The organism is Flavivirga eckloniae, assembly GCF_002886045.1.
In the GTDB taxonomy this organism is placed as follows: domain Bacteria; phylum Bacteroidota; class Bacteroidia; order Flavobacteriales; family Flavobacteriaceae; genus Flavivirga; species Flavivirga eckloniae.
In genome coordinates this window covers 4181860-4239530 of sequence record NZ_CP025791.1, presented here as the reverse complement: position 1 = coordinate 4239530, position 57671 = coordinate 4181860, and the positions used below count along the sequence as shown (strand labels likewise).

Sequence of the window (57671 nt, the reverse complement as noted above, 5' to 3'; positions counted from 1 at the left end):
CTTGTCCTTTTAATAAATCGAATATAGGATTAACCTCTGTATCTACTGCTGTAGAATCTGTAGTAGCATCTCCTAAAAGTTCATCAATGTTGTCCTCATCTGTACTTTCTCCATCTTGAGGCTCTTGTTCTGTTTCCGTAGCTTTAGGCTTAACAGATTCTTTTAAAAGATTGTTTGCTTGTGCTAAAAAGCCAAAAAACTGTTCTCCTTTATAAGCATCCCAAAATTCCAACTGTGCCGTATTTTGTAGTAATCTTATAGCACGTTCTTTATCTTTAACACCTGGTAGTTCAACTAAAATACGACCAGAATTACCAAGACGTTGAATGGTTGGTTGTGTTACACCAAATTCATCAATACGTTTACGTAATACTTCAAAAGCAGAAACGATAGACTCATCTACTTTTCTTTCAATAACTTGCTTAACCTCATCGTCAGACATATTACTATTAATTTCACCATCTAAATCTTTTGTATAAAAAATATCTGGTGATGCTAATTTCGTATCTCCTTTAACAGCATCGAAAGCTCTGAAAAAAGATTCTAAATATGATTCCTGTGCATCTTTTTGAAGCTCGATAGCGTCATCTAACGCTTTATTGAATGCTGGGTCTTTACTTTTATTTGCCAACCCTTCCAAAATATCTCTTACAGATATTTGTAAAGTCACACTAACCCCACCTTTAAGGTCTAAACCTAAAGGCATTGCTTTTTCTTTAACCTCGTTATATGTAAACTTGGCTATACCAAGATTAAAAACAGTATCGGTTGCTATCGATTCTAAATAATCAACCTCTTCTTGGCTTCTTTTGGCTCTATAATCTTCTTCCGATTCCGGAATTTTGTTAATAGCCATCTCCTCGGCATTACTCTCTATTCGATTTGCTTTAAATGTAAACGATAATTGGTAAATACTTACCAACCCGAACAAAATAGCAAATAGTTGTACTAGTCCTTTATTTTGCATTATTCTATTATTTAAGTCAAATTTTTAAATATGGGTGAGTATATATTTCACCTCATAATTTGACAATGGTTTTTTATAGTTTTAAACAAGATTGTTATGATTTTCTATTAAAAACAATCTTATTATATATTATTTTTTGGGAAATGCTTTTTAAACGGTGTGTTTCTTTTTCAATGGTTTGCAACCATTAGTTATGTAAAAAGCATTGGTTTAAGAATTTATATGAAAGAAGGCCCCGCCCTAACATCTGGCACACAATGAGACATATTATCTATTGCAATGGCAATATTTTTACGAACTCTATATGCTACTTCTGTAATTTGATCTTTTTCATCGCTACCTATTATGCTTATGTATAGATTAGGATTATAAGATCGATCATATTCATGTTTTAACTCTACAACATAGGTTCCATTTAGGCTAGAATCGCTATCGGCACCCTTTTGGATTTCATACACATTCAGGTTATAACCGTTTGTGTTTTCGTTGTTTGGAAGTTTATTGTGTTTTTTATCTTGTTGCTGTGAAGCGTAATCTAGTTCTAGATTCTTTTCTTTGGAAAGTACTCTTTTTACATGGTCTACATTAACATCGCTGTAATATGTAATTTTCAGTCTTCCATCTGCCTTCTCACCTACTTTTACATTATCTATCCCCAGTGTTTGCAACTGTTTCTTTACAACTGCAATCGCATTTTGAACATCGTCTGTAGTAACCTCATCATAGATAAACTCCATAACAATTTCCTGATTTGGTACAGAAATTTGCTTCTGGCTAACACCCAATAATGTAAGGGCTATAATTAAAGTACTAAAGTACCATTTCGCTTTCATGCGCGTTTATCTATTATTTTTCAAAGGGTTAACACCACAAAAACCGTTTCTTTATTGTTGAAATGGTACTTTGGATGTTTTAAGCCCCAAATATAAAAAATAAAGACAGTATATCTACTGTCTTTACTTATAAATATCTGTTTAAACTATTGGATATTAAACTATTTTTTGCTTTTTGAATATTGCAATAGATTTAACTTAGGAATATGTTTCTGAGACGTTAAAATAATTGCCAAATCTTGAGCCTCTTCCAGTGTATAATTACCAGAGATTTCTGTTTTACCTCCTTTTATCGGACCAGAAACAACACCTGGAGCAGATTGCACCAAATTATTTAAGGTCACAGCAATACATGTATTATTCCTATATGCATTTCCTGTGATTCTTTCCCAACGTAAAGCGCCTTCTTCATTCATAACCATAGAAATACATGGTCTTCCAACTACATCATAATTCATACGTGCTTCTTTTACAAATTCTCCGGTAAGGGGTGGCATATTTTCTCTATTGGATTTAGCGGCATACAATGGATGGAAACCATCACTGTCTGCGATTCCCCATAAAAACTTCGTGTTTTTAAACTCTGAAGGCAAATGAAATTTAATTTCGTTTCTTTTCAATAATGAATTAACTGCAGCCGTATCTTCCGATTTTGACCGAAAAAGCACTGGTCCTCCAGAATAACCAACTCCAACGATCCTATCAAACAATGGGTTTATTTTGAGACTATCATTATCTTCTTTAGTGACAAATTCATCATTAACCTCTCCTAAAAAAGGATGAAAATCCTCCCCTATATGCAGTTCCCAAAATTCAAGTTTTCCTTGGTTTAGAAGTAACCTATCAACTCTTTCGTTATCCAGATTATGCGCATTAATCTTTACGCTTATATTTTTATCTTGATATCTCTTGACTTCAAAATCGCTTACTCCATATGCATCGAGTCTTTTCTTTAAAACTTGAATAGTTTCGGATATGCCTTGCTGCGGAAAAGTCTTTTTATTTTCAAATCCATAGATAAACAAATGCTCATGCTTTTCTTTAAAAGCATCGCATGATAATAAAATCAAGGCAAAAATTAAATAGGCATAAGTTATCTTCATAAGGTATAAATTAAATGAGGCTACCAAATTTTGGTAGCCTCAAATATATTTAAAAAGAATAAACTTTTAAACTTCTACCTCTAGTAGTCCATTTGTTTTTCTAACACCTTCGGCACTGGTTTGCATATGTGCTTTTTCGGCATCGCTAAGTGGTACATCAACAATACTTTCTATACCATTCTTACCTAAAATAACAGGCACACCAATACAAATATCATTTAAACCATACTCCCCCTCTAAAAGTGTAGAACATGGGAACATTTTTTTCTGGTCGCAAGCTATAGCTTGTACTAAACCACTAACTGCTGCTCCTGGTGCATACCACGCAGAAGTTCCTAATAATTTGGTAAGCGTTGCACCTCCTACTTTTGTATCTTCTTTTACCTGATTTAATCGTTCTTCACTTAAAAACTCAGATACTCTAACACTGTTTCTTGTTGCATGGCTTGTTAATGGCACCATACCAACATCGCTATGGCCTCCAATAACCATTCCATCTACATCACTAATAGGAGCTCCTAAAGCTTCAGCCAATCTGTATTTAAAACGAGCAGAATCTAAAGCACCACCCATACCAATAATTCTGTTTTTTGGTAGGTTAGTTGCTTTATGTGCTAAATAAGTCATAGTATCCATAGGGTTACTCACTACTATAAGAATAGTATTTGGCGAGTGCTCTATTAAGCTTGTAGATACTGTTTTTACAATACCAGCGTTAATTCCTATTAATTCTTCACGAGTCATACCTGGTTTACGAGGAATTCCTGAAGTAATTACACAAATGTCACTATTTGCAGTTTTACTGTAATCGTTTGTTACACCAGTAATTTTAGTATCGAAACCATTTAATGATGCACATTGCATTAAATCCATGGCTTTTCCTTCTGCATACCCCTCTTTAATATCTAATAAAACGACTTCTGAAGCAAAATCTTTGATAGCAATATATTCTGCACAACTGGCACCTACTGCTCCTGCTCCTACAACTGTTACTTTCATTTATTCTATTTTTTTAAGTTATTTATAACTCCGTTAATTATTCCTAATCTTAATAAAACTTTACTATGCAAATCTCGCAATTTTAAAGCCTTTATTATATGATTTTGATCATGCAAAACTACGAATTAATATACTTTAAATAAAAAAAGTACAGGATTAAATCCTGTACTTTTAAAACTAACTACGAAATATAAACTAACTAAAGCTGAATGACTTTAGTTATGTTTTTTTATCTAAAACTAAACGCCATTCCTGCAGATAATGTATTATACTCTTGTAAGGTATAATCTGCAAAAAGCTTAAAGAATCCTAGGCTTAGTCTAACACCTAATGTTGTTCTAAAACCACCTGCATTAAAATCTAGGCTTATAGGGTCTGTTACTGGTATAACAGTTGGAATGTTATCGTATTGCAACTCGTAAGTACCTAACATTTTTAATGTTGAACTACCTCCGGTATATCCAAGTCCTCCATAAATATTAATAACTGGAAAGTTTAATGAACCTATGGCTTGAAATGTATATGAGTTTAATTTGAACTCTGCATTTTGGTTCTGTCCAGGTATAGTGTTACCGTCAATACCATAATCTAAGTTCATAGTAGTAAATGCTCCTAATAATGAAACGTGTAATGGCAATTTGTCTAAGGGACCAAAAATGCTGGTTATTTCTTTTTTAAGACCTACCCCGAAAAGGCTAGTTTTTACATCGTCGCTCCCTACTTTAGGAACGGCACGTAACATAACATCAAATTTATAAGGCAATCCTACACCCACCTGTATGGTTGGCGTTGGTACGGCTCCTAAAGGCAAATCATCATTTATACCTTCGGGCATTTGAAAAGATGCTGTTACTACTTGGCCTTGAACGGTTCCGTCAACATTTAACATAACACCATCGCCTGAACCAGCTACTGTTGGAGTTAAAGTAGATCCCGGTGCGTTTATACTCGTTAATCCCAAACTTGCAATATCAAATAATTCATCTTTTGATGGAACCATTGAAGCGTTTAGACCAATTGTAATATCGAAACCTAATTTTTTATGGGCTTTGGCAGTATGATACCATCCACTATTCATGCCATAAATCAACCCTTTCATTGCAGGACTGATATAAGCTGCTGTTAATTTGTTTGCGTCATCTCTAGCTGCAAGTAAAATACTTTCAAGTTCTTGCGAACGAGATACATGAGTTACTAAAAATAGTAAACATAATAAGGTTATTTTTTTCATCCTTTTATTAAATTTGGTTGAAACAAAAGTATAAAAAAAACTACGCAAAACAACTTTTTGTCGAAAAAAAATGCATTTGAACGATATTTCTATCAGAAAATGAAGGCAAATACTAATAGATATCTGGGTTGTACCCTATTATTATTTCTCTTAAAAAACGTATAATTTAGATTGCTTTGTTGAATAAACCTGATTATAAATCTGGGGGTTCTCTTTTGGAAGTAAGCCATGTTCATATAACGCTAAGGTTTGATCTGTTTGCTTTTAAAACGAAACAAGAGGTCTAAAATTACTTTTAGACCTCTTGTTTTTTAGGCTTATTCCTTATATTCAAGTTATAAACCAAACTCTTTATTACTAATCTACAAAGCCTTCTTAGGCATCTATATTTGCGTAGATAGCATTCTTTTCAATAAAATCTCTACGTGGTGGCACTTCGTCTCCCATAAGCATAGAGAAAATTCTATCGGCTTCGGTACCATTATCGATCTGTACTAAACGCATGGTTCTAAATTCCGGATTCATGGTAGTATCCCAAAGTTGTTCGGCGTTCATCTCTCCAAGACCTTTATATCGTTGAATTTTAGAATTCTCTCCAAATTCTGAAATAATTCCATCACGCTCTTTATCTGTCCATGCATATTGTTTTTTAGCACCTTTCTTTACTAAATATAAAGGTGGAGTAGCAATATAAACATGACCGTTTTCTATTAACTCCTTCATATATCTAAAGAAGAAGGTTAAAATTAAGGTTGCGATGTGACTACCATCAATATCGGCATCACACATAATAACAATTTTGTGATAACGTAATTTTGATAAGTTAAGCGCTTTACTATCCTCTTCTGTACCAATAGTTACTCCCAGTGCCGTGAAAATGTTTTTTATCTCTTCATTTTCGAACACTTTATGCTGCATAGCTTTCTCAACATTCAAAATCTTACCACGAAGTGGCAAAATAGCTTGAAAGGCACGATCTCTACCTTGTTTTGCAGTTCCACCTGCCGAATCTCCCTCTACAAGGAATACTTCACATTTAGTAGGGTCCTGCTCTGAACAATCTGATAGTTTTCCAGGCAACCCTCCTATAGACATCACCGTTTTACGCTGTACCATTTCACGGGCTTTTTGAGCCGCATGTCTTGCTTGTGCAGCTAAAATCACCTTTTGAACGATCGTTTTCGCATCGTCTGGGTGCTCTTCTAAATAATCGGTTAACATTTCTGAAACCGCTTGACTAACACTTGCAGATACTTCCCTGTTTCCTAACTTGGTTTTGGTTTGTCCTTCAAACTGAGGTTCTGCAACCTTTACCGAAACAATTGCTGTTAGACCTTCTCGGAAATCGTCTCCAGAAATATCAAACTTTAGTTTTTCTAACATACCAGATTCGTCGGCATACTTTTTTAGTGTATGGGTTAAACCTCTACGAAAACCTGATAAATGTGTTCCTCCTTCGTGTGTATTAATATTATTTACATAAGAATGTAAGTTTTCTGCATACGATGTATTATAAACCATCGCTACCTCAACTGGCACATCATTCTTTTCTCCTTCAAAGGCTATAACATCTTTCATTAAAGGTTCTCTGGTTGCATCCAGATATTTTATAAATTCCTTTAGCCCTTCTTCAGAATAAAATGTTTCTCCTTCGTATTCGCCATTTTCAGTTTTAGTTCTCTTATCTACTAAATGTACAGTAATACCTTTATTTAAATAAGCTAACTCACGCAGTCTACTTGCTAACGTATCGTAGCTATATTCTAAAGTCTGGGTAAAAATAGTAGAATCTGGCTTAAAGGTAACCGTAGTTCCGCGTTTATCGGTATCTCCAATGGTTTTAACAGGATACAAGGTTTTTCCACGCTCATACTCTTGTTCGTAAACCTTTCCTCCTCTATAAACAGTTGCTTTTAAATGTTCCGATAGGGCATTTACACAACTTACACCAACACCGTGCAATCCTCCAGATACTTTATAAGAATCCTTATCAAATTTACCTCCTGCTCCAATTTTAGTCATTACAACTTCAAGAGCAGAAACCCCTTCTTTTTTATGTAAATCTACAGGGATACCACGTCCATCATCTTCAGTGGTTATAGAATTATCCTCATTAATCGTCACGGTAATGTTGTTACAATGACCTGCTAACGCTTCATCTATAGAGTTATCTACAACTTCGTATACCAAATGATGTAAACCACGTACGCCAACATCACCAATATACATGGACGGACGCATACGTACATGCTCCATACCTTCTAAAGCCTGAATACTATCTGCCGAATATTGATTTTTATTTTCTTCGCTCATAAAATTTTTGTCTTTATATTTGATTTCAAATCATAAAAAAATGATGCAAAGGCATCATTGTTTGGTTACTAACAAATATACAAAATCATCCCCCCTTTAAAAAGCATTTCTGAGACTTTATACAATAATTATCAACAATTGTTAATTTCTTAAAAATGCCTTAAATCGCATGAAAAGCACCTTAAATTAGATTTTAGCTTATTTTCTTCTTTTGAATCCCGCATAAAAACATAAAGCCCTTTAAAAGCGATATTCTGAATTAACACCAAGATCTTTTTAATCGTATAAATAAAAAAAACGACCTATTTTTAACAAAAAAAGACGTCAATAATATGACAGCTTTTAAAACTAGTTTACAAGTTTAAGATCACTTTTTATTAACCACTAGTTTTTTGTGTTGAACACAGCGTTTTGGGTATTATTTATAATAGAAAACTCCATGTCTTAATAATTTTGCATCCATTCGGTTTAATGCATGTAACCGCGTTAGCTAAAGACATATTTCCTGTGATTTGTCTATCAAATAGCTTTCTTGCCATAGCAAAAAGATGGCTCACAAGCAAAATCATGTTAAGTTATCGCTATTAGGGCTTAAAACTTTATCAAAAACAGACAACCTAGTTTCTCTTTTAAACCCCAAAAAAGGCCAAACACCTCCAAAAGGGCATTTCGTTATTAGTCTATAGCTGTAAAGTTTTAATGAAAATTAAGGTTCATAAAAAAAGCTGCTCGTATTCGAGCAGCCATAAAAGCCCAGTAAAAGAAAACCTACTTAAATTACAATTACTAGCTTTTTTTGTGTTTAAACTTAAGGATTTACAATAATAAGTATGACACAAAATAAGGTTACTTAATTAAATATAATTATTGGTTAAATTAGCTTAATCAATCTCTCCGTTCGAAAAGCTTTATATAAAAACCAACTACTCCTGTTTTAAACAAAATCATTCTGAAATCCTGCATGTGCCAAATCAATAGAAGTATCTACCCCTAAAAGACTTTGGGTATTTAAACTTAAAAAAGATGAAAATAATAAAGTTAAGCTAAAAGTGTAAACTTGCTTCATTAGTTAAATATTCAATTGTTTATGTTTCATTTTTAATGTTTGCCAACGGTAAATTGTATGATCAGTGATTACCAAACTGTTTTACTCATAATAATTCAGTTTTAAAATTTTGCCAAAAATATAAACTCTCAGACCATTACTTCACTCCAAAAAGACCAACATATCCCGAAAAGACCAATAGCCTATAATTTTTAAATTTTAGATACAAACTACACTCACAACACCCAATACTATTTCTAACTTAATTACTCGACGCAATTACAACGATATTACATTGAATGTCAAAAACTTAAACACATCTAAAGGGTTGAATCTTCCGTCTGTACTCAAGACAGGCTAAAGTCTAAACCTATTAAATTTGTAGATTTTAATGACCTTTCGACTTTAGTTTATGCATTGTCGAGGTACTCAAGGCGACAAGTAACATTTTTAGTGCATTTATCGTTAAAGTTAGACTGTTTTTAAATCGAGTTAAATTAAAACTGGTATAAACCGCTTCAAGCAAAAAAAGCTACCAAAAACGGCAGCTTTTAAAATTAATAAATAGGGCGGACTACTTTCTAACGAGTAGTTTCTTTGTATGGACTACAGTATGTCAGGTATCTTTAACAATATAAAACCCATTACTTAAACTATTTTATTAAAATTACAAGGAACTACATAAAGGTTTTTACAACCTGCCGTAATTAATTATAATTTGATAAGGGCCAGAAAACATTGAGCTAACATTTAACCACCTTATTGGGGTTGGGGCACATGTTAAATGCAAGCTCGTTTTCTAGCGGGGCATTGATTTTTAATATTGTTATACCTTTTATTTTTCATACATCTTCCGTCTGATATGAAGAAAGACTATTATCGGGTACATTGGAATCGGTTTTAAACAACAATAAAGTATTAAACATACTATTGACTATTGTTAATGGTGTATCAGGATCAACAGCCATACCTACATCATTCATAGTGATTTGAATTGAATTTTTGTCAAAAATATAAACCCAACCTCTAACTATTGAACCCAAAAAAGACTAACCTCAACCCAAAAAGGACATTATTGAATGTTTTTGTGTGTGCTGTAGAACTTTTAACACAAAACAAGCATAAAATAAACACTGTTATTTAAAAGCCCAGCATCTATTTTGTTAAAGTTATTCGGAGCCGCTTTAAAGATCTTTACAATCTGATTAATAATCTGAAATGTACCAGACGTTTTTCGTTTTATATGTAAACTCCCCTTGTTGAGATTAGGGTAAAAACTAAAGTTTGAATATAAAAAAAGCCGTCGATGAGATGACGGCTTTAAAAAGCTAATAAATCTTTAACCCCCACGGTTTATTATTAGTTTTTTTTGGGACTTAACTTACCTAAAATTATAATAATTTAAAATGTTATATAAAACAACATAATAAATCCACCATAGTTTTAACTTAATGTAATGTGCAAAGATATAAAGCCCATGATTTAAAATACCCCCCAAAAAGACTAAAAACCCCCAAAAAGGACATTTCTCTTTAATTATTTTTCACAAAGTGAAGAAAACTATGCAACTGCTTGTAAAGCATGGCAGCTACTAAACAAAAGACTGCTTATAGTTTGGTAAATTCGATTAAAATCGAAAAGAGATCTACCTTAACTTAAAACGTTTTTTCGCTATTTTTTCTTGTAAAATGATGGCAATTTACCATTGTGTTTTAAAAACACATTAGAAAAATTACTAGCTTTTTCATAACCAAATCTTAAAGCTATGTCGTTAATTTTATGACCTTTATTTTCTATCAAATCTTTAGCTTTTCGCATTTGGGCTTTTTGAAAATATTGCAACAACGACACACCATAAGCCTCCTTAAAATCATGCTTAAGTTTTGTTGGAGATATTTTAAATTTGCCACACAAATACTCAATTCCAACAAATTTGCCCTCCAGATTTTCCTTTAAAAAGTTTTCAATTTTTAATTGCTTTAAAAGGGCTACATTAGATAAATTGGGGTTTAGCTTTATATTTTTAGTTTCTTCTAAAAACAAATCCTGAATACATTTATACACTTTAAACTTTAAAGCAAATACATTGGCTACACCCTGATACCCTTTTTCTAGAATAGTTTTTGCAATATCATGAAACTCATTATTAACAAAATTGGTATCTCCAGACCATACAATATGCGTTTGGTCTTTAGAATTAAAAAAATCCTTAAAACTATTATTATTAAATCTTAAATCGCTAAAAATATTACGAGTTAACCACTTTTCTGTAAAATAAATAGTTAGATGTTCTGCCTTTGTTCCTTTTAATTGACTATCCACATAAGTTGTTGCGGGTTTTACCAAACTCCATGTTTCATTCGTATAATTAATATCACTATTAGTTGGTCTCTTTTTAAATAGCTTATTTTCTAAAACATTATAGCTTAATGAATAATATTCAATAGGTATATACTCATCGTATATCATTTTAAAACATACATTCGTTTTATAAAATGCCTTAGCATACATAACCCAAAGACCTTCTTCCAACTCCTGATAATGCATGTCTGCTTCAAAAAAAAGATTATCGTTTTTTATGATTTGGTTTTTTGTATCACAATTCATAAACGGCATTCTCCTCACACTCTCAATCATTACTTTTGGTGAATTCATCAAAAAATTCAATTCAAAAAAGCCATCTTTATATGTAAAAAAATATTTTTTAAAGTGAGTAAACCAGTTATTTATTCTTTTGGTTAGCATAGATTATCGTCCTAAGTTCTAATTTGAGGCTATTTAATTGTCTGTTTCATTAATTAAGATATTACCCCAACAAATCTCATACCGATTTTATCAAAAAAGTATTATTAATTTGTAAACAATCACTTCACACTATCATATGCGTGTAACCTTTATCTTAATATTACTTTTATAACATTAAAACTTTATTTAGAAAGACCGGGACAACTCTATTAAGAAATAGATAACAAAACTATCCAATAATCATTAAACGGAGCTATACAAAAATGATTGTTTTCATTAAATTTTCAGTCAACAAGCATCAAAAGTGTAAATAACATAGTTAATATTAACGGTTACTCTAAAGCTTATTTATATTTAAACTTTTCAGTTTAACAAATATTAGCCCATGGAAACCTTTACTGTTTCATATGGTTACAATTTAATAGACAGAACAGGAATAAAATCATTTTTCCTTACTTTTTGCTGTAAAATATTCTGTAAAGAATTAAGCCCAAACGAATAATTATTGTAGAACTAATAAATTAATTTTAAGTTTTTTAATAATATGACAATAAAAATATTCCACGAGTAAAAAATGATGTTTAGTAAATTTATTCTATCTATCTTTGACAATAGAACGAGTACTATGACAAGAAATAATAACAATAATAATTTCAATAATCCTAATTTTTAGGACTGGAAGGTTATTGTTTAAAAATATGTAAAGCCTTCCGAATTCGGAAGGCTTTTTTATTAATCTAATAAATGAAACCATGAGTAAAATTATGACAGTCGACGTATTGTCGAGTATTAAAGGCGCACAACCTTCCGAGGCTGTAAATAAGTTATTTGATGTAATTAAAAATGCACAAGCAACAAATAATAATCCCTTTGATCATAATCATAATAATTGCGTATCTATAAATAATTTGAGGGATGATGAAGTGATTGAAAGCTCTGCTTTAGAAAAACAAATCATAAAAGAGAATTTCCCAAAAGAGAAAAATGGCTATTTAGTAGTTTCTAAAGTTATTGAAGAATAGATATGGAATCTCAAATACAACACATCCATAAGCAACTGCTGGATAAGAAAATATCTTGTGTAGACTTGGTACAAGAAAAACTAAGCTTACTTAAAGAGAATACTCATAACACCGTAAACTCTTTATTAACAGACTTGGCTTTAGAACGAGCAGCCCTGGTAGATGCCAAAATTGCAAATGGCGAGACCATTGGCTTACTAGAAGGAATTCCGTTTGGAATTAAAGACGTATACATGCTACAAGGCACGTATACAACAGCAAGCTCAGACTTACTCAAAAACTACAAATCGGCATATACAGCTACTGCCATTCAAAAATTATTGGATGCGGGCGCTATACCAATTGTTAAGGAAAACTGCGATAGTTTTGGCCATGGATCATCGAGCGAAAACACCATTTTTGGTGCCGTAAAAAACGCTGTAAACCCAGAATTAGTTGGAGGAGGTTCCAGTGGCGGATCTGCCGTAAACGTTGCTAAAGACTATACCATTTTTTCTATTGGTGGCGATACCGGTGGTTCTGTACGTCAGCCCGCAGGCTATAATAACGTATACGGTTTAAAACCAACCTACGGGCGTATTTCGCGTTATGGTTTAATGGCTTACGCTTCATCTACAGATTGCGTAGGACCATTGGCAAAATCTGTTGAAGATATCCGTATTGTTTTAAACACCATGAGTGGTAAAGACACAAAGGATCAAACCACATACACTTCTAAAACTATAGAAGAAGACAGTATTTTAAATGCATCCAACATTAAAACTGTTGGCTATTTTAAAAACTTTATTGAAAGCGAAGCCATAGATGCACAAATAAAAGCCGATTTTTTAGCAACTATCGAAAAAATAAAAGCAAAAGGTATAGAAGTAAAAGAACTCGATTTCTTTAAATCTGATATTCTGGTTTCTACCTATTATACTTTAGCTATGGCAGAAACAGCCTCTAATCTATCGCGTTTAGACGGTACGAATTACGGCGACCGTATAGAAGATAAAAACCTAAAGGAATCGTACGCTATTACCCGATCAGAGAAATTTTCCGAAGAAACCAAACGAAGAATTGTTGGTGGTAACCAGGTATTATCTCAGGGGTTTTCCGATGAAATCTATTTAAAAGGTCTCGCTTTAAGAGATGCTATTTCTGAAAATTTTGAAAAAGATTTTGAAGAAGTCGATATCATCCTATCGCCTGTTACACCTAGTAGACCTCCAAAAATCGGAGATAGTTTAAAAGACCCTTTAGCCATGTATTTATCCGATGCCTATACCGTAGGTTTTAGTTTAGGACACCTGCCAACCCTAACCATTCCTCAAGGTACAGAAACAGGCTTACAACTTACGGCAGCAAAAAATAATGACGAACTCGTTTTGAAGTTTGCTAACTTCTTAAAAGACATGATATAATGGAACTGGAACAATTAGACGCGGCATTAAAAGCCCACGAGTTAGAATTGGTAATCGGACTAGAAACCCACGTACGATTAAATACCAAAACCAAGTTGTTTTGTTCTTGCCCAAACGGCGACATGGAAACACTAACACCAAACGAAAATATATGCTCTGTTTGTACAGGACAAATGGGGGTTTTACCTGCCATTAACAAAGAAGCACTTAATAAAGCTATTTATTTTGGAAAAGCTGTAAAGTCATCTTTCGAAAACGATGTGATTTCATGGGACAGAAAACATTACGAATACCCGGATAACCCAAAGAACATCCAAATTACGCAGTTTCACAACCCCATCATACCAGACGGACAGGTATCTTGTTACCGAAACGATGGGTCTCAATTCACCGTTAATTTAACGCAAGTGCATATTGAGGAAGATGCTGCTAAATTGATGCACGAAAAAAAGGTTTCGCTGGTCGATTTTAATAAAGCCGGTGTTCCCCTTATAGAAATTGTAACAGAACCATGTATTCGCCATATTGAAGATGCTTCAATTTATGCGCAGTACATTCAACGTATCGTTCAGAATTTAAAAATATCTGAAGCTAACCTTGAAAAAGGAGAATTTAAATCGGACGTTTCTGTATCATTACGTAAAAAACACAGTTATGTTTTAAACCCACGTACCGAAATAAAAAACTTAAACTCGTTTAAGTTTATGGTAGAAGCTTTAAAAGAAGAAGTTGAAAAACAATTCAACTACTACATCGAACACAAGGAGTTTCGACCAGAACAAACCACCGTTTTATGGGATGCCGAATTAAAGCAAACCAAAACGATGCGTAAAAAGGAGTTCGAGGCCGATTATCGTTTTATATCAGAACCCGATTTACCTTTTGTTTCTATTAAAGAAGTAGTCGATTCTATTCAGGTAGATACCAGTACCCTGCCCTATGCCGTAGAATCAATCTTGATTAAAGGCGGCGTGCTACCACAGGATGCCAAATTTTTTACAGCAGATTCCTTACGCTCAAAAACGTTTATGACAATAAACAAAGCGCTTAACGACCCATCGTTTGTTGCAAAAACGTTAGTGAATAATATTGGTGCAGACGAGTATGCAGATATACACAGAATTGAACACCTTATTGAAATTTTCCAACTTTTCAAGGATGAGAAAATAACATCCGTATTAGTTCAAAATGCCATAACGTCTTATCTAAAAGACAGGGATTTCAATTACAACAAGTATTTTGAAGACAATACAATCTCTAAATCTCAAATTGAGGATGCCATTGCAAAAGTAATTTCAGAGAATGAAGCTGTTGCAAACGATATCAAAGCTGGTAACCAAGGAAAAGCTGGTATTTTAGTAGGTAAGGTCATTGCCATTATTGGTAAAGGTGCTTCCGGAAAAGTAATTCGAGAAGAGATTCTTAATCAGTTGCAAAGCTCTGCATCAGCAAAAACAGAGCAGCCAACAACCAGCAGTCAACAACCAGCAACCAACAATGGGCAACCAACTACAAAAATACAAGAAGAGGTTTTACCAGAAATTCCTATCGTTATAAAAGACGAATACAGAACGCATTTAATTTCGGATATCTCTGAAGCTAATATCTCCGAGGATGTTACTTTTTCGGGCTGGGTATCGAGTGTTCGAGATCATGGAGAGCTTATTTTTATTGATTTACGAGACTCCAGCAACGAAGTTTTCCAAGTACGACTAAGTAGAGAATCGTTCCCTAACTTAGACGAGCTTGTAAAATTAAAACCCGAATCGGTTATAACGGTTACTGGAACCATTGTTAAACGTAATGATGATGATTTTAATGCAGCTTTACGTACAGGTGAAATAGAAATGGAAACGGCTTCCTTAGAAATTTTAAACCTGTCCAGAACATTACCTTTCGAAATTAAAAGAGCCACGAAAACCAACGAGAATGTTCGTTTTAAACACAAGTACTTAGATCATAGAAATGATGATGTTCGTAGGGTTATCGTTAATCGACATAAGGTAATTAAAATGATGCGCGATATTTTAGACGAGCAAAATTTCCTTGAAATTGAAACGCCTATTTTAAGTGCAGGAACAGACGAAGGTGCAAGAGAGTTTATAGTACCTTCCCGTAAACAAGCAGGTGCATTTTACACCTTACCACAAGCACCTCAGCAATTTAAACAAATGCTTATGGTAAGTGGTTACGAAAAGTACTTCCAAATTGCCCGTTGTTTTAGGGATGAAGATTCCCGAGGCGATCGTCAGCCGGAATTCACACAATTGGATATCGAAATGGCCTATGCCAGTATGCAACAAATTATAGACTTGAACACAAACATGTTTAACGACATCGTTAAGAAAATTTACGGTAAAAAATGGATTTTACATCCGTTTGAAGTACTTACCTATAAAGAAGCGATGGATAATTACGGTTGCGACAGACCCGATTTACGTTTTGGTTTAAAACTACAAGACATAACAGATATTGTAAAAGATACAACCTTCCAGGTATTCAGCAAACCTATTGAAGAAGGCGGTATTGTAAAATGCATCAAAGTATCAGCTCAAGAACAAGGAAACAAACGTTTATCTAAAGGACAAATAGAAAAGTTAACTGCTATTGCTCAGCAAAACGGCTTAGGCGGTTTAGCATATATTATTGTTAACGAGAACGATTTACAATCGCCAATTATCAAGTTTTTAGGCGAAGATATTGCTACTGGTATTATTAAAGCTACAGATGCTCAAATAGGCGATATTGTATTTTTCTCTGCCGCAGATTATGCAACGGCCAATAAAGCCCTGGATGCAGTTCGTCAAGAGCTGGGAAGTATGTTGCGCTTAATCAACCCTAAGGAGCTAAGACCTGCCTGGGTGGTGGACTTCCCTATGTTTGAAAAAACAGATGAAGGACGCTGGACGTTTACTCACAACCCTTTCTCCATGCCTGCCATTTATGATATTGAAAAACATATGAATGGTAACGACGATGAAATGGGAAACATTATTGCCCAACAATACGATCTTATTCTAAATGGTTACGAAATAGGAGGCGGTTCGGTTCGTGCCCATAAGCCCGAAATATTAGAAGCCACTTATAAGAACATGGGATACAACAAAGAAGAAATGCTTAAAAGCGTTGGCACCATGTACGAATCCTTCCATTATGGCGCGCCGCCTCATGGAGGTATTGCATGGGGTGTAGACAGACTAATGATGATCTTGGAGAAAAAAGCATCCATTCGAGAAGTCATGGCTTTCCCAAAAACAGGAACCAGTGAAGATTTATTATTCGGAGCACCTTCTTTATTATCGGATAAAAAGGTAGAAGAAATGAACGTGAAAATAATGAAAAAGTAATTTTTCGCACTATAAAACCTTACAAAGAGGGTATCTAAAAAGTGTCATTCAGAACATAGTGAAGAATCTCATAAAATTAAACATCTGTTTATTAAAGTGTTGAGATTTTTCGACTGCGCTCAAAATGACAATTCAAGAACTTTTTAGACACCTTCTTTTTTTATGCTCCAAAATGTAAACTTTAACATCGGCAAACGACTTTTATAAGAATCTTAACAGGATTTACATTTATCTTTAAAAAATTCTAATCTTAAAACGTAAAAACTCATTATGAAAAAATCAACATTTTTCTCAGCAATTGCTTTTGCATTTATTATGCTATTATCTGCCAATGTGAATGCTCAAAAATTCTCAAAATTAGATAAGAGCCCGATGGATGCCGCTGCATTTCCTACAAGCTACAAAGACGCCAATAAACTTATTAAAATAGTTTATAGTAGACCTCAACTTAAAGGAAGAGACATGGCTACTTTAGCACCAAATGGTAAAGTTTGGAGACTAGGAGCTAACGAAGCTGCTGAACTAACTTTATATACAGATATGAAATTAGGAAAGACCTCTGTAAAAGCAGGGACTTATACATTTTATGCTATTCCGGGAGATAAAGAATGGACAGCAATTATTAGTAAAGACTTAAACGTTTGGGGATCTTATTTCTATAAAGAAGGTAACGATGTGGCACGTTTATCTGTACCTGTAACATCTGGAGAACCTTTAGACGCATTCTCTATTGCTTTTGCCGAAGGAGATGGTAACATAAACATGCATTTAGGATGGGGAACAACGAGAGTTGCAGTACCTTTTACAAAGTAATAAGCTAGAAGCTAGAAGCTAGAAGCTAGAAGCTAGAAGCTAGAAGCTAGAAGCTAGAAGCTAGAAGCTAGAAGCTAGAAGCTAGGCAAAACTAAAATGTTCCTATTTAGTATAAAACTATTAGGAACATTTTTATTTTTATCATTCAACCAAACAGAACACTGCCTATTGCCTATTGCCTATTGCCTATTACCTATTACCTATTTACCTATTGCCTATTGCCTATTACCTATTGCCTACTGCCTACTGCCTACTGCCTACTAAACACTAAAAAACTCAAGGAATATTCAAATACTTATGCGTTTGAAGCGATACTTTCCATTTAGGATTAGCCATAACATAATCTACAATCTCTGGCACTACCTTATCTCGCTTACTCCATTCCGGTTGTAAATACAAAATGCAGTCTTTATTAACTTTAGCCGCTTGCTCTTCAGCAAAACGAAAATCATCTTTATTATAAATAATCATCTTAAGTTCATCAGCCTTCTCATAAGCCTCTTCAGTGGGCAGCTTTGTTTTTTTTGGAGATAAACAAACCCAATCCCAAGTACCAGTAAATTTATAAGCACCAGATGTTTCTATATGTACCTGAAGCCCTTTGTCTTTTAATCGCTCTGTTAAAACTGTCATATCCCACATTAAAGGCTCACCTCCAGTTACAACAATAGTATCGCTGTACTTTTTGGCATTTTCAACAATGTTAACAGTCTCGGTAGGTGGATGTAAATTGGCATTCCAACTTTCTTTAACATCGCACCAATGGCATCCCACATCACATCCCCCAATACGAATAAAATAAGCAGCAGTTCCCTTATGGTACCCTTCGCCCTGAATCGTATAAAACTCTTCCATTAAAGGAAGCATTTCCCCTCTATCTATCTGTAACTGAATCATTTCTTTCATAGGCCGCAAAGATACATATAAATGCCTATTTTCATACCTAGTTTTTATATTTAGATTTGCCTCTTCTCTTTTTGTAAATCTGTTACAGCTCGGTTTAATTTTGCATCCCAAAAATCTATTTAAATTAAGGAAGTCGTTTAAATTTCATAAAGAGAAAAAAGATATTTATTCTTACAAAAATAGAAGCTTAAAACCTACATTATGAAATTATTAAATGACATAAAGTTCTTTCTTAAATTATAGCCAAACCCCTTCGTTTACAGAGAGTAAGCTATTATAAATCGCCATTTAAAGAGACCGTATCATCCTTACCTTGTTATATTATACTTTGATTTTAAATTCTGTTTTTATAATTTGACTTTGTTTAATTGAAATGAACACCCCTAAATCTCTCAACAAATGAAAAAAATTGCCTATTCTATGCTACTGTTTTGTATACATTATTCTGGTTTTTCCCAGGTAGGTATTGGAACAACAAATCCGCAGGCCCAACTTGATGTTACCGGCGGAAATGTCAGATTTTCAGATTATGGTACCGGCACTATAACAGGTACCGAAACATACCTTTTAAGTGTAGATAGCGATGGAAATATCATTGAATCTCCCTTAAACACAGTTAATCGTACTGGGCTTCAATACTATACATGGGACATATCCAACACAAGCCAACCCAATATTGATAATATAAGAGCTCTGGGCGTATCTACCTCTCAAGGCGTACACAACGGTAATTTAAACGATGCTGCTCGAGCTGCAATAGCACCCGATAATAATGGATACATAATTTATTATACAGGTACTATACGTGTTAATAATACAGGAACATTTACATTTAATGCAAGATCTGATGATGGTAGCAGGATTTACATAGACAATGTTCTTGTTCTTGAAAATTGGTTCGATCAACCTTCTACCACGCGCTCTAATAGTGTTACTCTGGCACAGGGAGATCATAAAATTGAATTTTGGTACTATGAAAACACCATTAGTGAATTTATGGAATTTACCTGGGGTGCAAATCCAGATTCTTACCCTGTTGGTTCCATAATTAACGCCAACCAATTTTTTACTAAATAAGTAAACAGAATTAATAAACTGTAATAAAACATAAAACAGTATGCCTTTTAAATACTATTTATAAAACAAATACATCCCCCCACACATGAATAAATTTAAAGTAAGTAACTCCTTAACCACTCTAACAAAGAATGAAAAAAGCAGTCTATCACGCAGTAATATTTTTTTGGGTGTATGGCCATACATTTGCTCAAATAGGCATTGGAACAAACAATCCCCAGGCGCAACTTGATGTTGACAATGGGACTGTTAAATTTTCTAGCTATGGAAATGGTACAATCATAGGAACCGAACAATTTTTATTAGGAGTAGAAAATGACGGAGATATTATTGAAATTCCTTTAAACAAAGGACTGCAATATCATACATGGGATATAGTAAATACCACCCAACCCAATATTGGTAATAAACGCACATTGGGTATATCTACTTCTCAAGGCATTTTAAATAACGACATGAACGATGCTGCGTTATTAGCTATAGCACCAGACGCCGATGGATTTATTGTACGTTATTCAGGAATACTTAGAGTTAAAAACACAGGAACTTTTACACTTAATGCCAGAACTAATGATGGCAGTAGAGTATTTATAGACGATATTCTAGTTATTGAAAACTGGACAGATAACCCTCCGCCTCTTGCAACAGTTAGCGGTAGTATTACATTGGCAGAAGGAGAGCACAAAATAGAATTTTGGTATTACGAAAATTTTGGAACTATTTCTATGCTATTTACTTGGGGAACAAATCCAGATTCTTATGTTGTAGGCTCTACTATAAACGCTAATCAGTTTTTCGTTAAATAAATTAGCTGTTAAAATATCGTTTACATCAAAAACTCTGCTAAATCAGTTATTAATTCTTACAAGTCTCGAAGCAATGCGCCTACATCTGTTTTTTTAATAAGCAACATAAAAACCTTACTTTAATAGTAACCACATCCCTTTATTTACCGAGGGTTCAACCTTGTATCTAATAACTCAAAAAAAGGTTTAGGCCTCTATTGTTCATTATATTATATTTTGATTTTAATTTCTCGTTGTTTAAATTCATATGTTATAATTGAAAAACAAATTGCTCTAAATCCCTCTTATAAAATGAAAAAAATGGCTTACTCTATAATGTTGCTTTGTACGCGCTATTATGTTTTTTCCTAAATACATAATTAGTACGATAAATCCAGACTCTTGTACAGTAAGTTCGTTTGTAAGTATTAATTTACTATTAACGTGAATGTTAAGTAAGAAAATTTGTGCTAGTTTGAGTAATTTTCACAAAAAATCGATTAACAACATATTAATGAAAAAAACTAAATGACTTAAAGCAAATAATATTGACATAAATGCTTTATTTAATATATTAGTGACATAAATAAATTGCTTTTTCACACACTCTCAAACAATGAAAAAAATAGTTTATTCTTTAATGCCAGTTCGTGGTCATTATAATAACTTTATCCAAATGGGCTTCAGTTATACTAATCCACAAGCTCGAATTGATGTTTCCGGTGGTAACATTAAATCCCCTTATTATGGAACTGGTGCTGTAACAGATAGAGAAACATCTGTGTTAAGTATGGATGAGCAATGCAGATATTGTCTTACCATTCCATTTTTGTTAAACAAGTAAAGTAACCCAATAATAATCTCTAAATTAAATAACTTAAAACAAACATATGACATAAATAGAAATACATTATTTATTTAATAACCAAAGTAAATTGCTTAATAACCTCTCTCTCCAAAATGAAAAAAATAACCTACTGTGTTATAATGCTGCTATGCAGTTATTATAGCTTCTCTCAAGTTGGAATTGGTACGACCTCTCCAACTGCCGAATTAGAAATTGAAACAACTAACACCGGGATTCCTGCATTAGAATTAAACCCGCAATCTGCACCAACCGGTTCTGTAACCGGGCAACTCGCCGTTATTGGTGACAAACTATTTATGTACGATGCAACCAGAGCCAAATGGCTTAGTACTGAAACTACAGCACTTCAATATGGTTACGCATTCACTGCAGATGATGATATGCTATGGTTTGGAGGAGACCTTGGGGACGATTCATCTACAGAAAATGATACCGGACCAAAAATGCCTTTCGATGGTACTATTGTTTACTTAACCATAGAATCTTCAGGAGGAAATACATCTAAAAGTTTTGATCTTGTAATTAATGGCTCCAATGTGGGAAACAATGCAGACCCTACCCTAGATGGAAGGTTTAGCCTTTCTGGAGGTTCTTTTACAAGAACTACGTTTAACATCGATTTTAACGCTGGGGATTATATCATGTTAAAAGCCAGATCTGCCGGTTCTGGTGTTGATGACCCTGCTGCGATTATTTGGGTAAAATGGCGTGAATAATAGAAGAAACTCCTTAAAAAAGAAGATATGTTTTATAATTACTACTAATTTTTTTCTTCTTCTTTTTTTCCTGTATTTTTAGGCAAAATTCTAATGTATGGATAATAAGGAGGCTTTTTTCAAACTCATAACCGAAGGCAATACGACTAAAGGGGATTTTATTCCAATAGGTGCTGCCATGTTAAACGGTGAAACCGTTACGGGTGCTCATGTAAAAATACCTTTAAAAACCATGAATCGTCATGGTTTAATTGCCGGTGCAACCGGAACAGGGAAAACAAAATCATTACAAGTTTTAGCAGAAAACTTGAGCGATAAAGGTGTTCCTGTATTACTTATGGATATTAAGGGAGATTTAAGCGGATTGGCACAACCAAGTCCTGGACACCCAAAAATTGATGAACGTCATGAAAAAATAGGGCTTCCGTTTGAGGCTAAAAGTTTTCCTGTTGAAATTTTAACACTTTCCGAACAAGAAGGGGTGCGCTTAAGAGCAACCGTAAGCGAGTTTGGTCCCGTATTGCTTTCTAGAATCTTAGATTTAACCGAAACACAATCCGGAATTGTAGCCGTTATATTCCAATACTGCGACGACAATAAATTACCTATCCTCGATTTAAAGGATTTTAAAAAAATATTACAATACGCCACCCAAGAAGGAAAAGCTGAATTTGCAGAAGCTTATGGTAGAATTTCAACAGCGTCTACCGGAGCTATTTTGCGAAAAGTTGTTGAGTTGGAACAACAAGGCGCAGATTTGTTTTTTGGTGAAACATCTTTCGACACTCAAGACCTGTTACGAATAGATGAGAATGGCCGTGGTTATATCAACATTATAAGATTAACCGATATACAAGATAGGCCTAAGTTGTTCTCTACATTTATGCTAAGTTTATTAGCAGAAATATATTCAACATTTCCAGAACAAGGTGATAGCGACAGACCTGAATTAATTCTATTTATAGACGAAGCTCATTTAATATTTAATGAAGCATCAAAAGCATTATTGAGCCAAATAGAAAGCATTGTAAAATTAATACGAAGTAAAGGAGTAGGATTATATTTTGTAACGCAAAACCCAACAGACGTTCCTGAAGCTGTTTTAGGGCAACTGGGTTTAAAAGTACAACACGCCTTAAGAGCATTTACCGCTAAAGATAGAAAGGCTATAAAATTAACCGCTGAAAATTACCCGGACTCTGAGTATTACGACACTACAGAAGTACTAACATCATTAGGTATTGGGGAAGCTTTAGTATCTGCTTTAGATGAAAAAGGTAGACCAACACCACTGGCTGCTACCATGATGCGAGCTCCTATGAGTAGAATGGATATTTTAACCGAAACGGAATTAAGTACATTACTTTCCGAATCAAAACTGGTAAAAAAATACAATAAGGACATTGATAGGGAAAGTGCTTATGAAATACTTAATGAAAAAATAAAACAAGCCGAAGCCGAAGAAGCTAAAGAGAAAGCCCGACAAGAAAAGGAAGCTCTTAAAAAAGCGGCATCCAAAAAACGTACATCGACACGTTCTTCCAGCAGAAGAAGCACCAGAATGAATCCAATTGTTAAAGTACTCACAAGTGCTACATTTATAAGAAGCGTTTTTGGTATTTTAACCAAAGTACTTAAAAAATAGTACTAGACCATTACAGTTTACTAACCTCAAAATCATTTTTAAAATAATGTACAAACCATTTTTAAGCCTTATAATACTTAGCCTTTTATTTTCCAGTTGCAAGAAGGAACAAGATCCTTTTGAAATTGGTAAACAACATCTTGGATTATTAACAGACTCTACCCAAGTAAAAGACCTTGAAAGTATTTTTGCTAAAGACTCGTTAGTAAAATTTATTAGCGGTGACGAATTTGCAGGCGGTACAAACAACATAGATGTATATGAAAAAGGTGGCAAGCAGCTTTTAAGCCTTTCCCCCTACCAAGCTTTAGACTCTACATCGGTTATAGAAAGTATTCAAATCATCGATCCAAGATATAAAACCGACAAGGGCATCTCTAACCTAAGCACATTTAAAGAAATTTCGAGTGCTTATAAGATTTCGAAAATAAATAGCCTGATTAACTCTGTGCATATCATTGTAAATGAACTAAACGCAAGTTTTGTTATAGATAAAAAAGAACTTCCTGCAAATCTTAGATTTAATATGGACGTAAAATTAGAAGCAACGCATATTCCAGATAACGCCAAAATAAAATATTTTTTCTTAAACTGGAATATGCATTAGCATGAAAACAAATGAATCCATTCTTCTCTAAACTATTAGTAGACATTGCTCGCAAACGGCTTGAAAAAAAGCAAGCAGATAAACCTGTAAGTAAAAAACAAATAGTTCCGCTAGCTAGAAAGCTTCATGTAGAGTTATCCCATGCCATAAAAGAATACATTTTAATTATTATTGGTGTATTTTCTGCTGGATTCGGTTTAAAAGGTTTTTTACTACCCAACCAATTCATTGATGGAGGAGCCACAGGTATTTCTTTATTATTGGAAAATGTTACCTCCTTAAAACTAGGGTTGTTATTGGTATTGGTAAACCTTCCATTTTTAATCCTTGCTTCTCGAACCATAGGTGCTAAGTTTGCAATAAAGAGTATTGCAGCTATCACACTTTTAGCTCTTGTGGTGCACTTTGTAGATTATCCCACCATAACCGAAGACAAACTACTCATTGCTGTTTTTGGGGGATTCTTTTTAGGATTAGGTATAGGCATGTCTATGCGAGGCGGAAGTGTTATTGATGGCACTGAGGTTTTAGCCATATTTTTAAGTAGAAAATTATCGCTAACCATTGGAGATGTTTTATTATTAATCAACATTATAATATTTTCAATAGGAGCATACATACTTTCCATAGAAACAGCACTCTATGCCATGCTTACTTATTTAGCAGCAGGAAAAACTGTAGATTTTGTGGTCGATGGTGTAGAAGAATATGTTGGAGTTACCATAATATCCAATAAACATGAAGAAATGAGGCTCATGCTAACCGAAAAGTTAAGGAGAGCCTGTACCATATATGCAGGAAAAGGAGGTTACGGCAAACAAGGCAATAGTTACGATAAGGATATCATTTATACGATAGTAACACGTTTAGAACTTGCCAAATTACAAACCGAAATTGATAAAATTGATAGAAATGCATTTACCGTCATGGGAATTGTTAAAGATTTAAAAGGCGGCATGATCAAGAAGAAACCCATGAAATAGTTAGGCTCTTGTAGTACAAAGCATGAAGCTTGAATTTTGAAGCACAGAGCTAAACGTTTGGGATGCAGAGTTAAAAGAAAACAAACTTACAAGTAAATAAGTAGTGAGGAAAAAATACACAATTCAGAACAATCCATTCGTTGTTCCTACTAATGATGGAAAAGTAATTAAAGAACATTTTGGGCTGGCAACAGATGGCAACTCACAAATTAGTATTGCCCATATGAAGGCGCCTTCCGGGTGGAGCGAACCCTTTCAAACACCTGAGTTTGACGAGTTCACTTTTATAATAAAAGGGAAAAAGCAATTTATTATTGAAGATGAAACCATTGTTTTAGAAGCCGGTCAATCCATTAAAATTGAAAAGAACACCAGAGTCCAATATTCCAACCCCTTTAATGAACCATGTGAATATATTGCTATCTGTACCCCTGCTTTTTCTATCGACTTAGTAAACAGAGAACCAAATGAATAAAAACCTTATAAAAATCATTGGTTATTACATAAACTTGCTAAGCTATTTTTCACCAAATTATGCGGCAAAACTAGCCATTAAACTATTCTCAACTCCCCAAAAAGGAAGAATTCAGGACGAACAAGTACAATACCTCAACACAGCTATTCAAGAAGACATAGTTTATGAAAACATTTCAATAAAAACTTATTGCTGGAAAGGCAAAAAAGATACTGTTTTATTAGCCCATGGTTGGGAAAGCAATTCCTATAGATGGAAAGACTTAATAGAACTTTTAAAATCTTTAGATTATACAGTTATAGCAATAGATGCCCCAGGACATGGTAATTCCAGTGGAAAACTATTTAACGCTTTGCTCTATTCGGAATGCATACATACCGTTGCAAAAAAATTTAATGCAAACACCATAATAGGACATTCTGTTGGAGGCACATCAACCATCTTTTCGCAGTATAAGAAACAGTTGGAATCTGTTGAAAAAATAATCACATTGGGAGCTCCCTCAGATTTTGTTGATATTTTTGATCGCTATGAAACCATGATGGGTTACAACAAAAAAGTTTCCAAAGGCATGTCTCAGTATGTATTAAAAAAATACAACCATTTGCCCGAATATTATTCCGCTGCTAATTTCTCAAAAGAAATAGACGCAAAAATATTGGTCGTACACGATAAAAAGGATCGAATTATTCCTTTTACAGATGGCTTAAAGTTCAAGAAAAACTACGAAAAAGTTGAGTTTATTGCAACAAAAGGCTTTGGCCATGGTCTGAAAAATGACGCTGTTCACAATTTTGTTATTGACTTCTTAAACGCATAAAATGTTGTACTTTTGAGGCATGGAAGTACAGTTAAAACGTATAAATAAATTCTTAAGCGAAGTTGGATATTGTTCGCGTCGCGAAGCGGACAAACTTATTGAAGCAGGACGCGTAACCATAAATGGTGTTATTCCAGAAATGGGAACAAAAATTGCACCCGGTGATGTAGTTCATGTTGATGGTAAGGAAGTAAAAAACACCAAAGAAAGCTTTGTTTATCTCGCTTTTAACAAACCTGTAGGGATTGTTTGTACCACAGACACTTCTGTTGAAAAAGATAATATTATAGACTTTATAAACTATCCAAAACGTATTTTCCCAATCGGTAGACTTGACAAACCAAGTGAAGGTTTAATTCTTTTAACCGACGATGGCGATATTGTAAATAAAATTTTGCGTGCCAGTAACAATCATGAAAAGGAATACATTGTAACTGTAGACAAACCCATATCACAAACATTTATAGAGCGTATGTCTGGTGGTATTCCACTTGCAGAATTGAACAAAGTGACTAAAAAATGTAAAGTCGAAAAATTAAGCACCTACAAATTCAGAATCATCTTAACCCAAGGCTTAAACAGGCAAATACGCCGCATGTGCGAGTATTTGAACTACGAGGTAGAAACACTTAAACGGGTTAGAATAATGAACATAAAAATGGACATGCCTATTGGTGAATATCGAGAATTAACAAAAGATGAACTTAATGAGTTAAATCTTTTAATTAAAAATTCTACCAAAGAATATCAAGAATCAGCAAGAAGAGCAAAAAAATAGCTTATTAATTATGAATAGCCCTATCCCTCCTTTCCATTTAGCTATACCGGTTAACAACCTTTCGAAATGCAGAACTTTTTATAGAGATGTATTAGGTTTTAAGGAAGGTAGGAGCAGTGATACTTGGGTAGACTTCAACTTTTTCGGTCATCAATTGGTTATTCATTATAAACCAAAAGAATCGGACAGTTTACACACCAATTTAGTGGATGGAAAAGATGTTCCCGTACCTCATTTTGGAGTTGTTCTTCCATGGGATACGTTTCACGCTTTTGCAGAAAGCCTTAAAAGTAAAAATGTCGATTTTATCATTGCCCCTTACATCCGGTTTGAGGGCCTAATTGGTGAACAAGCCACCATGTTCTTTAAAGACCCTTCCGGAAATGCATTAGAGTTTAAGTCCTTTAAAGATATGGAGCAACTGTTTGTCAAATAAAATCGTTTGGCTAATTATTACAGTTAAGTATCAATAATTCAATGCCTCCAGCCCTACACTTGTTCCTACTTTTAATCGCGCTGTAACATCGTTTTAAGCTCGCCATTTATATCAATTTTTAGGCTCCATAAACCGAAATAAAACGAATAGTTTTATATTTTTCGAATACATATCTACCATTTCGAATTCTACGCCCTAAACCATAACCTCCTATTAGTCAACCTATAAAATTCAAATTGTTAATAACCGTGTTGAAAACAACTACAAATTTGTTGTATTATCCTACTTTAAAGAATTAACTTTCAATGTTTGTATTTACTAACACAATACTTTCTTTTAACCTTTAAAAAAGAAAAACATGAAAATCGTTATTCTTGGCAATTATATGCCCAGACGTTGTGGCATTGCAACGTTTACAACCAACCTAGCTAATTCTATTCTAGCAGCAAACGACAACCAAGGAACTAAAAATGAGGTTTTCGTAGTCGCTATGAACGACCATGATCAGGTATATGAATATCCCGACATTGTTAAATGTACTATAAGGCAGCAAGAAGCCAAAGATTATAGTATAGCCGCTAATTTAATAAATGACATAGATGCCGACGTTTGTATCTTCCAACATGAATTTGGAATTTTTGGAGGAGAAAGTGGTGTTTATGTATTAAATCTGTTGCAGCAATTAAAAATGCCTATTGTTACAACATTACATACCATACTACAAACTCCGAGCTATCATGAAAAACACATTCTAAAAAAAATAGGTCAATTATCACAAAAATTGGTAGTTATGAGTCATCTAGCTATTGATTTTTTAACTGCGATTTACGAAATACCGCTTCAAAAAATTGAATTTATTCATCACGGCGTACCCGATTTTTCCAACATAGAAGCTACGAATACAAGATTTGATTACTCAGGAAAAAAAGTGTTAGGTACATTTGGGTTTTTAGGCCGTAGTAAAGGTATTGAAACCGTTATTAATGCCTTACCCAAAGTAATAAAGAAACATCCGAATGTCGTTTATGTCGTACTGGGGCAAACGCATCCGAATGTAAAAAAGCATTCTAACGAAGAGTATCGTGATTATCTTAAAGACTTAGCTAAATCCAATAATGTAGCCGACAATGTTATTTTTGAGGATGCCTTTTTTAAAGAAGAGGATATAAAATCTTTTCTAGTAGAATCTGACATATACATCACACCATACTTAAATGAAGCACAAATAACAAGTGGTACGATTTGCTATGCTATTGGTGCCGGAGCGTGCATAGTTTCGACGCCTTTTTGGCATGCAAAAGAATTACTTGCCTATAACAAAGGAAAAACATTCCCCTTTGGCAATAGTGATGCTCTGGCAGAAACCTTGTGTGATCTATTAGATAACCCGGATAGCATTGACCAGATAAAAGCGGCTGCTTTCAACTATGGTAAGGAACTATATTGGGATAAAATTGGCCTACGATACATTAAAGTACTTAGCAACACAGATAACAAACCTCCTACCAATTTAGAAGAAAAACCTCTAACAATGCCTAAGTTTAGTATGGATCATATTAAACGGTTAACCGATGATATGGGCATAATAGAACATGCAAATTATTCTGTTCCCGATTACAAAGAGGGGTATTGCCTAGACGATAATTCAAGAGCTTTATTACTGGTTTTAATGGCTTATGAGTTTGGTATTGACAGGAACTCGTTAGAGCTTTCGGAAGTATATTTAAGATATATTAAACTCATGCAAATGGAAGACGGCTTTTTTCATAATGATATGAGTTACGAAAAAAAGTTTTTAGACGAAAAAGGCTCTGAAGATTCCTTTGGAAGAACCATTTGGGCTATGGGATACTTAATTAGATTAGCTCCTAACGACAGCCATTTCCAGTTTGCGAAAGACATCTTCTTTAAAGCCTATCATCATTTCGAAAAAATCACATCAATAAGAGCCATTGCTAGTGTTATAATAGGACTTTGCCACTTTTTAAAACGTTATCCGGATAACGAAGGCATAATACATTTAACAAATTTACTAACATACAAATTATTGCACCAATACAAAGAAGAAAGTGATAAGGATTGGAAATGGTTCGAGCCAGTTTTATGCTATGATAATGCCATAATACCTTTAGCACTTTGGCATGCATACGACCTAATAAAAGATAAAGAAATTTATGATGTAGCAAGCAAAAGCACCGACTTCCTAGACAAAGAAACTTACAAAAACAACAGAATTTCTTTAGTAGGTAACACGTGGTATTATAAAGGCAAAAAACGACCTGCACATGGACAGCAACCCATTAATGCCATGGCGATGACCATGATGTACAACAAAGCTTTTGAAATTACCAAAGAAAAGAAATACCACGAAAGAATGCTTATATCTTTTAGTTGGTTTACTGGTAATAACGATTTACTTATACCTTTATACGATGAAGAATCTAAAGGCTGCTGTGATGGTTTAGAACCACATTGCGTAAATAGAAATCAAGGAGCAGAAAGTACTATTTCTTATTTGCTATCCTATTTAACCGTATGGAATAGTCAGCAAAACGTATTAGAAGACTCTCAAAACGTATTGGCTGAAGACGAAATATTTACAATTTAAGTAGACGACAAAAACGAGGTTGTATCAAAAAGTAACATTCAGAAATCTGCCTGTCGACAGACTGGGAAAACGACTGAAAGTCTTTTTAAAAACAACCTCTAATATCCTATTAATACAATTAATTTTTTAGATGCTTACCTAAAAATATTTTTTAAACGCAACCTCAATAAATCTTTTTGCACTGGTTTGGGCAAATATTCGGCAGCCCCCAATTGTAGCCCTTTTATTTCATCCGCTTCACTATTATATGAACTAATGAATACAACTGGTATTTTTATAGATTCTTTTTTTATGAATTCCAGTAATTGATAGCCATTAAAGTTTGGCATTTCTATATCGCTAAGTATTAAGTCATACGTACTTTTACCAATAGCGACTAAGGCTTGAACGCCGTCCGTGGCCTCATCAACTAAATACCCATCTTCAATAAGCATTTGACTTACCATTGCCAGGTTAGTTTTATCATCGTCTACCAATAATATGCGTTTTGCACCATTTAATGGAACTCCATTTTCTCTTCCATCATTATATATCATATTCTCCAGCACCTCTTGTAAAGACACATGAGCAAATCCACTACTGGTATCACTCATTGCATAAGGAATAATAATATTACCATTGTTTATTATGGAACCGCAGGAATAAACCACATTAGGCACATAGCCCTCTCGTTCCATCTCATTAGCGACCAATAAAGGATTATCTAATTGTGCCAACACTTTAGTAGGATCGTTTAAATCTAATAAAATAGCACCTAAAACATATCTACGCATAGCACCCACTCCATGCGTAATAACAAGCCACCCATCCTTAGTTTCTATAGCAGAGCCAGAATTACCTAATTGCACAAATTCCCATGGATAAGCAGGTTCTTGAAGTAATATGGGGTCGTCGTCCCAATTATTTACCTGATCGCTATACATAATGAAATTATTCTCACCATCTTGTCTAGATAGCATAGCATATTTACCATTCACTTTTCTAGGGAATAAAGCCATGCCTTTATTCTGTGCATGCTTCCCATAAATAGGCATTACCGTAAACGTATAAAAATCGGTCGTTTCCATAAGCTGAGGCATAATAACAAAACCATTATAGGCAGTATATGTTGCATAATACTTTACATCGCCATTATCATCTGTAAACTTTACAAATCTAGCATCTTCAAGCCCATTACTTTCCGCATCTGTTACCGGAAAAATAACCCGCTCACTTATCGCCGTATCTAGAGAAAAGCTAATTTTATACTGGGCGTTTGCAATAAACTTAATAGCATGAAGTACTTTATTATTTTCTATGGTTATTTCGTGGTCATTTTCAAACTGGTTAATGTTTTTAATGAGCTCTCTAAAAAGAAATGTTTCGTTTAAATTACCTATTATTTTTTCTACGACTTCGGTATCGTCGAACTTCATATCTTTCAACTTATGTATGAAGTCTTCTTTTTTATATTCGTGTAGTTGTATTGTTTCGGCAATGTCGACCAATTTACTTACTGGACTAAACTCTAGATTATTGTTTTTATCTAAAATTGCTCCTCTAAAAACTATAGACGATACATGACCTTCTCCTGTGGCTCTAAAACTAACAATAACCCTTTTTTGTCCTTTTTCTAAATGGGATTGATCCGGGTCTTCTACCATTGAAGGATTAAAAAATGCTGCTGATTCGATGGAGTATTCGTGAGTAAAATAAGCTCCTATTAGCAGTTTAACCTCCTTAGAAATACTGTTAGCATCTATTTCTAATCCTGGAAATAAAAAGGTTACCCTTTCATAATGTTTTAAAAGTATTCGAGTTATATTTCGGTGTCGGTTACTAAAATCCCTAAGAGTTTGATTCAATACTTGCGATGCAACTGCTTCAGGCATTGCTATTACCCGCTTTATAATTTTTTTTGCACGCTCTTCTCCGCCGGGCATAAAAAAACGAACGATGACCCTTTTCGGGTCTGGAGTGAAAAAAATCTTAAGTCTATTGATATTTATTGCCATAAAATATAAGTATTTACGTATAATATGTAGGACAATATAACAATAATTATTTTAACAATAATTTACTTACTTCTGGTTATTGGGACAAATAAGTCTATTAAATGTGATGCCTCGACCCTAAATTTCAGTATATCTATACTGATATGGGATAAGTACAAGTGTAGAAAAGATACCCCCTTATAATTTAACCGAAGAATAAAGTACTATATGCGTATTAAAGTAGCTTTAGAAACAAACAACTTAGGTTTTTCACCTATAGGAGGAGCGTATTGTTTTCTGGATGTGTGGAAATCTATTTAATATATATAAGCGCTAATAAAAGAGCAAAAAGACAAACAAGAATCAAGATTAAGAGATCATTCATTCTTTTTAGTTTATCTATTTCTTCAAATATTGATTTACTTTCTTTAGGTAAATTTGTCATTTTATTCATAGCAATTTATTTACAGACAACTACCTATTATAACTAAAATTAGTGGCAATTATTATCTGTAAAAAGTTAAAATAATTAAAAAATAAACGACCTAAATATTAACCGTGGGTTTTTAATTTTCAGGCGTTTTATTTTTTCTTTTTCAGGTGAAATTAACTAGTTTAAACAAAAAAGCTGTTACAAAGTATAGCGAGAGATTCATAACGTACTTTATCTGTGCAAAAACTATTGTTTACATGTTTTTATGTCTCTCTCTAGCTAGTAATGTATTTTTAAGCAGCATGGCAATTGTCATAGGACCTACACCACCTGGAACTGGTGTAATATAACTTGCTTTTTTACTAACGTTTGCAAAATCTACATCTCCTACTATTCTATAACCTCTTGGTCTGGTTTCGTCTGTAACACGTGTAATACCTACATCTATAATAACAGCGTCATCTTTAACCATTTCTGCTTTTAAGAAATTAGGAACTCCTAATGCCGAAATAATGATATCTGCCTGCGATGTTATTTGAGTGATATTCTTGGTGTGACTATGTGTTAAGGTTACCGTAGAGTTACCTGGAAATCCTTTACGCCCCATTAGGATACTCATGGGTCTACCAACAATATGAGAACGTCCAATAACAACGGTGTGCTTTCCTTTTGTTTCAACGCCATAACGATCTAGTAATTCTAAAATGCCAAATGGTGTTGCTGGAATAAAGGTAGACATGTCCAGAGCCATTTTGCCAAAATTTGTAGGGTGAAAACCATCTACATCTTTATCTGGATCTACAGCTAATAATACTTTTTGCTCATTAATTTGCGGAGGCAATGGCAACTGCACTATAAAACCATCAATCTCTGGATTATCATTAAGTTCTTTTATTTTATCCAATAATTCAACCTCACTTGTTGTATTAGACATTTGTACTAAAGTAGACTCAAAACCTACACGTTCGCAGGCTTTTACTTTACTACCAACATAAGTTAGACTGGCACCATCATTTCCTACTATAACCGCTGCAAGATGGGGTACTTTTTCTCCCTTATCTTTTATTTTTTGAACCTCAACAGCTATTTCATCTTTAATGTCGTTACTAACTTTCTTTCCGTCTAGAATTGTCATTATATACAGTTTTCAGTCGCAGTCTCAGTCGCAGTTCCATACGCTGCTCTCTAAAACCACATATTATTATTATTTTTCAGCCTTAGTTACAGTTCCTTACTCTGCCTCACTAAAACCAACATTGTAATTCGTTTTTTATTCAAGTTTAACTCCAAATTTACTGGAATTGTTAATCATATAATTTATTAGCTTTCCTATCTCTTTTCCTTGTTCTGCACATCTCAAATGATCCTCGGAAGATATATATTGGCAAGCCAATGCAAAATCTAACCAAGTATTTGTTTCTGAGTTTTCCCCATCTGCGTCTGTAAGTTTACTTGTAAAATGTTTAGGATATCTCCGCTTTCTATAAGCTTCAGCTATATTAGCACATACTAAACGAGAACTTCTTCTAATTTGATCTGTCAACGAATAAGTTTCCTCTTTTGGAAAAGCTTTTGAAATATTGAAAATGTCCATCGATAAATCAAATGCTTTCTTATATGCTATCAATTGTTTAAAATCCATATATAACTAAAAACTGAGACTGGGACTGAACACTGAGACTGAATACTGCTAACTAAAACTAACGCATCCCCTTCATCATTTGCATCATCTTCTTACCGCCACCGCCTTGCATCATCTTCATCATCTTGCTCATTTGGTTAAATTGTTTTAACAACTGATTTACTTCTTGTACAGAAGTCCCAGAGCCTTTTCCAATACGTATTTTTCTACTTGAATTTATAATTCCCGGATTACTTCTCTCTTTAGGTGTCATGGAATGAATAATAGCTTCTATTCCTTTAAAGGCATCATCATCAATATCAATATCTTTCATCATTTTCCCTGCACCAGGAATCATGCCCATAAGGTCTTTCATGTTACCCATTTTCTTAATCTGCTGAATCTGCTTTAAGAAATCGTCGAAACCAAATTGGTTTTTAGCTATTTTCTTTTGAAGCTTGCGTGCCTCTTCTTCATCAAATTGTTCCTGAGCTCTTTCCACTAAAGAAACAACATCCCCCATACCAAGAATACGATCTGCCATACGAGATGGATAGAACACATCAATGGCTTCCATTTTTTCACCTGTACCAATAAACTTAATGGGTTTATTTACTACAGATTTTATCGTAATTGCAGCTCCACCACGGGTATCACCATCTAATTTGGTTAAAACAACACCATCAAAATTTAATGAATCGTTAAATGCTTTAGCTGTATTAACGGCATCCTGACCTGTCATAGAGTCTACTACAAACAGGGTTTCTTGTGGTTGAATGGCTTTATGAATGTTTGATATTTCTGTCATCATGGCCTCATCAACAGCCAAACGACCTGCGGTATCTATAATAACAACATTATGTCCGTTTGCTTTTGCATGAGCAATACCAGCTTTAGAAATAGCCACCGGATCGTTATTTCCTCTGTCACTAAAAACCTCAACACCTATTTGTTCTCCAACAACATGTAATTGATCTATCGCAGCTGGACGATACACATCACAAGCTACCAACAATGGTTTTTTGGTTTTCTTATTTTTAAGATAATTAGCAAGTTTACCCGAGAAAGTTGTTTTACCAGACCCCTGTAAACCAGACATTAAAATAACACTTGGTGTCCCCGAGAGGTTTACGCCTTCTGCATCGCCTCCCATAAGCTCAGTTAACTCATCTTTTACGATTTTTACCATTAACTGACCTGGTTGTAATGTTGTTAAAACATTTTGACCGAGTGCTCTTTCTTTTACTCTATTTGTAAATTCTTTAGCTATCTTAAAATTAACATCGGCATCGAGTAATGCACGACGAACTTCCTTTAAAGTTTCGGCTACATTTACTTCTGTGATGCTTCCATGTCCTTTTAAAACGTGTAAAGCTTTATCTAATTTATCGCTTAAATTATTAAACATAATTTACTTTTAATTTTAAGAGTCGCAAAGTTAATGATTTGAAGCGTATTAATAAAGTGGCTCATTATAAAATATGGAATAAAAAAGAGCTGCCAAACTGGATATAAATTTGACAGCTCATATAAAGGATACTTACTTAGCTAATTAACCTAAAAACCGAAAAAATAAGTTTTCCTTTTATAAATAATAACACTTATACTACCACTCTAATTCAAGAACTAGTATTCTTTCTATGCCACCGTTAGCATTGTAGTCTTTTAATTCTATTCTATTTTCAGTAATCGAATTTATTTTCCATCTATGGTTAAGATCACCAAACGGTGCTTCAATTCCAAAATGCATACCTAGGTATAAGCCTTCATTTCTATAAGCTAACCATGAACCATCTATAGCAATATCATTAACAGCATGCGTCACTTTTATAGAACCAGCTTCCGAGAAAGCAATTGCATAATCTAAGTAGTCTTGAGTTTTGTTTACATCTTTATCAATATAAGAGGCTACTTTCCAACCTTTATCCCAACCTGCTCCCCAGGAAGAAGTAAGAACATCAACAATATAGTTTATATCTTCATCGCCATCTGCACAGTGTCTTTCTAACACCATTTTGTTTTCTCTGTGGTTTAAATCCTCAAGTTTTATTAAACCTGGTTCAAGGAAAGTAACATACCATTGTAATTGTAACTCTGGTCTGTTTTCTAAAACTATTTTTAGGATAAATCCTTCTGAATTCAATGGCGTTACGCTATAGGTACCTTCAATCAATTCTCCATTAACTCTAAGCTTAACAACATCGTTTTCCAAGAAGTTAAAAGGTGTTCCTATATACTCTTTTTCTCTATCGATACCGTCGATATTCAAACGAGCTATTCTCCATAAACACTCTTGTAAATAGTTTTTAATTCTTTCTTTAGTAACATCAAAGATAACATCACAGTTTTTCTTCATGATGATTCTGTTACCACCAACTTCGTAAAGCTTGATCTTACCATATTCAATATCGTATACGATCCACTCTAAAGTAAAATCTGCCATACTATCGAATTCTAACTTTAACAGAGCGCCTCTATCACTTACTCGTGTATTCCAGGTACCAGTTAAAATATCTCCATTTCTTGCACGCATTTTAACAACACCGTCTTCTTTAAAATTTAATGCATATTCTTTGTACTCTGCAGTATTATCTTGATTGTTTCTCTTAAACTCGTAAACAACCCAAGGACAAATTTTTAAATACTCATCTAAACGTTCTTTAGTGAAATCGTCATCACCATAATCGTTATCATCATCTTCATCACAAGTGTCTTTTGCCTCTCTAATAGTTTTTTCCAATTCTTCATTATTATTTACATCTTTGGTAGTACCATCGGCGTAAACCATAGTTACTGGGAAATTAAGGCTTGCAAAAACGTCTCTTTCTTTTACACGCTTAATAAACTTATGTAACTCTCTGTCGTTTTCAACTGTAATTACATCAATAACTTGGAAATCGGCATCGTAAACAGAAAAAGATATCGGGTATTGAAAATCGATACATTCAATATCGTCATCTGGTTCGTTTTCATCTTTACATTCTTTAATTAAGTTTGCTAAATCATTAGGATTGTTAAGTACAATCTCTGTGTGATCTGCTAAAGTGATAGTAATAGGAAAAACGATATCCAATCTATCTTCATCATCATCAAACTTATTAAAGATGGCTTCAATAACCTTGTAATCTTCTGTAGAGTCAACAATAATTTCAAGACCATTAACTACAACAGAAACTGGTAATTCAACAGATAAACAACTTGCTTTATCAATAATATTATCTGCAGATCCGTCTTTGGCAGACGTAGCGCTAATAAAAGATGTTAGTGTAGATTCTGCAACAAGTGCTTCTCCTTCTTCAGGTTCAATAATATCTATTTTCTCTTCCTGACATGAGGTAAACAATAATAGAGCAAAAAAAGGAAGTAATAATAATGTTCTAATTTTAGACTTCATGATATTTGATTTAGATTTCATGATATTTAATTTTGGGTTAAACATAGCTTTTTGATTATAAAACAGGATAACTTTAAAAATTCCTACCCTGTATTTTCTTTTTTTTTAATTTAGCGATATCAATCACCAAAATATAATGGGGAAACAACTACATGAAAACATATGTGAAGAACGTATGTTTTCTTCCATATTTAACAAGCACTCTAAAGATTTACACAATTTTTTATATTATAAGTTTGGCGAATTATTAAACCCAAAGGATAAAGTGCAGGAAGCATTTGTTAAACTCTGGGAAAACTGTAAAAAGATTTCTCCCGATAAGGCTAAGAGTTTTGTTTTTACAACCGCCAATAATTTAATGTTGAATGAAGTCGCTCATCAAAAAGTTGTTTTAAAACATCAACAAACCAAGCCTAAAATGTATACTAATGAGAGTCCAGAGTTTTTAATGCGGGAAAATGAATATATGGACAAACTGCAAAACGCACTGGCTAATTTAACAGATGCACAACGTACTGCTTTTATGATGAACAGGGTTGAAGGAAAACGATTTAAAGAAATTGCTGAGCTTTTAGATATTTCTACTAAAGCGGTTGAAAAACGTATTTATGGTGCTTTGGAAAAATTGAGGAAGGAGATTAAGGAGTTGTGAAGATAGAAGATAGAAGATAGAAGATAGAAGATAGAAGATAGAAGATAGAAGATAGAAGATAGAAGATAGAAGATAGAAAGTTATACTTTTTGAATTTAGCTCATCTATTTTGTATCTTTTATTTCTTATAAAAAATTACACTGAACACTGAACACTGAACACTGAACACTGAACACTGAACACTGAACACTGAACACTGAACACTGAACACTGAACACTGAACACCAAAATTTAAGTTTTTTGAAAAAAAAATTAAAGTAAGGGTAGGAAAAAATAAAAGTTAACTGTTTTATAATTGTAATAGGAATTTATGGAGTGCGTAATTTTGAAATTTCAATATCATTTCTAAATTTAATTTACAAATTGCATTTTACAGTTAAAGAACAATAAATGCGAACAAATGGAAAGAGAAACTTTAATATCGAAATGGCTTAATAACGATCTGAATGATCAGGAGCTTGAAGCGTTTAAAGCGCTTGAAGACTATGACGATTTGGTGAAGTTAAATGAAGGCTTGCTAGCTTTTAAGGCAGATGATTATAATACATCTGAAGAGCTAGATACTGTTTTAAGTACGATTAGAAGCAATAAAAAGTCATCAACACAATGGTTTAAACCATTAATGCGTGTTGCTGCTATCCTTGCCGTTTGTTTTGGTTTGTATTATTACACGACCACTTTAGATACTACTATAAGTACCGAATTTGCACAAAAAACGACCATAGACTTACCTGATGCTTCTAGTGTGTCGCTAAATGCAAAATCGTTATTGGTATTCAATAAAAAAGATTGGAAACATAATAGGGAAGTAGAACTTGATGGTGAAGCTTTTTTTAAAGTTGCTAAAGGGTCATCATTTAAAGTAAAAACAAAAACAGGGTTTGTTACTGTTTATGGAACCCAATTCAATGTAAAACATTGGAAAAATTATTTTGAAGTTATTTGCTACGAAGGTTTAGTTGGCGTTACTTACAATTCTCAAGAAACGAAGTTAAATCCTGGTGACAGTTTTTTAATTATCGATGGGAAAATAATTGCTAAAGAAAAAGAAAACCGCTCATCGCCTTCGTGGTTAAATAACGAAAGTACTTTTAAAAGTTTACCTTATAAAACGGTTATTACCGAGTTTGAAAGACAATACGGTGTTGATATCACAACATTAAATATTGATACAGAACAATTATTTACTGGTAGTTTTGCACATGACAATATTGATGTAGCTTTAAAGTCAATTACCTTACCTTTACGTGTAACTTATAGTAAAACAAACAATACTATAATATTAAAACGTGAATAGGAAAAGTACCCTTTCTATTTTTATATTATTGTTTTTTTTGAATGTTATATGCTTAAGTGCCCAAACCATTCAAAAAGAAAAACAATCACTTTTATCTGTTTTAAATATTCTTGAAACGCGTTACAATATTAGTTTTTCCTACGCCGACGAAACGATTAAAGATAAAACTACTGTCTTACCAGACGAAACCCTTTCTTTAGAAGCCATTTTAGAATTCCTTAAAAAAGAAACCGATCTGGATTTCGAATTATTAGATAGCCGTTTTATTGCCATTAAACTTTTAAAAGAAGAAAAAAAAGACAATTACGCTGTACAAAACCTTGAAGAGATTATTGTTACCAACTACCTTACAAGTGGTATTGCAAAACTAAACGACGGCTCCATTACCATAAAACCAGAGGCTTTTGGTATCCTTCCCGGTTTAATAGAACCTGATGTTTTACAAACCATTCAAGCACTTCCGGGGGTTTTAAGTGCAGACGAAATGGTATCGAATATAAATATAAGGGGTGGCACACACGATCAAAATTTACTCTTATGGGATGGTATAAAAATGTACCAATCCGGGCATTTTTTCGGACTCATTTCTGCTTTTAACCCCTATACAACCAAACGTGTTAATGTTTATAAAAATGGTAGCAGTGCTAAATATGGCGATGGTATTTCAAGTATCATAGACATCCAATTATCTGATGATATTAATAACGAGTTTAGCGGTGGCATTGGTTTTAACTTGATTAATGCCGATGGTCATGTTAAAATTCCGTTGTCGAAAAAAACAGAATTGCAATTATCAACCCGACGTTCTGTTACCGATCTGGTTATAACCCCAACTTACGACCAATATTTTAAACGTGTTTTTCAAGATTCGGACTTTAATAACAGCAACAACAATTCCATTTCTCAAAACGAATCGTTTTATTTTTATGATATTGCTACAAAGTTCTTGTACGACATTTCTAAAAAAGACAGGATCAGGTTTCATTTTTTAAATGTAGACAACAAATTAAACTATGAAGAACTGTTAACAACCAACAACAATCCGGATGAAGCCTTAATAAGTAAACTATCTCAGCGAAACACAGCTGTAGGGTTAACTTACACTAGAGATTGGACCAATAAACTTTCTACAACTTATCAAGTCTATCTCTCCAATTATGATTTGGATGCTACGAATTTCGATGTTTTTAATGACCAACGCCTCATTCAAAAAAACGAAGTATACGACGGTACTTCTAAATTTGATATTAATTACAACCACAGCGACCAACTAAAAATAAATGGCGGCTACCATTTCTCAGAAATTGGGATAAGTAATTTAGAAGACGTTAATAATCCAGTTTTTAGAAGTTTTATTAAGAAGGTTATTAGAAGTCATGCCGTTTATGCCGAAACATCGCTGCTTTCGAAGAACGTTCAAACCAGATTAAATGTAGGTGTACGACTAAATTACATCAATAAATTTAAATTGTTTTTAGCAGAACCAAGATTAGGATTTAGTCAACGCTTTTTAAATAATTTTAGGTTCGAAGTATTAGGCGAGCTGAAACATCAAACAACATCCCAAATTATCGATCTACAAAATGACTTCTTAGGCATTGAAAAACGTCGATGGGTATTATCCAATAACAATGAGAAGCCTGTAACCGAAAACGATAAAACGTTTCAACCCATTCCGGTAGTAAAAAGCAAACAACTATCGACTGGTATTCATTATAAAAAAAACAAACTATTAATTAGTGCTGAAGCTTATATAAAAAAAGTGGATGGCATTACCACAAGAAGTCAAGGATTTCAAAACCAATATCAATTTAAAAATGGTATTGGAAGCTACGAGATTAAGGGCATAGACTTCTTATTAAACAAACAATTTGGAGATGCCGTGAGCAGTTGGATATCCTACTCTTACAGTAAAAACGATTACCTATTCCCTACTTTAAACGACGGCAATAAGTTCCCTAATAATGCAGATATTAGGCATATATTCTCTTTTGCAGGAACTTACACCCAAAATAGACTAAAACTAGCATTGGGGCTAAATTGGCACTCTGGTAAACCAACCACGCTTCCAAGTGCAGACGACGATCCAGATGACAGAATCATAACTTACGCCACACCTAATAGCACTAACTTAGAAAACTACCTTCGTGCAGATTGTTCTGCCACTTATAATTTTAATGTTTCTAATACAACCCGAGCAACAATTGGCGCATCGGTTTGGAATGTTTTAAATAAAAAGAATATTATTAACACGTATTATACTCTAAATAATACTGACGATAGCACCAATGCGATCAATACCATTGAAAATGAATCACTTGGCATCACACCTAATGTAAGTTTAAGAATTCATTTTTAAATTCCTATCTTTGTTATATGTCGTATTTAAAAAGAATACCAAATATATTCAGTTGTCTCGTTTTACTAATTTCATTAGTATCATTTTCGGGATTTACTGGTATTTCTTCTAATTACGAGAAACCTCAAACAGAGCTTGTTGTTAGCAAACATAATCGTAACGAATCTAACACCAAGACATACAAGACTTCCTCTAAAAGGGTTCATAAAGTAGTATTCAACGAGTATATTGTTTTTAGTTTTAAATCGCTATTAAACATTCATACCTTTAACTTTACCATTACTTTAAAATCTCAAAAGAAAAACATATTAGAGTTTGAAGACTACGATACTCTTCTTAAGCAAAATCTCATAGCTCGTGCACACTCAACCAATTCTAAAAGTACCTTCTTAGAATAGTCATTCTATACTAATTAACGCGAATCTTGGATAAGAGAATTTATGTCTGTGTGTGTCCCAGACTTGTTTCAGAACTATTTTTTTATTGTCACTGTGCTCTCCTCTTTAATTTAAAGAGGAGAATGAATTTCGATTTTGATAAAAATTGGAAGAAAGAGGAGTTTTATTAAAAATAACAAACAAATATAACCCTCCGAATCCCGATTTCATCGGGATCCACCTCCCTTTTTAAAAAGGAGGAACACCTTGAATTCTTAAGCAAGATTCACGTTAATTACCATTATTCTGGTAATATTTCAACTTATTTTTTAACCGATAACATCTTTATTGATGTTACCACTACTATTCTATTATGAAGACTTTAAAAAAAACATTAAGGCTTTTCGCTTTAATATTCATAATTGCTTTGGCTTCTGTACTACCTGTGCCCATGGTTTTTTATAAAAAGGACAATCTACCTAAATATACTATTGAGCTTATTGAAAAGAAAAATGATGATACTGAAAGTGAAGATATTAAAGAGATTCATTAAACTCCACAAAAGTCCATTCATCTAATTGTTAACATTAAGTTTACGCAACCTCTCAACCATAATGGTATCTACTAAGAAAATAATTACAATCTAAACCTATTAAACCATGAAACATTTTATTCGCATTACTTTTATTCTTATCTTCATGTCATGTTCAAATGATAATGATCAAAATCCAATCGTTCATGAAACATATATTCAAGGTATTGTCAATTCAAAACTTGAAAATTACCAACAAATAAATCTCAAGGATACAAATGTCTCGAACACATTTTTCAGCGAGTCAAAAGAAACATGGCTACAAGCATATAAAAACAAGGATCAGCTTACTTCTGGTGGCTATTGGTCGGTTAGAATTCACGACTTGGATATAATACAGGCTTCTCTTCCCTATTCCAATTGGACAAATAACAGTGCAGACATAGCTTGGGATAATAACCTTGCAATTGAAGATCAAAGATGTGGAGGAATAGATTCAGGTTGTAAATTCATTGGCTCAACTACCGATGGGTTAAATTTGACAATTACAGAGGTTACAGACAACTTTATAACAGGTGAATTTTCAGGTCGGTTTTTTCTAACAGGAACTGGATTTGGTCACTTTAAGGATGAATCTACATTTGTTGATGTTGAGAATGGAGCGTTCAAGATTAAGTTCAGCGTTACAAATGAATGAAAAAAACTTAGTGTTTAAACGTTATTAATAAAGCCATTACAACAACAATTTAAAAGCCCCCACTTAAAAACTATAAAGGAATCCCAAAAGAATACGAAACTCATTCTGTAATCAAAAACAATGGAGAAACTAAATTATATCACCAATACGCTTTAATCAAAGTGAAAAAATATAAAATATTCAGTTCTGTATTAATCGAAAAGTTAGTGTCTTTTTACACGCTACATTTCATCCACAAACCGTTACTTGCAAGTTGAAAAAGATCAAAACAAACATAACAAATAGAGCAATAAAATTTGTAGAATTTGATACTGAAAAGAATTGGATTTCGGATTTTCCGAATGACAATTGGTGTCTGATTTTAATAGCTAACGAAAAGAAAACGAATTATTTTGAAGAAATAATCAGAAAATCGATTGACCGAAATGTTGGTTATATATGCGGAGTTGGAAAACAAGCCGATCTAATTCATAATATAGCTGACGAGGAAATTGTGTTCCGAGATATTGATATTGACGACCACTTTTTACCAAAACATCATATTATGACGGTTAGATATGAGGATTTTGAAAATGGAATTTGGTTTGGACTAAATCTGACTTTCAATTCCGAAACTAAAATCAACCAAATTGTAATTGTTGACGTGACTAAAAAAGCGTTTGACAAAACAACGGAATTAATAAATAAATTTGAAAACGGATATTTGCCAGCGGATTAAAAACCAGCAGGTAACAAAATGTAAAAAACAATTGCTTGGTTCTAGCCTACTCGGAAAATCTTGCGGATTTTCCTTTGGTTCAATCTATTTTTAGTAAGTTAGTTGCTTAATCACGTAATTATCCTTACACAAACCGTTAGCAACAAGCTAAAAACTCTACACCATTGAAAATTCGTCTGTAAAGTTTGAAATGAAATCTTGAATATACTTTTTAGATTTATCAGCAGAGCGAATAACTAAAAAATGATTTCTCTTTAATCCGCTTTTTCCAATTTTTTTATAAATCAATTCCTCTGGAAGTTTAAAAGATTTTAGTGCCCATTTTGGCATACACATTATCCCAAAATTTGCACCAATCATTTCTAAAGCAACTTCTGTTAACGGAATAGCAGAAATTTTAGAAGGAATTATCTTGTTTGGTTTTAGAAAATGTTCGTAGACAGAAACGGTTTCTAATGGAAAAGAATGTATTATTAAATGTGCCTCTGCAAAATCACTTACATCTAAAAATTCTAAATCACTTAAAGTATTTTCTTTATGCATAATTGCATAAATTTCATCTTCAAAAATTTCTATGCTTGATAATAGACTATTTTCAGGTTTTGAGGTTACAATAGCGATATCAATATCATTAGACAATAACTTTGAAATTGGTTGATGTGTGGCTTCTAAAATTAGTTCTAGGTTAATTTTGGGATACAATAAACCCATTTTTTGAATAAAATTAGGCAAACCTTGATAAAACGAATAGCACTCTGTACTTACTTTTATATTACCAATAGAACCTTTTCTTATTCTCTTAATGGTATCAAATCCCTTTTCTAAACTATTCAATATTTCACAACCAAGTTTGTTGAGTTCTTTACCCTCTTCAGTTAAAACCCATTTGTTTCTAGTTCTATGAAAAACCTTAAATCCAAGTTGCCCCTCTAAATCTTTTAATTGATGACTTAAAGCTGATTGAGTTAGAAATAATTTATCTGATGAATTAGCAATGCTACCTTCTTCTGCAATTGTTTTTATAAGTCTAAAATATTTGATTTCCATAGTTTCAAAATTACAACAATATGATAAAGCTGAATTTGAAATATTTTCATTTATAAATTAGAATCATTCAATTTCAATACTATTTCCAAACAATCAGTATCATTAGGTTTGTATCAAATTAAAATCATAAAAATTATGAACGAACAAATTAAATTTTACAAAAACAAATTAGCTTACGAAATGGATCCTTCAGATTTATATGATGGTTTTGAAAACAGCACAGATTATATTGCATTGGATGCACGACAGGCCTTTGGATTTGATAAAGAACATATTCCAACTGCAATTAACATTCCGCACAGAGAAATGAACGAAGAAACGACAAAGCATCTTGACAAATCAAAAACATATGTTACTTACTGTGACGGTATTGGTTGTAACGCTTCAACAAAAGGTGCGTTAAAAATGGTTAAATTGGGCTTTAAAGTAAAAGAGCTTATGGGCGGAATTGAATGGTGGAAATTTGACGGCTATGCAACCGAAGGAACAAATTCTACCAAAGGCTCTATGTTTGAATGTGCTTGTTAAATTGATAATTTATGACAATAAGAATTGCAGAAAAAAGAGACTTCGAGGCTATTAAAAAATTAATTAAAGCGCACGCCACATTTGAAAAGGCAAGCGCTTTAAGTGATGATAACCTAAACCGATTAAACAATTATATTTTCAATACTGATATTGTAGAATGTTTAGTTGTAGAACTGAATAATGAAATTGTTGGTTACACAACCTTTATGAAACAGTTTTCTACTTGGAATGCAAATTATTATATCTATTTAGATTGTTTGTATTTAAATGAAAAAACTAGAGGAAAAGGCATAGGAACACAAATTATGGAGAAAATAAGAAAGTATGCAAAATCTATAAATTGTTCAGAAATTCAATGGCAAACACCTGATTTTAATAAAAAAGCAATTGACTTTTATAAAAAATTAGGAGCTGATTCTAAAACAAAAGAAAGGTTCATTTGGAAAATCTGAATAAAGCTAGTTGCCAACAATGTTAAAAAACATAGGACAATTGTGCTAAACCGAAAGTTCTGTGCATATTTACAAAGTCCGCTAAATATAAAATTTGGTGTTTATAGTAGAAAAGGTAAAAACAAAATTTTTATATTTAGCTCAGTAATAAACTAAAACTAGAGTGCTTATCACCTGCCCTGAAAAACAGACGCTAACTTCTAATGGTAACTGGTATAAAATCCGATCCGCTAGTGCCGACTTTGGCTTTATCGCATTGGCATACAACTTAAAAAGGTTAATCAACCTAGGATGGAAGCCAAAAAACAAACTAAAACACCCAAAAATAGATCTCAAAACACTTTGTAATCCTTTAAATAAGATCAAAACCATACTATCTTATAATATTAGCTGTTTTAATAAAATCCTATTATTCTGGTGTCATCATCCAAAATATCTAAAATTGCATATATTTAAATAAAATTAAAGGTAATTTTGAGACAGACTGCCGTTAGATGCAAATTGGAACGAACTCAATGATTGACAATGAGTACAAATACAGAATAAACAATGTAATTGACCATATTGAAAAGAATTTGGACAATGATTTTTCATTGAACGAATTGGCAAAGGTTTCCAACTTCTCAAAATTTCATTTCAGCAGAATATTTCAAGGCATCACCGGTGAAACACCATTTCAATTGATTCTTCGACTCCGGTTAGAAAAAGCTGCATCACTCTTAATTCACGGAAACGACTCAATTTCTGAAATAGCTTTTAAATGCGGATTTAAAAGTTTGCCTGTGTTTTCAAAAAACTTCAAGTCCAATTTCAAAGAATCTGCTACTTCGTTCCGAACGAAAAATAGCAATTTGGATAAAGTGAATAGCATTACGGATAAAGCTATTAAAACACCTTCCATTTACATTTGTAATCAAACGAAATCAATTAAATGGAAAGTAGATATGAAAAACAACGAAAGCATTGAAATAAAAGAATTACCAAACATCCCTGTGGTTTATTTAAGACATATTGGGCCTTATCAAGGAGATGCCGAATTATTTGAAAGATTGTTCAGTAAACTATTTGCTTGGGCTGTACCAAAAGGGCTTTTGGACAACGGAGATTTCCAAACAGCCATTGTTTACCACGACGATGTAAATGTTGCTGACAAAAACAAATTAAGAACAAGTGTTTGTTTGACCGTTCCAGAAAATACTTCTGTTGATGGAGAGATTGGAAAAATGGTTCTTGAAAAAGGAAAATATGTAGTTGCAAGATTCACAGTAAAAGCCGATGAATTTCAAAAGGCTTGGGATTGGCTTATGGGAAAATGGTTTCCGACAAGCGGATATCAACCAGATGACAGAGCTTGTTTCGAATTGTATCCTGAAGAACCTGAAAATGGGACTTTTAAAGTTGACATATGTGTTCCTGTCAGAAAATTATAATGAAATTGACAAAAACCAGCAGCTAACACGTTGTCCTATAAGCAATAGCGGTTTAGGTTAACACCCAAACCGTTTTTTCGTTAAATTAAAGTATATCGTAACCTGAAAAGCAGTTGCGAAAAACCCGCTACTGCTCATACACAAACCGTTATTAAAAATAAGTGGATTTAAGCAATAAAATAATCATTACCATAGTTTTAGTTTTATCATATTTATGGTTAAAATTTACGTTTCCACTAGTTACGGATTTCTTAAAAAGCATATTTAAGTCTATTGTAACGAATTCTAAAAAAAAGACTCCTCTATATATTAACTTGATCAACAGATTACCTGACATTTTAGGTGTATTTATGTTAATCATAATTATTTTAGTTTGGACAAATTCAATGAATTAATACGACAAACTAAATGGATTTACCAATATTAACACAATTCGAAAAAAGAGATGAACATTCTGATTATTTAATTAACAGGGCTGCATCTACGCTCCATAATTGGTATCCAAAAAAACTTGTCATAACCAATACATAGGCTATTAGAACATAAATCCACTTTCCTGTAAATTTAGGTGTTGGTATGGAGGATAAATTAAGGACTGCTAGAATGATTATAACGATATAAATAAGTATCGAAAAGGTAGCATGTTGGAAGAGGTTTTCGAATAAAAAAACAAAAGCAAGGATGAGTGCATTGTTATCAACAGAAAGTCCCATATAGGTTTTACTATCAATAAGTCCATAAATATTAAAATAACTCAGCCTAATGGCGCAAGCTGCAATAATTGCAAATGCACCTGGTATAAACCATATATTATAATCTCCATAGCTTAAAAGTAATATTGCAGGCAAAACGCCAAAGCTTACAATGTCTATCATTGAGTCGAGTTGCCCTCCAAACACACCTTGTTCTTTAGTTCTTCCTTTAATTTTACGTGCTATAATTCCATCATACCAATCGAATAATGCGGCCCATAACATGGCAATAATTGCTCCCGAAAAATTTCCTTTTATAGCAAAATAGATTGCTAATACAGTACAGAACAATCCTAGTAGAGAACAAATATTTGGCAAATCCTTGGCAAAAGTAAGCATGCCCGCTTGTTTTTTTTCACTCATCTTATTAACCTTTTACATACATCACATTCTTCAACGCTTCAATAAGTTTAGCATTTTCCTCATTAGTACGACTAGCAATCCGAACATATCTATCAGCATCAGGTTGGGTTTTTCCAACACTATCTTTTATATAAATATTATGCTCAATAAAAAGTCGTTTTGTCACTTCTGGCCCACTTAAAGCTGTATCGGGTAAACGACAATAAATATAATTTGCATCTGGTTTAAAAACATGCATCCCATCAATAGCACATAGCTTTTTATAAAACACATCTCTATCTGCTTTAACTATTTTGCAACTATCCTCAAATTCATGTTTGTATTGGGGAAGTATTCGAAGAAACTCTTCAGCAAATCCATTAATATTCCAAATATGAACACCATTACGAACAGACTTAGAAAAATCTAAATTAGCCGTTAACAAATACCCAATTCTAAGGCCACAGATGCCATAGGCTTTACTCATACTTTTTAGAATAGCCATATTTGGATATTTCTCAATATCCTGCTCCAAACTTATTTGCTCTTTGTTATTGGCAAAATCAAGAAATGATTCATCGATAATAAGCATGCAATTGTGTTTCCTTAGCTTTTCAGACAGTCGGATTAAATCGCTTTTTGGAACTAACATCGACGTAGGATTATTAGGTGTAACCACAACAGCCATATCTGCACCAACTTTTATAGCCTCGTCTGCAAATTTATCTACATCGAGTTGGAAAGAAGGAAATTCAAGTGGAAACTCCACTGCTTGTCCTTCTGGTGCTGCATTCGCATATTCATTAAAAGACGGTACGGGAACAATTATTTTTTTAGCTAAACGTCCCGATAATATTTTTATAATTTCTGCGCCCCCATTCCCTACAACAATTCTTTCGGTTGGTTGATCTATAATATCACTAATAAGTTCGGCAAGTGCATTTTGTGCCATTGGATAGTTAAGAACCAAATTATCAATATTATCCTTTAAATGGTTAATAACCTCCCTTGGTGGAAAATATAAATTATACAGGTATGCGTGATCGGTAAAATTATGCCTATAATAGCCCCCATGTTGTTTGGATATATATTCGTATTTTTCTTCTTGTGTTTTATATTTGCTTTCCATCGTATTTACATCCTAAAATTATTATGCAATTGCATTTTCAACATTTGCAAGCTTTTTAGTTTCACTTGGAAATAATAATTCAGCTTTAGCTAGATCTTTTATCGTATCAATTTCGTACCATGGTTTATGGTCAAATGAAACCGACTCGAACAACAGACTTTTATTGTCTACCATCTCAGAAAAAACAATTTCATAATAACAATTAACACTGCCCGCTTCAATATACCGATTCAAGCACTTAATAATCGCTTGCCATGACAAAAGCGAAAAGCTGTATATATTAACAGTTTTATATCGGATATCAGTATATGATTCGGTAGTTCCTTTTTGAAATTCAGTAACCATATTAGTCTTGTTAACAGAAACCGTTGTTCCATTTAGCCAAGGCTGCATGCGAGCTATAGCCATTCTATCGGGATAAACCATCTCATCAAGCAAAGAAGAGTTCAATACCAAATCACTTTCAAAAAGTACAAAAGGCTCATTTATTATGTTACGAGCCATCCAAAGCGAATAAATGTTATTTGTAGTTTTATACAAGGGGCTATGAACGTATTCAATGCGAATGTTTCCTGATTTTTCTCCAAGATAATTCATAATACATTCTTGTTCATGACCAGTTACGATTACAAGTCGTTTGAATCCTTGACTTTTTAAATTTTTAATAAGTCTTTCTAGAATCGATTTATCATTTACAAGAGTAAGACATTTGGGAACATTTTTTGTTAGGGGATAAAGGCGACTTCCAGTACCAGCTGCAAGAAGTAATGCTGTTGTTATGCGATTTTGACCACAATAATTGTCTGAATCACTATTCATATAATATGTATTAATACCATCAAAAAAAACTAAATGCCCATTTAAGCTTCTAGCGTACTAAATCTTAGTACTCTGACGTTTGGACTAGTTTTATGATAATTCAACTATAAGTATGAAGTCTGCTAATGTGATGAATTTGCCTTGGGGCTCATCAACAAAATTGATAGTGAATGATTGATACCAAAAGATTAGTAATCCTTTTGTAAAGGTACTTAAAATAAATATGATTAGCTAATACTAGTGTTTTTGTACAAACCTTAAAAATAAAGATCCGTTTTTAAGAGTATAGTAACTGTATTTGAAAGCTGTACTCTAATACTTTTCGTTATCGTTATCTGACCCCTAAGAATAGTACTTAAAAATAATACATTATATAGATTTCATGATTTGACTTTGTGAGTAAAAAACATAACTTCGTTTAGCATTCAATATAAAACATTAAATTCATATTAAGTCGTTAGCAACAAGGCAAAAGAGACACTACTAAGAGTGATCGTAATTAACCTATTTCACCTTATTGTTTTTAAAGCTTCTTTTACTTCTTTTCTATAACTACGTCCAATGTTTAACCTAAACCTGCCTACTAAAACTCTGTCATAAGAAATTTCTTTTATTTTTTCTGTGTTAATTATAAATGAACGATGAATTCTCAAAAAAACATCAGGTAATCTGCTCATTAAATTACTTATTTTTTCTTTACTCTTAATCTGTTCATTATTCGTGTTGATCCTTATATGGTCGGACAAGCTTTCTATGTATATTATATCTTTATATGATACTTTTACAATTTTTCTATTTGAAAGAATTTCTAAAAATGAAATCTTCAATTTTCCATTCTCTGAAGAAAGATATTCAATAACCTTATTATTTTCTCTAGCTTGAAGCAACATTAAAATGAAAGCTCCTATAAATACTAATAAGTATAAGACTGCAGCTAATAAAATTGTGTCTGAAGCATTTGGTCCTAAATTTTGAAAACTGAAATTGCCGAAGTAAACAAATGAAAACATTAATACAATGGATTCTAAGTAAAGAGAAATGATTAGAGTATATATTGTATATAAAGAAAGTTTCAGAATCTGTTTTTTAAACAATAATCTCGGAACTAAGAAATAGTTAAAGAAATAGGAAGTCCCTAAAACAATTGGTAAAAGCATACTTACAAAAAAAAATGCAGCAATTTTATTATCCCAAGACCGTCCAAATGCTAATGTTAGGACAACAATAACGAAAATCCAATATAAAATATGGTAATATAAATTTGATGATTTAATCTTCATAATATTTTTCCTCTAATTTGATTAAAAATATTTACATTTCGAATTAGTGTTGGCAAACAACAGGTTTAGAACTGGATTCGACATTGCTTAAAATTCACACTTACATTAGTTTAGCTTGAGTGTTAATTATAAAAATTATTATTATGGAAGATTTATTTTTTATGGGTGGGCCCATATTTATGAGTATTCTAACAATCTTGCTAATTATTTTATGTGCATGGATAATTTATCATCTTTTTGTTTTTTTCAAAATTAAACAATTAAATAAAGACAAATGCCTGCGATTGATTAAATATGGAAAATCAATCGGATTGTTTGCATTGATTATTGGAATATTTGCACAATTAATTGGTTTTTACCAAGCATTTTCAGCCATTGAAAAAGCCAGTGATATTTCTCCTGCAATGGTTTATGCAGGAATTAAAACATCCATGGTTTCAACTCTATATGGAATTCTTATTTACTTGTTCTCAATTATGTTATGGTTTGTCGCAAGTATAATTATTGAGCGAAAATCATAACTGTTTTTAATGTCTAAAAAACAGGTGAAAGAAGTACCTAAATAAATATACTAATATGAAAAAAATAACAATAATTACATTCATGGTTTTAAGCATCATGAATGCTTCTAGTCAAATATTAAATGAAAATTTAGCATCGATAGTTGAAAAATATTCGTCCGACAGTTTATTAAATGGTTCAATCTTGATTGCCAAGAAAGATAAAATATTATTTCAAGGTTCTTTTGGCTTAAAAAATTTTGAAAGAAAAGAAATGAATAGTCTATCCACTTTAATTCCAATTGCTTCATTAACCAAACAGTTTACATCAGTAGCTATATTGAAACTACATGAAGACAAAAAATTGACCATAGATGATAAAATTGGAGACTATATTGATGTTCCTGAATCAATGGAAGATATTTCAATCAGGAATCTAATGAATCATACGTCTGGGATACCTGATTACTGGCAGAATGATATCTATAATCAAAAAGATTCAATTTATAAATTCTTAAATCAAAAGGACACGTTAAAATTTGCTCCTAATTCGAAACATCAATACTGCAATACTGGATATTTCCTTCTTGGAGAGATGATTGAAAGTGTTTCCGGAAAAAGTTATGGTAATTTCCTAAATAAAAACTTATTTAAACCAATTGGAATGAAAAACACCTTTGTAAATAAAGGAACAAACATTGACAGGGCGATTGGATACGATGAAAACTGGAACCGAAATGATTATTTAATGACTACAGCAGATGGTGGATTAATCTCAACAATAGAAGATTTATACTTATGGGATAAAGCACTATTTAAGCATAAATTGATAAATGTTGAGAGCCAAGAGCTAATGTTCATGCCAACAAAATTAAATAACGGAAAAATTGTGAACTATGGTTTTGGCTGGGATATTAACGAGAATAATAGTAAAATAACATCTCATACGGGTTCGTTGGCTTCATTTGGAGCATATAACCAAATTGATTCAGAAACTGGTTATTTTTTGATACTTTTATCAAATCAAATTAGACCTGAATTGATGGACTTGATAAATGAAATTAATAAAGAACTATATGAAACAGAATAAAGCCCAGTTGCTAACATTTTGTATAAGTAATGGCAGAGAAAGTTCTAAATATCAAGGATTGTAGTCTGCTCAAACTGGGTAGCAGTTTGACAGAAAAGAATCCCGTAATCTGCCACTACTCATACAATTTACCGTTAAACAAACCAAAAAAATCACATACGTTCAGGAACATCAATCCCCAACAAACCAAATCCATTTTTAATCGTATTAGCTACTGTATTTGAAAGCTGTACTCTAAATACCTTTTCGTTATCGTTATCTGCTCCTAAAATGGATACATTTTGATAAAAGGAATTAAATTCCTTAACCAAATCGTAAGTGTAATTAGCTATTAATGCCGGACTATGTTGTGCGGCCGCATTTTGTACCACTTCTGGAAATAACTGAATTTGTTTTAGCAGTTCTTTTTCTTTTTCGTGAAGACTAATTTCACTTATATTTTGGTCACTGATCGTAGTTGAAGCGGCCTTTCTTAGTATAGATTGAATTCTTGCATAGGTATACTGAATAAAAGGACCTGTATTCCCTTGAAAGTCGATAGATTCTTTAGGATCGAATAAAATACGTTTTTTAGGATCTACCTTTAAAATATAATACTTTAAAGCCCCTAAACCAATTGTTTTATACAAGGCTTGTTTCTCTTCCTCGGTATAGCCATCAAGTTTTCCTAATTCTTCAGAAATATCTCTGGCTGTTTTTGCCATCTCGTCAATTAAATCGTCGGCATCAACTACAGTACCTTCTCTACTTTTCATTTTTCCGCTAGGCAAATCAACCATACCATAACTTAAATGATATAGGTTTTTCGCCCATTCAAATCCTAATTTCTTAAGAATTAAAAACAGCACCTGAAAGTGATAATCCTGTTCATTACCAACCGTATAAACCATACCCCCAACATCTGGAAAATCCTTTATACGCTGTATCGCAGTACCAATATCCTGAGTCATATAAACTGCAGTACCATCAGCTCGTTGTACTATTTTTTTATCTAATCTGTCTTCGGTTAAATCACACCAAACCGAACCATCTTCTTCTGTAACGAAAACACCAGATTTTAATCCTTCAGCAACAAACTCTTTTCCTAATAAATAAGTATTACTTTCATAATACAAGGTATCAAAATCTACACCTAGATTTTTATAGGTAATATTGAATCCATCATAAACCCAACCATTCATTTTTTTCCAAAGCGCCACTGTTTCTTCTTCTCCTGCTTCCCATTTTAAAAGCATATCCTGAGCTTCTAATAAAATTGGAGCATGTTTCTTGGCTTCTTCTTGAGACATGCCTGTAGCGACCAATTCTTCAATCTCCTTTTTATATTCTTGATCGAACTTTACATAATAATTACCTACCAACTTGTCTCCTTTCAATCCCGTACTCTCTGGAGTCTCTCCATTACCAAAACGCTTCCAGGCCAACATACTTTTACAAATATGAATTCCTCTATCGTTTATAATTTGAGTTTTGTAAACTTTAGTTCCTGCTGCTTTTAAAATTTCTGCAACGCTATAGCCTAAAAGATTATTACGTACATGTCCTAAATGCAATGGTTTGTTTGTGTTCGGCGAAGAATACTCAACCATAACCGCTTTGTCTTCCGCCTTGGGTGAAACTAAACCATAAGCATCATTTTGCTTTATATTGTTAAAAAAGTTGATATAATATGAATCGTTAATCTCAACATTTAAAAAGCCTTTTACCACATTAAACCCCTTAACATCTGCAATGTTTTCCACCAAATAGTTACCAATGGTTTCTCCTATTTGTACAGGATTCCCTTTAATAAAACGTAACATAGGGAAGATTACAACGGTAATATCTCCTGCAAACTCTTTTCGAGTTGCTTGAAATTCTACCGTTTCCAATGTTATATCAAAGCTGGATTTTACTGCTTGCTTTACTTGATTGGATAAAGTCTCTTGAAGGCTCATTTTATGGTCAATTTTTAAGAGAGCAAAGATAAAACTTTTATTAAAGCATTACTTGCAAAATTAGCCTTAATAAAACGGTCGACTATAAAAATTAAAGGCCAAATAGGTTTTAAAATAAAAAAGCATAAATAGTTCATTAACATTTAATTATAACTAGCATAAAAAAGGATCTGAACGTGATTGTGCATTTCATCGACAAAAGTGCTCTTATTCTATGATTTTTGCAGTTCATCTATTCGTCGATTTTTATGTTAAAAAGCTCATTTCCTTTCGTCTAATTTATTCGCATTAAAACGCAGAAATTAGATTTTAAAATTGCTTTTTCCAACTTTTGTTTAGTAAAGCTATTAAAAATCCATATTGTTTGGAAATTTTAACACTAACAAATACGTTACAGCTTAATAAAGCGATCTTACATTCCCTCAAAGTTAAGACACCTTTAATTATTGCTTTTATTATAGTCGTAATTATAAATGTTGTATGAGGAAGATAATTAATTTAATTATATGTTTATTTATGTCGATTGGTTTTTCCCAAACCAATGATGTGGATAGCCTCGCCCTAGAATTAGCTTACCAAACCCAAGATACTTTAAAAATAGAAACTTCTATTAAGCTTATTAAGTCACTTTACGATATAAATGATTATGATAGAGCTTTAAAGTACATCATTGAAAGTGAAAAACTCTCTAATAATTTAAACTATAATAAAGGTATAGCAGAAATCACCTTTTATAAAGCATTAATTTATGCAAAAAAAGATGATTATATAAATGCTGTTAGTGGCTACGAAAAGTCTAAAGCTTTATTTTATCAATTAGAGGACACACTTGGTGTTGCCAAGGTAAATAACAGCATTGGTTTAATTGAAATTAAACGAGGAAATTATGCCAAAGGCTTACAATTCTCGCTTGCAGCCATTAAAGAGTTAGAGAAAAGAGACTTATTAAATGATCTGCGATTGGCTTATAGCAACTTGGCTGATGCTTATTATAATATTAATGCCTCTGATAAAGCTATAGAGTTTTACTTAAAAGCTCTAGAAGTTCAGGAACAATTAAAAGACTCTAAAGGCACCAATCGATCTAATAGTCAGTTAGCAGAATTATATTCCTTTAAGAAGGAACATAGAAAAGCCATAGAATATTACGAAAAAGTTCTGGCTAACAAAAAAACAATTAACGATTCTATTCGTGGACGTGTTTATCCTAAATTAGGTGGTGAGTATTTGAAGTTTAATGACTACGACAATGCTGCTAAATATTTGGTTAGAGGTTTAAGACTTAACAGGCGTGGCCGTTATAATGAAGGCTTATTGACTGCTTTAAATAATCTGGGCGATTTAAATTTACAACAAGGAAAATTAATCTTAGCTGAAAAACAATTGCTTGAGGCTGGTGCTTTGGCGAAAAGAATCGATAATAAAACAGAATTACTCAAGCATTATAGATTAATGAAGTCGTTAGATTCTATTAAAAAACGATTTGATAGAGCTTTTGTTTGGCAGCGACAGTATTACGATTTAAAGGACAAGCTTAATAAGGAGGCTGTTAAAATAAGCCTAGAAGAAGAAAAACCTGTAGAACTAGAACTGAATCCGAATTTTGACAAGCCTGCTGTTAATAATGAAGTAGCCACTACTCCTAAAACAGAGCCAATTAAAAACAAGGAAGAGTTCGACAGGTTTAAGATAATATTTTATGCTTTACTGGCTGCTCTTGCTATTGTATCTACGTTTTTGGTGCTTATCTACCTTAAACGTAATAATAATATTAAGTACACTCAAGA

The 57671-nt window shown here is 33.1% G+C and carries 49 protein-coding genes and 2 pseudogenes (2 of these 51 only partly in view); 30 read left to right on the top strand and 21 right to left on the bottom strand.

Annotated features, from left to right (window positions below; all coding sequences use genetic code 11):
* From secDF to C1H87_RS17575, 9 genes are all read right to left on the bottom strand, one after another.
* Nucleotides 1-967 carry the start of a protein translocase subunit SecDF gene (gene secDF, locus C1H87_RS17605; RefSeq protein WP_102757074.1) on the bottom strand. It extends 2024 nt beyond the left edge of the window, so the window shows 967 of its 2991 coding nt (coding positions 1-967); it begins with the start codon at nt 965-967; the stop codon falls past the left edge of the window.
* Nucleotides 968-1185: 218 nt separating this feature from the next.
* Nucleotides 1186-1800: a hypothetical protein gene (locus C1H87_RS17600; RefSeq protein WP_102757073.1), complete on the bottom strand. Its 615-nt coding sequence runs from the start codon at nt 1798-1800 to the stop codon at nt 1186-1188.
* Between the two features lie 161 nt (nt 1801-1961).
* On the bottom strand, nt 1962-2903 hold the full coding sequence (locus C1H87_RS17595) for a SecDF P1 head subdomain-containing protein (protein ID WP_102757072.1): 942 nt from the start codon (nt 2901-2903) through the stop codon (nt 1962-1964).
* A gap of 66 nt (nt 2904-2969) precedes the next feature.
* Nucleotides 2970-3902 carry a malate dehydrogenase gene (mdh, locus tag C1H87_RS17590; protein WP_102757071.1) on the bottom strand — a complete coding sequence of 311 codons (933 nt, stop codon included), beginning with the start codon at nt 3900-3902 and terminating at the stop codon, nt 2970-2972.
* Between the two features lie 229 nt (nt 3903-4131).
* Complete coding sequence (locus tag C1H87_RS17585) at nt 4132-5133, bottom strand: DUF6588 family protein (RefSeq protein WP_102757070.1); 1002 nt, start codon at nt 5131-5133, stop codon at nt 4132-4134.
* Nucleotides 5134-5508: 375 nt separating this feature from the next.
* On the bottom strand, nt 5509-7446 hold the full coding sequence (gyrB, locus tag C1H87_RS17580; protein ID WP_102757069.1) for a DNA topoisomerase (ATP-hydrolyzing) subunit B: 1938 nt from the start codon (nt 7444-7446) through the stop codon (nt 5509-5511).
* Between the two features lie 934 nt (nt 7447-8380).
* Nucleotides 8381-8512 (bottom strand): hypothetical protein, encoded by a 132-nt coding sequence (locus C1H87_RS23670; RefSeq protein ID WP_262497878.1) that lies wholly within the window; start codon nt 8510-8512, stop codon nt 8381-8383.
* Between the two features lie 821 nt (nt 8513-9333).
* On the bottom strand, nt 9334-9474 hold the full coding sequence (locus C1H87_RS23360; protein WP_158655265.1) for a hypothetical protein: 141 nt from the start codon (nt 9472-9474) through the stop codon (nt 9334-9336).
* Nucleotides 9475-10162: 688 nt separating this feature from the next.
* Nucleotides 10163-11098, bottom strand: coding sequence for a helix-turn-helix domain-containing protein (locus C1H87_RS17575; RefSeq protein WP_158655264.1), 936 nt, complete (start codon nt 11096-11098; stop codon nt 10163-10165).
* Nucleotides 11099-11988: 890 nt separating this feature from the next.
* Here C1H87_RS17575 and C1H87_RS17570 point away from each other — a divergent pair.
* The 5 genes and pseudogenes from C1H87_RS17570 to C1H87_RS17555 all read left to right on the top strand — a co-directional run bounded on the left by C1H87_RS17570 (nt 11989) and on the right by C1H87_RS17555 (nt 17821).
* Nucleotides 11989-12258: a hypothetical protein gene (locus tag C1H87_RS17570; RefSeq protein WP_199769303.1), complete on the top strand. Its 270-nt coding sequence runs from the start codon at nt 11989-11991 to the stop codon at nt 12256-12258.
* A gap of 2 nt (nt 12259-12260) precedes the next feature.
* Nucleotides 12261-13661 carry an amidase family protein gene (locus tag C1H87_RS17565; RefSeq protein WP_102757067.1) on the top strand — a complete coding sequence of 467 codons (1401 nt, stop codon included), beginning with the start codon at nt 12261-12263 and terminating at the stop codon, nt 13659-13661.
* A pseudogene (gatB, locus tag C1H87_RS23770) lies at nt 13661-15037 on the top strand (Asp-tRNA(Asn)/Glu-tRNA(Gln) amidotransferase subunit GatB); the annotation flags it as partial. The gene C1H87_RS17565 and the pseudogene gatB, both read left to right, overlap by 1 nt.
* A gap of 141 nt (nt 15038-15178) precedes the next feature.
* Nucleotides 15179-17008, top strand: a pseudogene (gene aspS, locus C1H87_RS23765) (aspartate--tRNA ligase); the annotation flags it as partial.
* Between the two features lie 270 nt (nt 17009-17278).
* On the top strand, nt 17279-17821 hold the full coding sequence (locus C1H87_RS17555; RefSeq protein ID WP_102757065.1) for a DUF2911 domain-containing protein: 543 nt from the start codon (nt 17279-17281) through the stop codon (nt 17819-17821).
* A gap of 276 nt (nt 17822-18097) precedes the next feature.
* On the opposite strand, the gene C1H87_RS17550 is transcribed toward C1H87_RS17555, so the two are convergent.
* Nucleotides 18098-18727: a 7-carboxy-7-deazaguanine synthase QueE gene (locus C1H87_RS17550; protein ID WP_102757064.1), complete on the bottom strand. Its 630-nt coding sequence runs from the start codon at nt 18725-18727 to the stop codon at nt 18098-18100.
* 399 nt (nt 18728-19126) lie between these two features.
* On the opposite strand from C1H87_RS17550, the gene C1H87_RS17545 reads away from it, so the two are divergent.
* The 12 genes from C1H87_RS17545 to C1H87_RS17490 all read left to right on the top strand — a co-directional run bounded on the left by C1H87_RS17545 (nt 19127) and on the right by C1H87_RS17490 (nt 30525).
* On the top strand, nt 19127-19804 hold the full coding sequence (locus tag C1H87_RS17545) for a PA14 domain-containing protein (protein ID WP_102757063.1): 678 nt from the start codon (nt 19127-19129) through the stop codon (nt 19802-19804).
* A gap of 131 nt (nt 19805-19935) precedes the next feature.
* On the top strand, nt 19936-20610 hold the full coding sequence (locus C1H87_RS17540) for a PA14 domain-containing protein (protein ID WP_102757062.1): 675 nt from the start codon (nt 19936-19938) through the stop codon (nt 20608-20610).
* A gap of 595 nt (nt 20611-21205) precedes the next feature.
* Complete coding sequence (locus C1H87_RS17535; protein ID WP_102757061.1) at nt 21206-21433, top strand: hypothetical protein; 228 nt, start codon at nt 21206-21208, stop codon at nt 21431-21433.
* Between the two features lie 116 nt (nt 21434-21549).
* Complete coding sequence (locus C1H87_RS17530; protein ID WP_102757060.1) at nt 21550-22173, top strand: hypothetical protein; 624 nt, start codon at nt 21550-21552, stop codon at nt 22171-22173.
* A 97-nt stretch (nt 22174-22270) separates the two neighbouring features.
* Nucleotides 22271-23818, top strand: a complete 1548-nt coding sequence (locus C1H87_RS17525) for a helicase HerA-like domain-containing protein (protein ID WP_102757059.1) — start codon at nt 22271-22273, stop codon at nt 23816-23818.
* Between the two features lie 46 nt (nt 23819-23864).
* Nucleotides 23865-24425 carry a hypothetical protein gene (locus tag C1H87_RS17520; RefSeq protein WP_102757058.1) on the top strand — a complete coding sequence of 187 codons (561 nt, stop codon included), beginning with the start codon at nt 23865-23867 and terminating at the stop codon, nt 24423-24425.
* An 11-nt stretch (nt 24426-24436) separates the two neighbouring features.
* Nucleotides 24437-25408 (top strand): YitT family protein, encoded by a 972-nt coding sequence (locus C1H87_RS17515; RefSeq protein ID WP_102757057.1) that lies wholly within the window; start codon nt 24437-24439, stop codon nt 25406-25408.
* A 103-nt stretch (nt 25409-25511) separates the two neighbouring features.
* On the top strand, nt 25512-25883 hold the full coding sequence (locus C1H87_RS17510) for a cupin domain-containing protein (RefSeq protein ID WP_102757056.1): 372 nt from the start codon (nt 25512-25514) through the stop codon (nt 25881-25883).
* Nucleotides 25876-26703: an alpha/beta fold hydrolase gene (locus tag C1H87_RS17505; protein WP_102757055.1), complete on the top strand. Its 828-nt coding sequence runs from the start codon at nt 25876-25878 to the stop codon at nt 26701-26703. Before C1H87_RS17510 ends, C1H87_RS17505 begins: the two co-directional genes overlap by 8 nt.
* A 19-nt stretch (nt 26704-26722) precedes the next feature.
* The gene (gene rluF / locus C1H87_RS17500) at nt 26723-27481 is read left to right on the top strand and encodes a 23S rRNA pseudouridine(2604) synthase RluF (protein ID WP_102757054.1); all 759 of its coding nucleotides are present in this window, start codon (nt 26723-26725) and stop codon (nt 27479-27481) included.
* Between the two features lie 10 nt (nt 27482-27491).
* Nucleotides 27492-27917 carry a VOC family protein gene (locus tag C1H87_RS17495; RefSeq protein WP_102757053.1) on the top strand — a complete coding sequence of 142 codons (426 nt, stop codon included), beginning with the start codon at nt 27492-27494 and terminating at the stop codon, nt 27915-27917.
* A 358-nt stretch (nt 27918-28275) separates the two neighbouring features.
* Nucleotides 28276-30525: a glycosyltransferase family 4 protein gene (locus C1H87_RS17490; RefSeq protein ID WP_102757052.1), complete on the top strand. Its 2250-nt coding sequence runs from the start codon at nt 28276-28278 to the stop codon at nt 30523-30525.
* Nucleotides 30526-30659: 134 nt separating this feature from the next.
* On the opposite strand, the gene C1H87_RS17485 is transcribed toward C1H87_RS17490, so the two are convergent.
* From C1H87_RS17485 to C1H87_RS17465, 5 genes are all read right to left on the bottom strand, one after another.
* Nucleotides 30660-32519: a glycoside hydrolase family 130 protein gene (locus C1H87_RS17485; protein ID WP_102757051.1), complete on the bottom strand. Its 1860-nt coding sequence runs from the start codon at nt 32517-32519 to the stop codon at nt 30660-30662.
* 665 nt (nt 32520-33184) lie between these two features.
* The gene (locus C1H87_RS17480; protein ID WP_102757050.1) at nt 33185-34066 is read right to left on the bottom strand and encodes a bifunctional 5,10-methylenetetrahydrofolate dehydrogenase/5,10-methenyltetrahydrofolate cyclohydrolase; all 882 of its coding nucleotides are present in this window, start codon (nt 34064-34066) and stop codon (nt 33185-33187) included.
* A 135-nt stretch (nt 34067-34201) separates the two neighbouring features.
* Nucleotides 34202-34573, bottom strand: a complete 372-nt coding sequence (locus C1H87_RS17475) for a four helix bundle protein (protein WP_102757049.1) — start codon at nt 34571-34573, stop codon at nt 34202-34204.
* Nucleotides 34574-34631: 58 nt separating this feature from the next.
* Nucleotides 34632-35960: a signal recognition particle protein gene (gene ffh / locus C1H87_RS17470; RefSeq protein ID WP_102757048.1), complete on the bottom strand. Its 1329-nt coding sequence runs from the start codon at nt 35958-35960 to the stop codon at nt 34632-34634.
* 198 nt (nt 35961-36158) lie between these two features.
* On the bottom strand, nt 36159-37967 hold the full coding sequence (locus C1H87_RS17465; RefSeq protein WP_158655263.1) for a hypothetical protein: 1809 nt from the start codon (nt 37965-37967) through the stop codon (nt 36159-36161).
* Nucleotides 37968-38082: 115 nt separating this feature from the next.
* On the opposite strand from C1H87_RS17465, the gene C1H87_RS17460 reads away from it, so the two are divergent.
* The 7 genes from C1H87_RS17460 (at nt 38083) to C1H87_RS17430 (ending at nt 44578) form a co-directional block, all read left to right on the top strand.
* Nucleotides 38083-38598, top strand: a complete 516-nt coding sequence (locus C1H87_RS17460; protein ID WP_102757046.1) for an RNA polymerase sigma factor — start codon at nt 38083-38085, stop codon at nt 38596-38598.
* Between the two features lie 400 nt (nt 38599-38998).
* The gene (locus C1H87_RS17455) at nt 38999-39895 is read left to right on the top strand and encodes a FecR family protein (protein WP_102757045.1); all 897 of its coding nucleotides are present in this window, start codon (nt 38999-39001) and stop codon (nt 39893-39895) included.
* Between the two features lie 37 nt (nt 39896-39932).
* Complete coding sequence (locus C1H87_RS17450; RefSeq protein ID WP_102758312.1) at nt 39933-42254, top strand: TonB-dependent receptor plug domain-containing protein; 2322 nt, start codon at nt 39933-39935, stop codon at nt 42252-42254.
* 17 nt (nt 42255-42271) lie between these two features.
* Nucleotides 42272-42652: a hypothetical protein gene (locus tag C1H87_RS17445; protein ID WP_102757044.1), complete on the top strand. Its 381-nt coding sequence runs from the start codon at nt 42272-42274 to the stop codon at nt 42650-42652.
* Between the two features lie 352 nt (nt 42653-43004).
* The gene (locus C1H87_RS17440; RefSeq protein ID WP_102757043.1) at nt 43005-43184 is read left to right on the top strand and encodes a hypothetical protein; all 180 of its coding nucleotides are present in this window, start codon (nt 43005-43007) and stop codon (nt 43182-43184) included.
* A 145-nt stretch (nt 43185-43329) separates the two neighbouring features.
* The gene (locus tag C1H87_RS17435) at nt 43330-43860 is read left to right on the top strand and encodes a hypothetical protein (protein WP_102757042.1); all 531 of its coding nucleotides are present in this window, start codon (nt 43330-43332) and stop codon (nt 43858-43860) included.
* Nucleotides 43861-44113: 253 nt separating this feature from the next.
* Nucleotides 44114-44578 (top strand): hypothetical protein, encoded by a 465-nt coding sequence (locus C1H87_RS17430; protein WP_102757041.1) that lies wholly within the window; start codon nt 44114-44116, stop codon nt 44576-44578.
* 156 nt (nt 44579-44734) lie between these two features.
* Here C1H87_RS17430 and C1H87_RS17425 read toward each other — a convergent pair whose 3' ends face one another.
* The gene (locus tag C1H87_RS17425) at nt 44735-45625 is read right to left on the bottom strand and encodes a LysR family transcriptional regulator (RefSeq protein WP_102757040.1); all 891 of its coding nucleotides are present in this window, start codon (nt 45623-45625) and stop codon (nt 44735-44737) included.
* 135 nt (nt 45626-45760) lie between these two features.
* Here C1H87_RS17425 and C1H87_RS17420 point away from each other — a divergent pair, with 135 nt between their 5' ends.
* The 3 genes from C1H87_RS17420 (at nt 45761) to C1H87_RS17410 (ending at nt 48035) form a co-directional block, all read left to right on the top strand.
* Nucleotides 45761-46153, top strand: a complete 393-nt coding sequence (locus C1H87_RS17420; RefSeq protein WP_102757039.1) for a rhodanese-like domain-containing protein — start codon at nt 45761-45763, stop codon at nt 46151-46153.
* An 11-nt stretch (nt 46154-46164) separates the two neighbouring features.
* Nucleotides 46165-46605, top strand: coding sequence for a GNAT family N-acetyltransferase (locus C1H87_RS17415; RefSeq protein WP_102757038.1), 441 nt, complete (start codon nt 46165-46167; stop codon nt 46603-46605).
* A gap of 494 nt (nt 46606-47099) precedes the next feature.
* Nucleotides 47100-48035: an AraC family transcriptional regulator gene (locus C1H87_RS17410; RefSeq protein ID WP_102757037.1), complete on the top strand. Its 936-nt coding sequence runs from the start codon at nt 47100-47102 to the stop codon at nt 48033-48035.
* A 458-nt stretch (nt 48036-48493) separates the two neighbouring features.
* On the opposite strand, the gene C1H87_RS17400 is transcribed toward C1H87_RS17410, so the two are convergent.
* The 4 genes from C1H87_RS17400 to C1H87_RS17385 form a co-directional block, all read right to left on the bottom strand.
* Nucleotides 48494-49150 carry a CDP-alcohol phosphatidyltransferase family protein gene (locus C1H87_RS17400; RefSeq protein WP_102757035.1) on the bottom strand — a complete coding sequence of 219 codons (657 nt, stop codon included), beginning with the start codon at nt 49148-49150 and terminating at the stop codon, nt 48494-48496.
* 4 nt (nt 49151-49154) lie between these two features.
* Entirely contained in the window at nt 49155-50258 is a 1104-nt protein-coding gene (locus C1H87_RS17395; protein WP_102757034.1) for a pyridoxal phosphate-dependent aminotransferase, read from the bottom strand.
* A 21-nt stretch (nt 50259-50279) separates the two neighbouring features.
* Nucleotides 50280-51077 carry a phosphocholine cytidylyltransferase family protein gene (locus C1H87_RS17390; protein ID WP_102757033.1) on the bottom strand — a complete coding sequence of 266 codons (798 nt, stop codon included), beginning with the start codon at nt 51075-51077 and terminating at the stop codon, nt 50280-50282.
* Between the two features lie 509 nt (nt 51078-51586).
* Nucleotides 51587-52357, bottom strand: a complete 771-nt coding sequence (locus C1H87_RS17385) for a LytR/AlgR family response regulator transcription factor (protein WP_102757032.1) — start codon at nt 52355-52357, stop codon at nt 51587-51589.
* A 143-nt stretch (nt 52358-52500) separates the two neighbouring features.
* On the opposite strand from C1H87_RS17385, the gene C1H87_RS17380 reads away from it, so the two are divergent.
* Both C1H87_RS17380 and C1H87_RS17375 read left to right on the top strand, forming a co-directional pair.
* Nucleotides 52501-52878: a MotA/TolQ/ExbB proton channel family protein gene (locus tag C1H87_RS17380; protein ID WP_102757031.1), complete on the top strand. Its 378-nt coding sequence runs from the start codon at nt 52501-52503 to the stop codon at nt 52876-52878.
* Between the two features lie 55 nt (nt 52879-52933).
* Nucleotides 52934-53947, top strand: coding sequence for a serine hydrolase domain-containing protein (locus tag C1H87_RS17375; protein WP_102757030.1), 1014 nt, complete (start codon nt 52934-52936; stop codon nt 53945-53947).
* A gap of 152 nt (nt 53948-54099) precedes the next feature.
* Here the strand turns inward: C1H87_RS17375 and argS are convergent, their stop codons facing one another.
* On the bottom strand, nt 54100-55884 hold the full coding sequence (gene argS / locus C1H87_RS17370; protein ID WP_102757029.1) for an arginine--tRNA ligase: 1785 nt from the start codon (nt 55882-55884) through the stop codon (nt 54100-54102).
* 516 nt (nt 55885-56400) lie between these two features.
* On the opposite strand from argS, the gene C1H87_RS17365 reads away from it, so the two are divergent.
* Nucleotides 56401-57671, top strand: the 5' portion of a protein-coding gene (locus C1H87_RS17365) for a tetratricopeptide repeat-containing sensor histidine kinase (protein WP_233783191.1). The gene runs 763 nt beyond the window's last position; 1271 of the gene's 2034 nt are visible here — the first part of the coding sequence; the start codon lies at nt 56401-56403; its stop codon lies beyond the right edge, outside the window.

Coding starts and splice junctions, on each gene's coding strand:
- C1H87_RS17515 (WP_102757057.1), top strand. CDS start 24,437: ATGAATCCATTCTTCTCTAAACTATTAGTAGACATTGCTCGCAAACGG.
- C1H87_RS17390 (WP_102757033.1), bottom strand. CDS start 51,077: ATGAATAGTGATTCAGACAATTATTGTGGTCAAAATCGCATAACAACA.
- C1H87_RS17375 (WP_102757030.1), top strand. CDS start 52,934: ATGAAAAAAATAACAATAATTACATTCATGGTTTTAAGCATCATGAAT.
- C1H87_RS17380 (WP_102757031.1), top strand. CDS start 52,501: ATGGAAGATTTATTTTTTATGGGTGGGCCCATATTTATGAGTATTCTA.
- C1H87_RS17570 (WP_199769303.1), top strand. CDS start 11,989: ATGAGTAAAATTATGACAGTCGACGTATTGTCGAGTATTAAAGGCGCA.
- gyrB (WP_102757069.1), bottom strand. CDS start 7,446: ATGAGCGAAGAAAATAAAAATCAATATTCGGCAGATAGTATTCAGGCT.
- C1H87_RS17455 (WP_102757045.1), top strand. CDS start 38,999: ATGGAAAGAGAAACTTTAATATCGAAATGGCTTAATAACGATCTGAAT.
- C1H87_RS17475 (WP_102757049.1), bottom strand. CDS start 34,573: ATGGATTTTAAACAATTGATAGCATATAAGAAAGCATTTGATTTATCG.
- C1H87_RS17595 (WP_102757072.1), bottom strand. CDS start 2,903: ATGAAGATAACTTATGCCTATTTAATTTTTGCCTTGATTTTATTATCA.
- C1H87_RS17530 (WP_102757060.1), top strand. CDS start 21,550: ATGAAAAAAATAACCTACTGTGTTATAATGCTGCTATGCAGTTATTAT.
- C1H87_RS17490 (WP_102757052.1), top strand. CDS start 28,276: ATGAAAATCGTTATTCTTGGCAATTATATGCCCAGACGTTGTGGCATT.
- C1H87_RS17395 (WP_102757034.1), bottom strand. CDS start 50,258: ATGGAAAGCAAATATAAAACACAAGAAGAAAAATACGAATATATATCC.
- C1H87_RS17400 (WP_102757035.1), bottom strand. CDS start 49,150: ATGAGTGAAAAAAAACAAGCGGGCATGCTTACTTTTGCCAAGGATTTG.
- C1H87_RS17420 (WP_102757039.1), top strand. CDS start 45,761: ATGAACGAACAAATTAAATTTTACAAAAACAAATTAGCTTACGAAATG.
- C1H87_RS17550 (WP_102757064.1), bottom strand. CDS start 18,727: ATGAAAGAAATGATTCAGTTACAGATAGATAGAGGGGAAATGCTTCCT.
- C1H87_RS17535 (WP_102757061.1), top strand. CDS start 21,206: ATGAAAAAAATAGTTTATTCTTTAATGCCAGTTCGTGGTCATTATAAT.
- C1H87_RS17495 (WP_102757053.1), top strand. CDS start 27,492: ATGAATAGCCCTATCCCTCCTTTCCATTTAGCTATACCGGTTAACAAC.
- C1H87_RS17385 (WP_102757032.1), bottom strand. CDS start 52,357: ATGAAGATTAAATCATCAAATTTATATTACCATATTTTATATTGGATT.
- C1H87_RS17520 (WP_102757058.1), top strand. CDS start 23,865: ATGTACAAACCATTTTTAAGCCTTATAATACTTAGCCTTTTATTTTCC.
- C1H87_RS23360 (WP_158655265.1), bottom strand. CDS start 9,474: ATGAATGATGTAGGTATGGCTGTTGATCCTGATACACCATTAACAATA.
- C1H87_RS17540 (WP_102757062.1), top strand. CDS start 19,936: ATGAAAAAAGCAGTCTATCACGCAGTAATATTTTTTTGGGTGTATGGC.
- C1H87_RS17585 (WP_102757070.1), bottom strand. CDS start 5,133: ATGAAAAAAATAACCTTATTATGTTTACTATTTTTAGTAACTCATGTA.
- C1H87_RS17460 (WP_102757046.1), top strand. CDS start 38,083: ATGGGGAAACAACTACATGAAAACATATGTGAAGAACGTATGTTTTCT.
- ffh (WP_102757048.1), bottom strand. CDS start 35,960: ATGTTTAATAATTTAAGCGATAAATTAGATAAAGCTTTACACGTTTTA.
- C1H87_RS17545 (WP_102757063.1), top strand. CDS start 19,127: ATGAAAAAAATTGCCTATTCTATGCTACTGTTTTGTATACATTATTCT.
- argS (WP_102757029.1), bottom strand. CDS start 55,884: ATGAGCCTTCAAGAGACTTTATCCAATCAAGTAAAGCAAGCAGTAAAA.
- C1H87_RS17480 (WP_102757050.1), bottom strand. CDS start 34,066: ATGACAATTCTAGACGGAAAGAAAGTTAGTAACGACATTAAAGATGAA.
- C1H87_RS17485 (WP_102757051.1), bottom strand. CDS start 32,519: ATGGCAATAAATATCAATAGACTTAAGATTTTTTTCACTCCAGACCCG.
- C1H87_RS17575 (WP_158655264.1), bottom strand. CDS start 11,098: ATGAATTGTGATACAAAAAACCAAATCATAAAAAACGATAATCTTTTT.
- C1H87_RS17565 (WP_102757067.1), top strand. CDS start 12,261: ATGGAATCTCAAATACAACACATCCATAAGCAACTGCTGGATAAGAAA.
- C1H87_RS23670 (WP_262497878.1), bottom strand. CDS start 8,512: ATGAAGCAAGTTTACACTTTTAGCTTAACTTTATTATTTTCATCTTTT.
- rluF (WP_102757054.1), top strand. CDS start 26,723: ATGGAAGTACAGTTAAAACGTATAAATAAATTCTTAAGCGAAGTTGGA.
- C1H87_RS17435 (WP_102757042.1), top strand. CDS start 43,330: ATGTCATGTTCAAATGATAATGATCAAAATCCAATCGTTCATGAAACA.
- C1H87_RS17600 (WP_102757073.1), bottom strand. CDS start 1,800: ATGAAAGCGAAATGGTACTTTAGTACTTTAATTATAGCCCTTACATTA.
- C1H87_RS17415 (WP_102757038.1), top strand. CDS start 46,165: ATGACAATAAGAATTGCAGAAAAAAGAGACTTCGAGGCTATTAAAAAA.
- C1H87_RS17440 (WP_102757043.1), top strand. CDS start 43,005: ATGAAGACTTTAAAAAAAACATTAAGGCTTTTCGCTTTAATATTCATA.
- C1H87_RS17525 (WP_102757059.1), top strand. CDS start 22,271: ATGGATAATAAGGAGGCTTTTTTCAAACTCATAACCGAAGGCAATACG.
- mdh (WP_102757071.1), bottom strand. CDS start 3,902: ATGAAAGTAACAGTTGTAGGAGCAGGAGCAGTAGGTGCCAGTTGTGCA.
- C1H87_RS17555 (WP_102757065.1), top strand. CDS start 17,279: ATGAAAAAATCAACATTTTTCTCAGCAATTGCTTTTGCATTTATTATG.
- C1H87_RS17445 (WP_102757044.1), top strand. CDS start 42,272: ATGTCGTATTTAAAAAGAATACCAAATATATTCAGTTGTCTCGTTTTA.
- C1H87_RS17505 (WP_102757055.1), top strand. CDS start 25,876: ATGAATAAAAACCTTATAAAAATCATTGGTTATTACATAAACTTGCTA.
- C1H87_RS17465 (WP_158655263.1), bottom strand. CDS start 37,967: ATGAAATCTAAATCAAATATCATGAAGTCTAAAATTAGAACATTATTA.
- C1H87_RS17410 (WP_102757037.1), top strand. CDS start 47,100: ATGCAAATTGGAACGAACTCAATGATTGACAATGAGTACAAATACAGA.
- C1H87_RS17425 (WP_102757040.1), bottom strand. CDS start 45,625: ATGGAAATCAAATATTTTAGACTTATAAAAACAATTGCAGAAGAAGGT.